This is a genomic window from Catellatospora aurea (assembly GCF_042663325.1).
Taxonomy (GTDB): domain Bacteria; phylum Actinomycetota; class Actinomycetes; order Mycobacteriales; family Micromonosporaceae; genus Catellatospora; species Catellatospora aurea.
On sequence record NZ_JBHTAC010000025.1, the window covers coordinates 55,797 to 101,980 of the forward strand.

General features: G+C 72.1%; 39 protein-coding genes and 1 pseudogene. 30 read left to right on the forward strand and 10 right to left on the reverse strand.

The window, feature by feature from the left end; translation table 11 throughout:
* The first annotated feature begins 92 nt into the window (after positions 1-92).
* The 7 genes from ACFQO7_RS23045 to ACFQO7_RS23075 all read left to right on the forward strand — a co-directional run bounded on the left by ACFQO7_RS23045 (position 93) and on the right by ACFQO7_RS23075 (position 13,519).
* Positions 93-3,365, forward strand: coding sequence for a discoidin domain-containing protein (locus ACFQO7_RS23045; protein ID WP_376808303.1), 3,273 nt, complete (start codon positions 93-95; stop codon positions 3,363-3,365).
* A gap of 60 nt (positions 3,366-3,425) precedes the next feature.
* A complete protein-coding gene (locus ACFQO7_RS23050; RefSeq protein ID WP_376808304.1) occupies positions 3,426-5,540 on the forward strand; it encodes a ThuA domain-containing protein in 2,115 nt (704 codons plus the stop codon).
* A 124-nt stretch (positions 5,541-5,664) separates the two neighbouring features.
* Positions 5,665-8,499, forward strand: coding sequence for a PQQ-dependent sugar dehydrogenase (locus tag ACFQO7_RS23055; RefSeq protein WP_376808305.1), 2,835 nt, complete (start codon positions 5,665-5,667; stop codon positions 8,497-8,499).
* 294 nt (positions 8,500-8,793) lie between these two features.
* Positions 8,794-9,843, forward strand: coding sequence for a sugar ABC transporter substrate-binding protein (locus tag ACFQO7_RS23060; RefSeq protein WP_376808306.1), 1,050 nt, complete (start codon positions 8,794-8,796; stop codon positions 9,841-9,843).
* A 114-nt stretch (positions 9,844-9,957) separates the two neighbouring features.
* The gene (locus tag ACFQO7_RS23065; RefSeq protein WP_376808307.1) at positions 9,958-11,001 is read left to right on the forward strand and encodes an ABC transporter permease; all 1,044 of its coding nucleotides are present in this window, start codon (positions 9,958-9,960) and stop codon (positions 10,999-11,001) included.
* Complete coding sequence (locus ACFQO7_RS23070; RefSeq protein WP_376808308.1) at positions 10,998-12,014, forward strand: ABC transporter permease; 1,017 nt, start codon at positions 10,998-11,000, stop codon at positions 12,012-12,014. Before ACFQO7_RS23065 ends, ACFQO7_RS23070 begins: the two co-directional genes overlap by 4 nt.
* The gene (locus ACFQO7_RS23075) at positions 12,014-13,519 is read left to right on the forward strand and encodes a sugar ABC transporter ATP-binding protein (protein WP_376808335.1); all 1,506 of its coding nucleotides are present in this window, start codon (positions 12,014-12,016) and stop codon (positions 13,517-13,519) included. The genes ACFQO7_RS23070 and ACFQO7_RS23075 overlap by 1 nt, the downstream gene beginning before the upstream one ends.
* Before the next feature lie 51 nt (positions 13,520-13,570).
* On the opposite strand, the gene ACFQO7_RS23080 is transcribed toward ACFQO7_RS23075, so the two are convergent.
* Positions 13,571-13,942 (reverse strand): TraR/DksA family transcriptional regulator, encoded by a 372-nt coding sequence (locus ACFQO7_RS23080; protein WP_376808309.1) that lies wholly within the window; start codon positions 13,940-13,942, stop codon positions 13,571-13,573.
* A 555-nt stretch (positions 13,943-14,497) separates the two neighbouring features.
* Here ACFQO7_RS23080 and ACFQO7_RS23085 point away from each other — a divergent pair.
* The 7 genes from ACFQO7_RS23085 (at position 14,498) to ACFQO7_RS23115 (ending at position 23,292) form a co-directional block, all read left to right on the forward strand.
* A complete protein-coding gene (locus ACFQO7_RS23085) occupies positions 14,498-15,196 on the forward strand; it encodes a M23 family metallopeptidase (RefSeq protein WP_376808310.1) in 699 nt (232 codons plus the stop codon).
* A 219-nt stretch (positions 15,197-15,415) separates the two neighbouring features.
* Positions 15,416-16,483, forward strand: coding sequence for a DUF559 domain-containing protein (locus ACFQO7_RS23090; protein WP_376808311.1), 1,068 nt, complete (start codon positions 15,416-15,418; stop codon positions 16,481-16,483).
* Positions 16,480-17,142: a hypothetical protein gene (locus ACFQO7_RS23095; RefSeq protein WP_376808312.1), complete on the forward strand. Its 663-nt coding sequence runs from the start codon at positions 16,480-16,482 to the stop codon at positions 17,140-17,142. The genes ACFQO7_RS23090 and ACFQO7_RS23095 overlap by 4 nt, the downstream gene beginning before the upstream one ends.
* Positions 17,139-20,378 carry a helicase HerA domain-containing protein gene (locus ACFQO7_RS23100; RefSeq protein WP_376808313.1) on the forward strand — a complete coding sequence of 1,080 codons (3,240 nt, stop codon included), beginning with the start codon at positions 17,139-17,141 and terminating at the stop codon, positions 20,376-20,378. Before ACFQO7_RS23095 ends, ACFQO7_RS23100 begins: the two co-directional genes overlap by 4 nt.
* A 143-nt stretch (positions 20,379-20,521) precedes the next feature.
* Positions 20,522-21,679: a tryptophan synthase subunit beta gene (gene trpB / locus ACFQO7_RS23105; RefSeq protein ID WP_376808336.1), complete on the forward strand. Its 1,158-nt coding sequence runs from the start codon at positions 20,522-20,524 to the stop codon at positions 21,677-21,679.
* The gene (gene trpA, locus ACFQO7_RS23110; RefSeq protein WP_376808314.1) at positions 21,676-22,482 is read left to right on the forward strand and encodes a tryptophan synthase subunit alpha; all 807 of its coding nucleotides are present in this window, start codon (positions 21,676-21,678) and stop codon (positions 22,480-22,482) included. The genes trpB and trpA overlap by 4 nt, the downstream gene beginning before the upstream one ends.
* Positions 22,483-22,545: 63 nt before the next feature.
* Entirely contained in the window at positions 22,546-23,292 is a 747-nt protein-coding gene (locus ACFQO7_RS23115) for a GntR family transcriptional regulator (protein WP_376808315.1), read from the forward strand.
* Between the two features lie 3 nt (positions 23,293-23,295).
* Here ACFQO7_RS23115 and ACFQO7_RS23120 read toward each other — a convergent pair whose 3' ends face one another.
* Positions 23,296-23,667 carry a MerR family transcriptional regulator gene (locus ACFQO7_RS23120; protein WP_376808316.1) on the reverse strand — a complete coding sequence of 124 codons (372 nt, stop codon included), beginning with the start codon at positions 23,665-23,667 and terminating at the stop codon, positions 23,296-23,298.
* A gap of 52 nt (positions 23,668-23,719) precedes the next feature.
* Between ACFQO7_RS23120 and ACFQO7_RS23125 the strand changes: the two genes are divergently transcribed.
* Together ACFQO7_RS23125 and ACFQO7_RS23130 are read left to right on the forward strand one after the other, a co-directional pair.
* Positions 23,720-24,718, forward strand: coding sequence for an aldo/keto reductase (locus ACFQO7_RS23125; protein ID WP_376808317.1), 999 nt, complete (start codon positions 23,720-23,722; stop codon positions 24,716-24,718).
* Positions 24,719-24,927: 209 nt separating this feature from the next.
* Positions 24,928-25,734 (forward strand): TIGR02452 family protein, encoded by an 807-nt coding sequence (locus tag ACFQO7_RS23130; RefSeq protein ID WP_376808318.1) that lies wholly within the window; start codon positions 24,928-24,930, stop codon positions 25,732-25,734.
* Between the two features lie 7 nt (positions 25,735-25,741).
* Here the strand turns inward: ACFQO7_RS23130 and ACFQO7_RS23135 are convergent, their stop codons facing one another.
* The 3 genes from ACFQO7_RS23135 to ACFQO7_RS23145 all read right to left on the reverse strand — a co-directional run bounded on the left by ACFQO7_RS23135 (position 25,742) and on the right by ACFQO7_RS23145 (position 27,976).
* Positions 25,742-25,867 (reverse strand): hypothetical protein, encoded by a 126-nt coding sequence (locus ACFQO7_RS23135; RefSeq protein WP_376808319.1) that lies wholly within the window; start codon positions 25,865-25,867, stop codon positions 25,742-25,744.
* A gap of 40 nt (positions 25,868-25,907) precedes the next feature.
* Positions 25,908-26,534 carry an aspartate/glutamate racemase family protein gene (locus ACFQO7_RS23140; protein WP_376808320.1) on the reverse strand — a complete coding sequence of 209 codons (627 nt, stop codon included), beginning with the start codon at positions 26,532-26,534 and terminating at the stop codon, positions 25,908-25,910.
* Positions 26,535-26,710: 176 nt separating this feature from the next.
* Positions 26,711-27,976: an alpha-L-fucosidase gene (locus ACFQO7_RS23145; protein ID WP_376808337.1), complete on the reverse strand. Its 1,266-nt coding sequence runs from the start codon at positions 27,974-27,976 to the stop codon at positions 26,711-26,713.
* Between the two features lie 105 nt (positions 27,977-28,081).
* Between ACFQO7_RS23145 and ACFQO7_RS23150 the strand changes: the two genes are divergently transcribed.
* From ACFQO7_RS23150 to ACFQO7_RS23165, 4 genes are all read left to right on the forward strand, one after another.
* Positions 28,082-28,882, forward strand: a complete 801-nt coding sequence (locus tag ACFQO7_RS23150) for a helix-turn-helix domain-containing protein (RefSeq protein ID WP_376808321.1) — start codon at positions 28,082-28,084, stop codon at positions 28,880-28,882.
* A 103-nt stretch (positions 28,883-28,985) separates the two neighbouring features.
* Positions 28,986-29,309, forward strand: a complete 324-nt coding sequence (locus ACFQO7_RS23155) for an ArsR/SmtB family transcription factor (protein WP_376808322.1) — start codon at positions 28,986-28,988, stop codon at positions 29,307-29,309.
* Complete coding sequence (locus ACFQO7_RS23160) at positions 29,309-29,524, forward strand: hypothetical protein (protein ID WP_360531468.1); 216 nt, start codon at positions 29,309-29,311, stop codon at positions 29,522-29,524. Before ACFQO7_RS23155 ends, ACFQO7_RS23160 begins: the two co-directional genes overlap by 1 nt.
* 221 nt (positions 29,525-29,745) lie before the next feature.
* The gene (locus ACFQO7_RS23165) at positions 29,746-30,261 is read left to right on the forward strand and encodes a DinB family protein (protein WP_376808323.1); all 516 of its coding nucleotides are present in this window, start codon (positions 29,746-29,748) and stop codon (positions 30,259-30,261) included.
* A 141-nt stretch (positions 30,262-30,402) separates the two neighbouring features.
* Here the strand turns inward: ACFQO7_RS23165 and ACFQO7_RS23170 are convergent, their stop codons facing one another.
* Positions 30,403-31,653: a cation:proton antiporter gene (locus tag ACFQO7_RS23170; RefSeq protein ID WP_376808324.1), complete on the reverse strand. Its 1,251-nt coding sequence runs from the start codon at positions 31,651-31,653 to the stop codon at positions 30,403-30,405.
* A 5-nt stretch (positions 31,654-31,658) separates the two neighbouring features.
* A complete protein-coding gene (locus tag ACFQO7_RS23175; protein ID WP_360531459.1) occupies positions 31,659-32,141 on the reverse strand; it encodes a cation:proton antiporter regulatory subunit in 483 nt (160 codons plus the stop codon).
* 195 nt (positions 32,142-32,336) lie between these two features.
* Between ACFQO7_RS23175 and ACFQO7_RS23180 the strand changes: the two genes are divergently transcribed.
* From ACFQO7_RS23180 to ACFQO7_RS23200, 5 genes are all read left to right on the forward strand, one after another.
* Entirely contained in the window at positions 32,337-33,575 is a 1,239-nt protein-coding gene (locus ACFQO7_RS23180) for a M20 metallopeptidase family protein (RefSeq protein WP_376808325.1), read from the forward strand.
* A 171-nt stretch (positions 33,576-33,746) separates the two neighbouring features.
* Positions 33,747-36,494, forward strand: a complete 2,748-nt coding sequence (locus ACFQO7_RS23185; protein WP_376808326.1) for a sensor histidine kinase — start codon at positions 33,747-33,749, stop codon at positions 36,492-36,494.
* 2 nt (positions 36,495-36,496) lie between these two features.
* On the forward strand, positions 36,497-36,904 hold the full coding sequence (locus tag ACFQO7_RS23190) for a roadblock/LC7 domain-containing protein (RefSeq protein WP_203692483.1): 408 nt from the start codon (positions 36,497-36,499) through the stop codon (positions 36,902-36,904).
* Positions 36,901-37,308, forward strand: coding sequence for a DUF742 domain-containing protein (locus tag ACFQO7_RS23195; protein ID WP_376808327.1), 408 nt, complete (start codon positions 36,901-36,903; stop codon positions 37,306-37,308). Before ACFQO7_RS23190 ends, ACFQO7_RS23195 begins: the two co-directional genes overlap by 4 nt.
* Complete coding sequence (locus ACFQO7_RS23200; RefSeq protein WP_376808328.1) at positions 37,289-37,876, forward strand: GTP-binding protein; 588 nt, start codon at positions 37,289-37,291, stop codon at positions 37,874-37,876. Before ACFQO7_RS23195 ends, ACFQO7_RS23200 begins: the two co-directional genes overlap by 20 nt.
* Before the next feature lie 175 nt (positions 37,877-38,051).
* Here ACFQO7_RS23200 and ACFQO7_RS23205 read toward each other — a convergent pair whose 3' ends face one another.
* Entirely contained in the window at positions 38,052-40,010 is a 1,959-nt protein-coding gene (locus ACFQO7_RS23205) for a proprotein convertase P-domain-containing protein (protein ID WP_465252387.1), read from the reverse strand.
* 211 nt (positions 40,011-40,221) lie between these two features.
* Between ACFQO7_RS23205 and ACFQO7_RS23210 the strand changes: the two are divergent.
* The 3 genes and pseudogenes from ACFQO7_RS23210 to ACFQO7_RS23220 form a co-directional block, all read left to right on the forward strand.
* Positions 40,222-40,488 (forward strand): annotated as a pseudogene (locus ACFQO7_RS23210) (cadmium resistance transporter); the annotation flags it as partial.
* Between the two features lie 89 nt (positions 40,489-40,577).
* Positions 40,578-40,739, forward strand: coding sequence for a hypothetical protein (locus ACFQO7_RS23215; protein ID WP_376808339.1), 162 nt, complete (start codon positions 40,578-40,580; stop codon positions 40,737-40,739).
* 217 nt (positions 40,740-40,956) lie between these two features.
* Positions 40,957-41,487, forward strand: coding sequence for a pyridoxamine 5'-phosphate oxidase family protein (locus ACFQO7_RS23220; RefSeq protein WP_376808329.1), 531 nt, complete (start codon positions 40,957-40,959; stop codon positions 41,485-41,487).
* On the opposite strand, the gene ACFQO7_RS23225 is transcribed toward ACFQO7_RS23220, so the two are convergent.
* Positions 41,472-42,038 (reverse strand): DUF4352 domain-containing protein, encoded by a 567-nt coding sequence (locus tag ACFQO7_RS23225; RefSeq protein ID WP_376808330.1) that lies wholly within the window; start codon positions 42,036-42,038, stop codon positions 41,472-41,474. The two genes, ACFQO7_RS23220 and ACFQO7_RS23225, sit on opposite strands and share 16 nt — an antisense overlap.
* A gap of 143 nt (positions 42,039-42,181) precedes the next feature.
* Here ACFQO7_RS23225 and ACFQO7_RS23230 point away from each other — a divergent pair, with 143 nt between their 5' ends.
* Both ACFQO7_RS23230 and ACFQO7_RS23235 read left to right on the forward strand, forming a co-directional pair.
* Positions 42,182-43,447, forward strand: a complete 1,266-nt coding sequence (locus tag ACFQO7_RS23230) for an MFS transporter (protein WP_376808331.1) — start codon at positions 42,182-42,184, stop codon at positions 43,445-43,447.
* A 9-nt stretch (positions 43,448-43,456) separates the two neighbouring features.
* Entirely contained in the window at positions 43,457-44,050 is a 594-nt protein-coding gene (locus ACFQO7_RS23235; protein WP_376808332.1) for a pentapeptide repeat-containing protein, read from the forward strand.
* Between the two features lie 71 nt (positions 44,051-44,121).
* On the opposite strand, the gene ACFQO7_RS23240 is transcribed toward ACFQO7_RS23235, so the two are convergent.
* On the reverse strand, positions 44,122-45,747 hold the full coding sequence (locus ACFQO7_RS23240) for a glycoside hydrolase family 43 protein (RefSeq protein ID WP_376808333.1): 1,626 nt from the start codon (positions 45,745-45,747) through the stop codon (positions 44,122-44,124).
* Positions 45,748-46,184: the final 437 nt, after the last annotated feature.

Sequence of the window (46,184 nt, forward strand, 5' to 3'; positions counted from 1 at the left end):
AACCGGTCGTCGCCGGTCGCCGGGCGGACCGTGCGCGCCCCGAGGTCCGCACACCCGCACCGTCCGACCCCCACCGATCCCGGAGCGAAGCCATGCCCCGAAGTCCCCGCCCGCGCCTGGCCGCGGGTCTGGCCCTGACGTTGCTGGCGAGCGTGACGGCCGTCGCCGTCAACCTCGCCGCGAGCGCACCCGCGGCCGCCGCGCCGCCCCCCACCAGCAGTTTCGAGAAGGTCAAGCTCGACGGCGGCCTGTCCATGGGCGAGCCGATCGAGCTGTCCGTGCTGCCCGACGGCAAGGTCCTCTACATCAACCGGGGCACCAGCTCCGGCGGCGGCCAGGTCCGGCTCTACAACCCGGCCACCAACTCCACCACCGTGGCGCTGACCCTGCAGCTCGACGCCCGGTTCGAGGACGGCCTGATCGGCATCACGCTGCACCCGCAGTTCGCGACGAACCGCTGGGTGTACCTGTTCTACTCGCCGGTGGCCACGCCGCTGGTCAACCGGATCTCCCGGTTCACCTTCAACACGTCGACGAACGTGCTGGACGCCGCCAGCGAGACCAAGCTCATCGAGTGGCCGACCGAGCGGCGGCTGTGCTGCCACAGCGCGGGCTCGATGACCTGGGACAGCAACAACAACCTGTACTTCGCGGTCGGCGACAACACCAACTCCGGCGGCGACTCCGCCGGCATGGCCCCGATCGACGAGCGCACCTCGCGCGACGCCCAATACGACGCCCAGCGAACCTCGGGCAACACCAACGACCTGCGCGGGAAGATCAACCGGATCCACCCGGAGAACAACGGGACCTACACGATCCCGTCGGGCAACCTGTTCCCGGTCGGCACGGCCAACACCCGGCCCGAGATCTACACCATGGGCAACCGGAACCCGTACCGGATCTGGGTCGACAAGCAGGCGAACAACACCCTGTACTGGGGTGAGGTCGGCCCCGACGCGGGCGCGACGATCCCGAACCGGGGACCGGCGGCCTACGACGAGTACAACCGCGCCACCGGCCCCGGCAACTACGGCTGGCCGTACTGCGGCGGCCCGAACGTCGCCTACAACGACTGGGACTTCGCGGCCAACGCCCCGCGCGGCTGGTTCCCGTGCGGCGGGTCCACCGGCCCGGTCAACAACTCGCCGCGCAACACCGGCCTGCAGCAGCTCCCGCCCACCAAGGGCGCGCTGGTGTGGGAGCAGCACGGCGGCAGCGTCGACTGGCCCGCGCTGGACAACCCGGGCGGCTGCGGCTCGCCCAACCACGCCGAGGTCTATCACTACAACCCGAACCTGGTCTCGGACGTGAAGTGGCCGGCCTACTACGACAACAAGCTGATCATCACCGAGTACTGCCGGAACTGGATCAAGGAGGTCCAGTTCAACAACGGCAACCCGGCGACCGGCACCCCGACCGTCATCGAGCCCGTGGTGTCCGGCATGCAGCTGGTGCACCCGATCGACATGGAGTTCGGCCCGGACGGGTCGCTCTACCTGCTGGAGTACGGCAACGGCTACTTCTCCGGCGACGCGGCCGCGGGCCTGTACAAAATCAACTACGTGGCGGGCGGGCGCTCGCCGACCGCCGTCGCCACGGTCAACCGGGACAACGGCCTCGCGCCGCTCGCGGTGACCTTCTCCAGCGCGGGCAGCAATGACCCCGACGGCGACCCGCTGACCTACGCCTGGGACTTCGACAACAACGGCACCACCGACTCGACCGCGGCCAACCCGAGCTACACGTTCACCACGGTCGGCGACAAGCGGGCCCGGCTGACCGTCAACGACGGCACCGGCCGCTCCGGCACCACCGTCATCCCGATCGTCGTCGGCAACAACCGCCCGGTGACCATCGTCGGCTCCATCCCGAACGGCGGCATCTACGGCTGGGGCGACAACGTCACCGCGACCGCGTCGTCCACCGATGCCCAGGACGGCACCATCGCCTGCGGCAACGTCGTGGTGCGGGTCGCGCTCGGGCACCAGGAGCACGCGCACGAGGAGGGCCAGGGCACCGGCTGCGGCTTCACCTTCAACACCGGCCCGATCCACGCCGGGCTGGACGCGGTGCAGTTCTTCGTGGTCCGGGGCAGCTACACCGACAACGGCGCGTCCGGCACGGTCCCGCTGACCGGCGAGCAGCAGCTGACCCTGTGGCCCAAGCAGTGGCAGGCCGAGCACTACGTGACCCTCAACGGTCCCAAGGTGGTCGACCAGGCCGCGGCCGAGGGCGGCAAGCGCCTCGGTGACATCCAGAACGGCGAGAGCGTACGCCACCACGGCGTCAGCCTGAAGGGCATCACCAGCGTCAAGGCCCGGGTCTCCTCGGCCGGGGCGGGCGGCGTGCTGTCCTTCCGGTACGACTCCACGACCGGCCCCGAGGTCGCCAGGATCACGGTGCCCGGCACCGGCGGCTGGGACAACTACACCGAGGTCACCGCCCCGGTCACCAGGCCCGACGACGGCACGCACGACCTGTACCTCGTGTTCACCGGCTCGGGCACCGGCGCGCTGTACGACGTGGACAGCTACACGTTCGTCGGCGCCGGTGTCGGCAGCACCCCGCCGGGCGGCGGCCAGGACCTGGCGCAGGGCCGCCCGGTGACGGTGTCCAGCACCGAGGCCGGCGCGAACGTGGCCGCCAACGCGGTCGACGGCAACGCCGCCACCCGCTGGAGCAGCCTCTACGCCGACCCGCAGTGGATCACCGTGGACCTGGGCGCGTCGTACAACGTCAACCGGGTCCGGATCAACTGGGAGGCCGCGTTCGGCCGGGCGTACCGGGTCGAGGTGTCGCAGGACTTCAGCTCCTGGACGTCGATCTTCTCGACGGCCACCGGTGACGGCGGCGTCGACGACCTGACCGTCACCGGCACCGGCCGCTACGTGCGCGTCTACGGCACCCAGCGCGGCCTGACCCAGTACGGCTACTCGCTGTGGGACCTGAACGTCTACGGGTCCCCGGCGAGCGGCACGACGCTGCTGTCGCGCAACCGCCCGGTCACGGTGTCCAGCACCGAGGCCGGGGCCAACGTGGCCGCCAACGCGGTCGACGGCAGCACTACCACCCGGTGGAGCAGCCTGTACGCCGACCCGCAGTGGATCACCGTGGACCTCGGCCAGACCCGCAACGTCAGCCGGGTCGTCCTGAACTGGGAGACGGCCTACGCCACCGCCTACCAGGTGCAGGTCTCCAACGACAACAGCACCTGGACCACGATCTCGTCCACCACCGCCGGCAACGGGGCAGTGGACGACCTGGCGGTCAGCGGCTCCGGCCGCTACGTGCGCATCAACGGCACGGCGCGGGCCACCCAGTGGGGCTACTCGCTGTGGGAGTTCGACGTCTACGGGTCCTGACCCTCTCGCGCCGGAGGCGGCCGTCCGTCGCCTCCGGCGCTTCTTCGACAAGGAGCAACGATGCGCAGAAGGTTTCTGTCCCTGCTCGCCGGCCTGGCCCTGGCGGTCGGGTCGGCGGCGCTGGCGCTGCCTGCCACGGCGCAGGCCGCGCCGCTGACCAAGGTGCTGGTCTTCTCCAAGACCGCCGGCTTCCGCCACTCGTCCATCCCCAACGGCATCGCCGCGATCCAGGCCCTCGGCACGGCCAACGGCTTCACCGTCACCGCCACCGAGGACGCCGCCCAGTTCACCACCGCCAACCTGGCCCAGTACCAGGCCGTCATCTGGCTGTCGACCACCGGCGACGTGCTCAACGCGACCCAGGAGGCGGCGTTCCAGAGCTACATCGCCGCGGGCGGCGGCTACGTCGGCGTGCACGCCGCCGCCGACACCGAGTACGACTGGGCGTGGTACGGCGGCCTGGTCGGGGCGTACTTCGCCTCGCACCCGGCGACCCAGCAGGCGACGATCCGGGTCGAGGACCGGTCCAACATCTCCACCTCGCACCTGCCGCCGACCTGGACGCGCACCGACGAGTGGTACAACTACCGCGCCAACCCGCGCGCCAACGTCAAGGTGCTGGCCAGCCTCAACGAGTCGTCGTACAGCGGCGGCAGCATGGGCGACCACCCGATCACCTGGTGCCAGAACTACGGCGGCGGGCGCTCCTGGTACACCGGCCTCGGCCACACCGAGGAGACCTACGCCGACGCGAACTTCCGGACCATGCTGCTCGGCGGCATCCAGGTCGCGGCCGGGGCCAAGCCCGCCGACTGCCGCCCGGAGACCGGCTACACCGCGATCTTCGACGGCACGCAGGCGAGCCTCAACCAGTGGCGCATGGCCGGGCCGGGCGGGTTCACGCTGGCCAACGAGACGCTGACCTCGTTCGGCGGTATGGGCCTGCTGTGGTTCCCGGTGCGCACGTACAGCAACTACTCGCTGAAGGTCGACTGGATGATGCCGGGCGACGACAACGGCGGCGTGTTCATCGGCTTCCCGGACCCCGGCAACGATCCGTGGGGGCCGGTCAACGCCGGACACGAGATCCAGATCGACGCCACCGACGCCGACCCGAGCCGCACCACCGGCAGCGTGTACAGCTTCCAGGCGCCCAACACCACCGCCCGCGCGGCCGCGCTCAACCCGCCCGGCCAGTGGAACACCTACGAGATCGGGCTGCACGGGCAGCGGGTCGAGATCTGGCTCAACGGCGTGAAGATCAACGACTACACCAGCACCCGGGCCATCGCGACCGGCTACATCGGCGTGCAGAACGACGGCACGGGCGCGGACATCAACTACCGCAACATCCGGATCAAGACCGACGGCACCCAGCCGCCGGCCACCGACGTCGCCCAGGGCAAGCCGGTGACCGCGTCCAGCACCGAGGCGGGCGGCAACGTCGCGGCCAACGCCGTAGACGGCAACGCCGCCTCCCGCTGGAGCAGCCTGTACACCGACCCGTCCTGGATCACGGTGGACCTCGGGCAGTCGTACAACCTGACCCGGGTCCGGCTGAACTGGGAGACGGCCTACGGCCGGGGGTACCAGCTGCAGACCTCGCCGGACAACAGCACCTGGACCACGGTCTACTCCACGACCACCGGCGACGGCGGCGTGGACGACGTGACCCTGACCGGCACCGGCCGCTACGTGCGTATGTACGGCACGCAACGGGCCACCCAGTGGGGCTACTCGCTGTGGGACTTCAACGTCTACGGCACCCCCGCCGGGACCGGCCCGGTCCTGCTGTCGCGCAACCGCCCGGTGACCGTGTCCAGCGTGGAGCCCGGCAGCGCGCACAACGGCGCGAACGCCGTGGACGGCAACACCGGCACCCGCTGGGGCAGCGCCTACGCCGACCCGCAGTGGATCTCGGTGGACCTCGGGGCGAGCAAGTCCATCAGCCGGGTCCGGATCAGCTGGGAAGCGGCTTACGGGCGGGCTTACCAGGTGCAGACCTCGCCGGACAACAGCACGTGGACCACGGTCTACTCCACCACCGCCGGTGACGGCGGCGTGGACGACCTGACCGTCACCGGCACCGGCCGCTACGTGCGCGTCAACGGCACCCAGCGCGGCCTCACCCAGTACGGCTACTCGATCTGGGAGCTCGACGTCTACGGAAGCTGACCAGCTGCGCTGCTGGCACGCGCTCCGCGCGTGCGGCGTCCGGCTCTCAGCCGGCCGCACCTGCTCCACCCCGGCGCGCACGCCCCTGCGCGCCGGGGCACCCCACCCCCTCGGAAGGAACCCCATGAGAAAGATCCCCCGGTGGCGGCTGTGGCTCACCGCCGCCGCCACCCTCGCCGCGAGCGCCGCGGTGTCCGTGACGGCGGGCGCGCCCGCCGCGCAGGCCGCGCCGATCCCGGCGGCCGACTACCAGCAGGTGTCGCTGGCGACCGGCTCGGCCGAGCTGGGCGAGCCGATGTCGCTGGCGGTGCTGCCCAACCGCTCGGTGATCCACACCGCCCGGGACGGCACGATCCGGGTCACCGACGTCAACGGCAACACCAAGCAGGCCGCGAAGCTGTCCGTGTACACCCATGACGAGGAGGGTCTGCAGGGCATCGCGGTCGACCCGAACTTCGCGACCAACCGCTACATCTGGGTGTACTACTCGCCGCCGCTGACCACCCCCGGCGGCGACGCCCCGGTCACCGGCACCGCCGCGGACTTCGCGCCGTGGAAGGGCCACCTGCGGCTGTCCCGGTTCACCCTCAACGCCGACGACACCGTCAACACCGCCAGCGAGCGCATCACGCTGCAGGTCGACAACGACCGCGGCCAGTGCTGCCACGTCGGCGGCGACATCGACTTCGACGCCGCGGGCAACCTCTACCTGACCACCGGCGACGACACGAACCCGTTCGAGTCGGCCGGTTACAGCCCGATCGACGAGCGCACCAACCGCAACCCGCAGTTCGACGCGCAGCGGTCCTCGTCGAACACCAACGACCTGCGCGGCAAGCTGCTGCGCATCAAGCCGCAGGCCGACGGCAGCTACACGATCCCGTCGGGCAACCTGTTCGCGCCGGGCACCGCCAACACGCGGCCCGAGATCTACGCGATGGGCTTCCGCAACCCGTTCCGGATGAGCGTCGACAAGGCCACCGGCATCGTCTACCTCGGCGACTACGGCCCCGACTCGGGCACCACCGACACCAACCGGGGTCCGAGCGGGCAGGTGGAGTTCAACCGGATCACGTCGGCGGGCAACTACGGCTGGCCGTACTGCACGGGCACGAACACCACCAGCGAGACGTACAACGAGTGGAACTTCGCCACCAACAGCACCGGCGCGAAGTACAACTGCGCGGGCGGCCCGGCCAACAACTCGTTCCGCAACACCGGCCAGGCCACGCTGCCCGCGGCCCGGCCCAGCTGGATCCGCTACGGCGGTGACGCGGGCACCCCGCCGGAGTTTGGCAGCGGCTCGGAGTCGCCGATGGGCGGCCCGGTGTACCGGTTCAACGCCTCCTCCACCTCGACGGTGAAGTTCCCGCAGTCCATGGACGGGCGCTACTTCGCCGGTGAGTACGGCCGGCGCTGGATCAAGGCCATCGCGCTCAACGCCGACGGCACGCCGGGCGAGATCTCGGCGTTCCCGTGGACCGGCACCCAGGTCATGGACATGGCCTTCGGCCCGGACGGGGCGCTGTACGTGCTCGACTACGGCACCGGCTCGAACAACCAGGGCCTGTTCCGCATCGAGTACATCGGCGGGGCCAACCGCAACCCGGTCGCCAAGGCCGCCGCGGACAAGACGTCCGGGGCCGCGCCGCTGACCGTGAACTTCTCCTCGGCGGGCAGCGCGGACCCCGAGGGCGGGGCGCTGAGCTACCTGTGGACGTTCGGCGACGGCACCACGTCGACGGCGGCCAACCCGACCAAGACGTACACGGCCAACGGCACGTACAGCCCGACCCTGCGGGTCACCGACCCGGGCGGCCTGACCGGCACGGCGAGCCTGGTCGTCACGGTCGGCAACACCGCACCGACGATCAACCTGACCACCCCGGGCAGCGGCCAGCTGTTCACCTTCGGCGACACGGTGTCGTTCAACGTCACCGTCAGCGACCCGGAGGACGGCACGATCAACTGCGGGCGGGTCACGGTGACGTACTCGCTCGGCCACGACAGCCACGCCCACCAGATCACCTCGAAGACGGGCTGCTCGGGCACCATCACCATCCCGGTCGACGGCGAGCACGACGCCGCGGCGAACATCTTCGGCGTCATCGACGCGGCCTACACCGACAACGGCGGGCTGACCTCGCGCAGCACCCGCACCCTGCAGCCCAAGAAGCGCCAGGGCGAGCACTACGGCGCGACCTCGGGCGTGCAGCCGGCCGACCACGCGGCGGCCGAGGGCGGGCGCACCGCCGGCTACATCGAGAACAACGACTGGATCTCGTATACCCCGTACATCGTGGGCAACGCGACCCAGTTCACCGCGCGGGTCTCCTCGGCGGGCGCGGGCGGCACCATCGAGGTGCGCACCGGCTCGGCCACCGGCACCCTGCTCGGCACCGTCACCGTGCCGGTGACCGGCAGCTGGGAGACGTTCACCAACGTCACGACCAACCTGTCCGGCGCGCCGTCCGGCACGACGACGCTGTACCTGGTGTTCAAGGGCGGCACGGGCAACCTGTTCGACGTCGACTCGTTCACCTTCACCACGGGCACGCCGCCCGCCAATCCGGTGGTCGCGTGGCGGGCCCGGGTCAACAGCCAGTACGTCACCGCGGCCAACGCCACCACGGCGCTGATCGCCAACTCCACCACCGTCGGCACCACGCAGCTGTACGACCTGGTCAGCCTGGGCGGCGGCAACTACGCCCTGCGCTCCAAGGCCAACAACATGTTCGTCTGCGCGGAGAACGCCGGTGCGAACCCGCTCCTGGCCAACCGGGCCGCGGCCGGATCCTGGGAGACGTTCACCCTGGTGAACAACTCCGACGGCAGCGTCAGCCTGCGCGCGACGGTCAACGGCATGTACGTCGTGGCCGAGAACAGCGGCGCCGGATCACTGATCGCCAGCCGGACCGCCATCGGCCCCTGGGAGAAGTTCGACCTGATCACGCAGTAGCTCCGAGTCGCCAACCGCACCGCCATCGGGGGATGGGAGAAGTTCGACATCGTCCCCGGCTGACCTGGCGCGTGAGCCCCGTCCCGCGTCACCCACCGCACCGCAGCTCGCCGCCCTTGCGATTGTTTCGCGGGGGCGGCGAACTGTTGCCTGGAGAGCGTTTTCGTATTTCCATGTCCGATCAGGTCGTTACGGCGCAGGGCTTGACTGCCGCTACGTGACCGAGTAAACATCTAGGAAATATCCTATAGGATTTCGACGACTCGAAGTGCCTGACTAGGGAAGGAACTCGGCATGAGGCCGCTTGTTCGACTGGGCTCCACCGTCGGCGTGCTCGCTTTGGTGATCGCGGCGGCGGCCTGCACCAAGAAGGAAGAAACCCCCGACGGCGGCGCGACCGCGCTGACCGCCGCCCAGGTGAAGGTGGCGCTGGTTCCCGGTGGCGCGCACCCGTACTTCCAGCCGTGGAAGGACGCCGGCGGCAAGGCCAAGACCGACTTCGCGTTCGGCGACGTGACGTTCAACGAGACCGCCGGCTGGGACCAGACCAAGCAGAACGACGTGCTCACCTCGCTGGCCGCGCAGGGCTACAACGCGTTCGGCATCTTCGGCGTCGCGCCGGAGAGCATCAACTCCACCTTCGAGAACCTCAAGAAGCAGGGCTTCCACGTCGGCTCGCTGGCCTCCTGCCCGGCCGGCGACAAGAACCTCGCCGACTTCTGCCTGTCCACCGACGTGCAGGAGGCGGCGTACAAGGCGGCCAAGGCGGCCGTGGACGCCATGGGCGGCGCGGGCAACCTGGTCCACCTCACCGGCAACAAGGTCGACTCCAACACGCAGCGCCGTATCGCGGGCGTGCAGAAGGCCGTCGACGAGACCGGCGGCAAGGTCAAGCTGCTGGACACCATCACCGACATCGACAAGGACCTGCAGACCGCGCAGAAGGCCGTCGCCGACCTGCTGGCCGCCAAGGGCAGCCAGGTCAACGCGATCGTCACCACCGCCTACAACCCGGCCGTGGCCGCGGCCGGCGGCGTGAAGCAGGCCAAGCTGCCGATCAAGGTGATCGCCATCGACGACGACCCGACCATCATCGCGGGCATCAAGGCCGGCGAGGTCGCCGCGACCGTGCTGCAGAACCCGGTCGGCCAGGCCTACGTCGGCTCGTACGCGCTGGTGAAGCTGTCCGAGGGCTGCACCATGGCCACCCCCGGTGTCAGCATCGACTCCGGTTCCTTCGTGGTCACCACGGCCAACGTCGCGACCTACGACAACGACCGCGCCGCCAAGACCGACTCGCTCAAGTCCGACTTCGACAGCAAGTACCTCACCTGCGCCAAGTGATCCGCTGACGGCCGGGGCGAGCGGGCCCCGGCCGGCGACGGACGCGCCCCGGCCTCACCCCCACGCGGCCGGGGCGCGTTCGTCGCCGCCGTGCCCCACCACCCGGAGAGTGCAGTGAAGCAAGAGGAAACCACCCCCGAGCAGCGGCCGCCCGCGCGCCTGCCGCTGTGGGCCAACCCCCGGATCGGGCTCGTCGTGCTGCTGATCGCGCTGATCGCGCTGTTCACCACGCTGCGGCCCGCGTTCCTGAACACCCAGCTCACGCTGGTGCCCATGCAGGCCGACATCAGCGTGTACGCGGTCGTCGGGCTGTCCCAGCTCGCCGTGCTCTCCCTGGGCCACATGAACATGGCAGTCGGCCGGATGGCCGCGATGAGCGCGTTCGCCTCGGGCCTGCTGCACGACCGGCTCGACGCGCCGCTGCTGGTGGCGCTGGCCGGCGGCCTGGCCGTGGGCGCGCTGCTGGGCGCGCTGGCCGGGCTCATCATCTCGCGCACCGGGGTCAACTCCTTCGTGGTCACGCTGGCCCTGGACTTCGCGCTGATCGGCCTGGTGTCGCTGCTGTACGCCACCTTCACCGACGGCGTGGCCTTCACCGGGCTGCCCGCGGGCATGTCCGCGCTGCGCACCGACACCTTCGCCGACTACTGCGCCGGGGACGTGTGCGGGCCGGAGATCCCGCTGCTCGCCCCGATCGCGCTGATCGCGGTGCTGGCGGTCGGCCTGCTGTTCCGGTGGTCGCGGGTCGGCCGCGAGGTGCTGATGACCGGGGCCAACGCCAAGGCCGCGCAGCTGTCCGGTATCCCGGTCGGCTGGCGGGTCGTGCAGGCGCACGCCCTGTCGGGGCTGCTGGCCGGGCTCGCCGGGTTCCTGCTGTCGGCCAACAACGGCTCGTTCTCGGCCGGGGTCGGCGACGGCTTCCTGCTGCCGTCCTTCCTCGCCCCGGTGCTCGGCGGCACGCTGCTGGTCGGCGGCGCGGTCAGCGTGCTCGGCACGGTGCTCGGCACCGCCATCACCCAGGTCATCTACAAGGGCCTGAACCTGCTGCAGTTCCAGGTCGACGAGCTGAAGCTCTACATCGGCCTGGTGCTGCTGGCCGCCCTGTCCCTGGACCGGCTGCGCCACGTGCTCGCCGAGCGGCGGGGGGTGCCGGCATGACCAGCACCGTCGAGCAGACCACGCCCCGGGCGAAGGCCCCGGCCGGGGCGGCCCCGAGCCGGCTGCGGAGCGCCGTGCGCACGTCGGAGTTCACGCTGGTGACGCTCGCCGTCATCGGCTTCGTCGCGCTGACGCTGACCACCGACGGCAACATGCTGTCCGCGGGCACCCTGGCGGCGTTCTTCCGCTTCCTCGCCGTACCCATGATCATCGGGTTGGCGCAGATGGTGGTGCTGGCCATCGGCCAGATGAACCTGTCCGTCGGCGTGCTCACCGGCTTCTGCGCCATGGTCGCCGCCTGGGCCATGCTGGAGGCCGGGCTGCCCGCGCCGCTGGCGGTGCTCGCCGCGATGCTGCTCGGCGCGGCCGTCGGCCTGGGCAACGGGCTGCTGGTCGTGTTCACCAGGATCAACGCGTTCATCGTCACCCTGGCGACCATGACGATCATCGACGGCCTGCGGTACGGGGTGAACGGCCCCGGCACCTATCAGGACTACTCCGCCGGACTCGAAGAACTCGGGCAGGCCTCGCTGCTCGGGCTGCCGGTCGTGTTCCTCATCGCGTGCGCGGTCGCGGCCATGGTGTGGTTCTTCTTCGCCCGCACCGTGCCCGGCCGGCACCTGCTGGCCAGCGGCGGCAGCCCGTTCGCCGCCCGGCTGTCCGGGGTGTCCAACGACCGGTCCATCGTGCTCGCGCACGCGCTGTCCGGGCTGCTGTCCGGGGTCGCCGCGGTGCTCACCCTGGCCCAGTCCGGCTCGGTCAACGCCACCATCGGCGACGACCTGCTGCTGCCCAGCTTCGCCGCGCCGATCATCGGCGGCGTCGCGCTGGCCGGGGGTGTGGTCAGCGTGCTGGGCACCAGCCTGGCCGCGTTCATCGTGCGGCTGGTCGACGTGGCGCAGGCCCAGTTCGCCATCAACCGGCGCTGGGTCGACCTCATCGTCGGCGCGGTCGTGCTCGGCGTGGTGCTGTCCGGCGCGATCCGGACCAAGCTGTCCCGGAGGTCGTCGTGATGCTGCTGGCCGAGGGCCTGACCAAAGCCTTCCCGGGCGTACGGGCCCTGGACGGCGCGACGCTGCGCCTGGCCGCGGGCAGCGTGCACGCGCTGCTCGGCGAGAACGGCGCCGGCAAGAGCACCCTGGTGAAGATCCTGACCGGGGTGTACCGCCCCGACTCGGGCCGGGTCGTGCTCGACGGCGACGACGTGCACTTCGCCAGCCCTCTCGAAGCGCTGCACGCGGGTATCGGCGTGGTGCACCAGGAACGCAACCTGGTCCCCGAGTTCTCCATCGCGGAGAACATCGCCCTGCAGCACCTGCCGAACCGGCTCGGCATGGTCGACCGCACCCGCATGCGGGCGCAGGCCCGCCGCTGCCTCGACCTGCTCGACCTGGACCTCGACCCGGACACCCGGGTCGCGGAGCTGTCGGTGGCGCAGGCGCAGCTCGTCGAGATCGCCAAGGCGCTGTCGGTGGACACCCGCGTGCTGCTGCTCGACGAGCCGACGGCGTCGCTGACCGGGGACGAGGCCGACCGGTTGTACGCCATCGTGCGCAAGCTGACCGCCACCGGCCACGCCGTGGTGCTGGTCAGCCACAAGCTCGAAGAGGTGTTCGCGGTCGCCGACACGGTCACCGTGCTGCGCGACGGGCGCAGCGTGGCCGAAGCCCAGCCGCTGTCGGAATACACCCGCGACGAGATCGTGGACCTGATGGTCGGCCGGGCGTACGCCTCGGTCGAGCTCACCGCCCGCACCGTGGACCGCACCGCGACCCCCGCGCTGGAGCTGGCCGGGCTCAGCACCCGCCACGGCCACCGCGACGTCTCGCTCACCCTCGCCCGCGGCGAGATCCTCGGCCTGTACGGCCTGGTCGGCGCGGGCCGCACCGAGCTGGCCAAGGCGCTGCTCGGCCTCGACGAGATCACCGGCGGCGAGGTCCGGGTGCATGGGACGCCCGTGCGCATCCGCGACGTCGGGCAGGCGCTGCGCCGCCACCGCATCGGCTACGTGCCCGAAGACCGCAAGGGCGAGGGCCTGTTCCTGGAGCAGCCGATCACCCGCAACGTCGGGGTGACCGTCTGGCGGCGGCTGGCCCGCTTCGGCCTGATCCCGGACCGGTCCGAGCGCGACGTGGTCGCCGAGTACACGAAGCTGCTGGGCATCCGGGCCGCGTCGCCGGGCCAGCTCGCCGGGCAGCTGTCCGGCGGCAACCAGCAGAAGGTCAGCCTCGCCAAGTGGCTCGCCGCGAGCTGCGACATCCTCATCGTGGACGAGCCGACGGTCGGCATCGACGTGCGCACCAAGGCCGCGTTCCACGAGCTGATCGCCCGGCTGGCCGGACAGGGCATGGCCATCCTGCTCATCTCGTCGGACCTGCCGGAGATCGTCACGCTGGCCGACCGGATCGCGGTGATGGGCGACGCCGCCGTACGCGGTGAGCTGGTCAACGACCACGACTACGACGCGGTGAGCCAGCGGGTCATCCGCCTCATCCACGCCGCGCCCGTGCCGGCCTGACCCGACACGAAGGCCCGTCCCACCGGGACGGGCCTTCGTGTCAGGGGACGGTCAGTGCCGGCGCTCCGCGGCCGCCTGGCACTTCACGCAGTGCGTCGACCAGGGCATGATCTCCATGCGCGCGGGCGGGATCTGCTGCCCGCAGCCGTCGCAGGTGCCCAGCGCGCCCCGCTCGAACCGGGCCAGCGCGTCGGACAGCTTGCGCATGTGGTCGTCGAGCGCCGCCGTGAGCAGGTCCTGCTGCTCGGTGTCGGAGACCATCGTGCCCGCGTCGGCGACGTCGCCGGGGCCCTGGTCTCCGGAGCGGCGCAGCAGCCGGACGGACTCGCTCTGCACCCGCAGCTGCTCGGCCGCCTCCTCGTACCGTGCCTTCAACAGCACGCCGAGCTGTGCGTTGTCGAGCGTGCCTTCCAGCGTTGTCATCATGCCTCCACTGTCTCGGTGCATCGTTGCTGCCCGATGCCGCCGCCGACCAAACCTCCGTTGTCAAGCGAGACAACGGAAACGGAGCCCTGCGGTTTCGGGTGAAGCACGGCCATCGTGCGTCGGATGTCTGAGCTTTCGCTGAACGCCGAACCAGTGGGTGGCGCGGGCGCGTTATCCTGCCCGCCACGCCGACGGCAGGGGATTCGCGCGGTACGCGGCAAGCCGAAATGCCCGATCGATCCCGAAGAAGTCCGGTGGGTGGACGGGTGGTATGCCGGCTCCCGCTCGCGTTCGGCGAGAACCTTCGCCACGGGGCCCGTGATGCTGCCCACTGACGGATTTTTCCCGGCGGCCGCACAGGCTCAGGCGCCGGCGGGCCGAACGTGAATGTGAGTTGATTTAGGATTTAAGTTGCATTTTTGGCATGTCTTCTGACTTGTGTCTAGTGCCCGATTTGGTTACGTTGTCCTGCAGTGCCATCCCTGGCGAGGGCGACTCGCCTGAATGGGGCTCCGGACGGACCGGCGCCCGACGTGACCGAAGGGTGTGGTCGTGCGCTATCGGCCAGAGCTGGTCAGGGAGGCCGACCGCTACTGCGGGCGGCGCCGCGCGGGCACCCCGTCGCGGAGCAGGTACGCCACCGTGCTGGCCACCGCCGCCGCCGGTGCGGGCATCGTGGCGTTCGGCGCCGCGGCCGTCGTGCCCGACGCGAAGGCGGAGACCTCCGGCGAGCACCTGACGGCATTCGCCGACGCGGCCCGGGGCGACACCGCTACCCGGCCCAACCGGGGCGACCGCCAGCTCAGCACCTCCATCAGCCAGGACGCCCCCGACGCGTGGGTGCTGCCGCTGCACGGATACACGCTGAGCTCCCGCTACGGCATGCGCTGGGGCCGGCCGCACCGCGGCCTCGACCTGGCCGGAATCGCCGAGGGAACGCCGTACATGGCGGTGCGCGGCGGTGTGGTGGTGCAGGCCGGCTGGAACGGCGGCTACGGCAACTCGATCATCGTCGACCACGGGCACGGCCTGCAGACCCTGTACGGGCACTCCAGCCGGGTGCTGGTCCAGCCGGGTGACCGGGTCCAGGCCGGCGACGTGATCGGGATGGCCGGCAACACGGGCTACTCGTACGGCACCCACCTGCACCTGGAGATCCACGTCGACGGCGTCGCGCACGACCCGCTGACCTGGTTCAAGAAGCACGGCGTCGACTTCGAGCTCGAACTCGAAGAGGTTTACGGCAGCTGACGCCACGACACTCCCGTGGATGGCGAGGGAGTGGGAAGCGCGGCCCCGGCCCAGCGCCGTCCATCTGTTCGAGGAATGAGCACGACGAGGCCGGTTCGGGATAGGACGAACCGGTAGTCTTCCCGACCCGACAGCGTTGTCTCGGGCCGAATGTCCGGTTGCCGTCTACCCAGTGCAGCGACAGAATCACCAGGAGTCGCAGCTGGGAGTTCTCTGGACATGACACCACATTGGACGCATTCACCGGCAGGCCGGGTCACCCGCCTGCGGGGCGCGTCCACGGAGGTGATCGAGCTCGCGCTGAGCCCGCTGCCGGACGACGCGCCCGCGGTGCTGACCTACCGCCCGCCCGTCTCGGCCTCCGCGGCCGAGGTCGTGGCGTGTGCGCTGACCGAGCTGGAGTCCGCCGCGTCGCGGTTGTTCCCGGCCTGGCTGCCCACCGCCGAACATCTCGAAGGGCCGGGCGGCGGCGGCGTGCCCGCGGTCCGGGCGCTGGCGATCGAGCAGGCAGCCGGATCACGCCACTTCGGGCCATTTCTGGCTGATCTGGCCGAGCAGGCGCTGCGCGAGCGGGCGGGTCCGGCACACCTGGCGCGGCGGAGGCCGATCGCGGGCCGGTTCGCGCCCGAGGTGCGGGCCGCGGGGCTGGCCCGCGTGGCCGCCGAGAGCTACCGGCGGGCGAGCACCGCACTGCTGGTCGACGTGCCCGCGGGGCTGACCGGGCCGCAGCAGTTGGCGCTGGCCGCCGGCGGGGAGTGGCTGGCCGCCCACGGCGGATTCGCGGTATGGCTGGCCGGAGCCGACCTGCCCGACGCGGCCCGCGTCGCGGTGCAGCCGGTGCGGCTGCCCGAACACGTCGCCGAGCTGGTCGCGACCGCGGACGACCGGCCCGTCGCCGGGCCGCCCCCGGCGACGCTGACGTATCCGCCGGTCGAGGGCCGCCCGCGGGCCGACAGCGCCGCGGAGACCGCGCTGGAGGCGGCGCTGGTCGAAGCGGCCTGGGCCATCGGCCGGATCTGGAACCGCCGGTACGCGGCCCGTCCGCACTACGTCATCGACCTGGTGTGGCACGACGAGCGCTGTGCCGTGGAGATCGACGGCGACGAGCACCGCGGCCCGCGCAAGTTCGCCCACGACCGCCGCCGCGACGTGCTTCTGCAACTCGACGGCTACGCCGTGCTGCGCTTCACCAACCACCAGGTCCTCACCGAACTCGGCCAGGTGCTGGCACACCTGGAGCAGTACCTCCGATCCCGACGCACCGACGCGCACAAGGAGAAGAAATGACCAAGCTCAAGCCCTCGGAGAAGGCGTGCCTGCTGCTGCTCATGTCGGAGGCCCGTGAGGTCTCCAACAGCGAGCTGCGGGAGCGCTACGACGGCTTCTCGATCCAGGGTGCGGACAGCCGTGCCCTGGTCGAGAACGGGTTCGCCACCAAGCGCAAGGGCGCCAAGGGCGCGCTGGTGCACGAGCTGACCGACAAGGGCTGGGCGCAGTGCAAGGAGGAGCTGACGTCGGAGTTCGTCAAGGGCGCGGGTCCCGCCTACCCGGCGCTGCACGCGCTGCTCGGCGCGGTGGACCGCTACCTGCGCCGGGCGGAGCTGAGCCTGCCCGACCTGTTCACCGCCAGCACCCCGCCGCCCGCCCCGCAGCCCGTGGCCAAGGTCAAGCCGGTCGTCAAGCGCGGCCTGGAGAAGCGGGTGCGCACCGCGTACGACAAGCTCGCCGACGCGCCGCAGGCCTGGGTCAGCCTCACCGACCTGCGCCGGGAACTGACCGGGGCGACGGCCGGCGAGGTCGACGCGGCACTGATGAAGATGGCGGTCGGGGGTGCCATCGTGCTGGTGCCCGAGGACAACCAGAAGACGCTCACCGATGAGGACCGCGCGGCCGCGATCCACATCGGCGGTGAGGACAAGCACCTGCTGTCGATCGAGGCGGCATGAACCCCGAGCAGCGCAGGGCGCTGGCGAACCTGCGCTTCGACGTCGCGCCGGTGCCCGACGACGTCTGGCGCGGCTCGCCGTTCCATGTCGAGGCGCTGCACGACGACGTGGTGCGGCACATCCTGCACGGCCTGGACGACGCCCGGCGCAGCCCCGACGGCAGCCCGATCGGCATCGCCATGCAGGGCCAGCCCGGCTCGGGCAAGACGCACCTGCTCGGCTGGGTACGCGAGCAGACCCAACGCGGCGGCGGCTACTTCTTCCTGGTCGGGCTGCTGGACGGGGCCGCGTTCTGGTCCAGCGCCACGCTGGCCGTGGTCAACGGGCTCCAGCGCGACCACCTCGGCCAGGGCAGCCAGCTGTCGGTGTTCCTGGACCGGCTGTGCGCCGCGGCCGGCGTGCCCGAGCAGGCCGCCGCGGCGGTCACCGGCCGCGCCCCGCTGACCCGGGCCCACCTCGACGAGTTCGCCGCCGCGCTGCGCCGCTTCGACGGCCCCGTCGGCATGGCCTGCCACCACACCGCGCGGGCGCTCGCGCTGCTCGGGGCCGTCGACGACCCGGCCGCGCAGGACGTCGGCTACACGTACCTGCAGTCGATGCAGGAAATGGAGCCGGGCGAGCGCCAGGAGTGGGGCATCCACCCGGTGCAGAAGCCACCGCAGCTGGTCATGCAGGAGCTGTCGCAGCTGCTGGCGCTGACCGGCCCGACGGTGGTCGCCATCGACCAGATCGACACCCTCGTCGCCCAGCTGTGGAGCAGCACCGCGCTCAAGGAGGCGGGCACCGAGAGCGTCGAGCAGACCCAGCTGATCAACCAGATCGCGGACGGCCTGATGGCGCTGCGGCAGACCACCCGGCGCACCCTGACCGTGCTGGCCTGCCTGCCCTCGACCTGGACGCTGATCCGCACCCGGGCCACCAAGTCGGTCGCCGACCGGTTCCGGGAGCCGGTCACGCTCAAGGGCATCGCCAGCGCCGACATCGCCCGCGACATCGTCGCCAAGCGGTTCGCGGTGCGCTTCGGCGAGCTGGGCTTCGTGCCGCCGTACGCGACCTGGCCGGTGCGGGAGGAGGCGTTCGCCGAGGCGACCGTGTTCACCCCACGGCTGCTCATCAACCGGATCAACGAGCACGTGCAGGCCTGCCTGCGCGAGGGCGTGGCACGCGAGCTGGCCGGCTTCACCGAGTCCGAGGACCGCGCCGCCGTGCTGGTGCCCGCCGAGGTGCTCGACGACAAGCTCGACCGGCGCTTCGCCGAGCTGCGCGAGGGCGCGGACGTGGGACCGGCGCTGGCGGGGCCCACCGAGGACGGCGAGATGCCGGAGCTGCTGGCCGCCGGGCTGTCCGCGTGGATCGAGGAACTGGGCGAGGCGGGGCGGGCATTCCGGGTCGACCCGCCGCAGGGCGGCAAGGTGCCGCTGCACGCCCGGCTGCGGCGCAGCCTCGACGAGGCCACCGAGGACGAGCAGCACTGGTCGTTCCGGGCGATCGCGCACACCAACGCGATCGCCGCGCTGTCGCGGCTGCAGGCGGCCCGCACCAGCGCGGGCCTGAGCCGGGGCATCGGCAAACGCAAGCTGTTCCTGCTGCGCAACATCGACTGGAACAAGGGCGCGAAGACGCAGGAGGTGCTGAAGGCGTTCGCCGCGGACGGCGGCACCCGGCTGAGCATCGGCGAGGACGACCTGCGCACCTTCGCCGCGCTGCGGCAGCTGCTCGCCGAACGGGACTCCGGCCTGGCCGCCTGGCTGGCCGACCGCCGCCCGGCCGGGCGCACTATGCTGCTGCGTACGGTGCTCGGCGAGATCGTGGCCGAGATCGCCGTGGCCGAGCAGGCCGCCGAACGCCGCCGGGACCAGGCGGTACACGCGCAGACCGGCAGTGGCGAAACGGCGCGGGAGCCGGGCGCGACGGCGCAGGCCGGAGCCGAGGCAGACGGTGCCGCAGACATCGGTGTGGACGCCTTCGGCGGGTCGGTGGGCGAACCAGCCGTGCGTGACGCCGCGCCCGCGCACACGATCACGCTGGGCGCGGGGTACGACGACGGCGAGCCGGTGCGGCTGGACCTGGAGTCGCTGCGCAAGCACACCGCGATCTTCGCGGGCAGCGGGTCGGGCAAGACGGTGCTGATCCGGCGGCTGGTCGAGGAGTGCGCGCTGCAGGGCGTGTCCACGATCGTGCTGGACCCCAACAACGACCTGGCGCGCCTGGGCGACCCCTGGCCCGAGCCGCCCGCGGGCTGGTCGGCCGGCGACGCGGCGCGCTCGGCGGAGTACCTGGCGCACACCGACGTGGTGGTGTGGACGCCGCGGCGGGAGGCGGGGCGGCCGCTGAGCTTCCAGCCGCTGCCGGAGTTCGCGACCATCCGCGACGACGCCGACGAGTTCGGGGCCGCCATCGACGCCGCCGTGGCCAGCCTCGCGCCACGGGCGAAGGTCGACGGGGGCACCGCCAAGGCGATGCGCGGGCAGGCGGTGCTCAACGAGGCGTTGCGGCACTTCGCGCGCAGCGGCGGCGAGGGCATCCGGGCGTTCGTCGGGGTGCTCAGCGCGCTGCCGGACGGGGTGAGCCAGCTGGAGGACGCCGAGAAGATCGCGTTCGAGCTGTCGCAGAACCTGACCGCGGCGATGGTGACCGACGCCCTGTTCGGCGGCGGCGGCGCACCGGCCGACCCGGGTCTGCTGCTGACGCCCGCGCCCGGCAAGCGCGCCCGGGTGTCGGTGATCAGCCTGGTCGGGCTGCCGTCGGAGCAGCAGCGGCAGAGCTTCGTCAACCAGTTGCAGCTGGCGCTGTTCGCCTGGATCAAGAAGAACCCGGCCGGGGACCGGCCGCTGGGCGGGCTGCTGGTGATGGACGAGGCGCAGACCTTCGCCCCGTCCGGGCCGCTGACCGCCTGTACGCAGAGCACGCTGGCGCTGGCCTCGCAGGCGCGCAAGTACGGCCTGGGCCTGGTCTTCGCCACGCAGGCGCCCAAGGGGCTGCACAACCGCATCTCCGGCAACGCCGCGACGCAGTTCTTCGGGCTGCTCAACGCCCCGGCGCAGATCGAGGCGGCGCGGGAGATGGCGCGGGCCAAGGGCGCGGACGTGCCCGACATCTCGCGGCTGGGGACCGGCGAGTTCTACGCCTCGGGGGAGGGCTTCGAGTTCCGCAAGATGCGCGGCTCGCTGTGCCTGAGCCACCACCCGAAGAGCCCGCTGACCACGGAGGAGGTCGTCGAGCGGGCCAAGCGCTGACGGATCTCCGCAGGGCCGTCCCGCCGACTGGCGGGGCGGCCCTGCGCTGTGCCACTATGGGCAACAGTTCTAGAACAGTTGGAGGAACTGTGGGTGCCATCACCGCCGCGGGCCTGCCCGCGCTGCTGCCCGCCGCAGGGCTGATGCACGACCCGGGCGCCGCCGGCCGGTTCGGCGACTACGGCGGGCGCTACGTGCCCGAAGCGCTCATGCCGGCCTGCGCGCAGGTCGAGGAGGCGTTCCGCGAGGCCTGGGCCGACGCCGGCTTCCGCCGCGACCTCGACCGGCTGCTGACCGTGTACGCCGGCCGGCCCACCCCGCTGACCCCGGCCTGGAACCTGTCCGCCGAGCTGGGCGTCGACATCCTGCTCAAGCGGGAGGACCTGGCCCACACCGGCTCCCACAAGATCAATAACGTGCTCGGGCAGGCGCTGCTGGCCCGCCGGATGGGCCGCACCCGGCTGATCGCCGAGACCGGCGCGGGCCAGCACGGCGTGGCGACCGCGACCGCCGGCGCGCTGCTGGGCCTGGCGGTGACGGTGTTCATGGGGCAGAAGGACATGGTCCGCCAGGCGCTCAACGTGCACCGGATGCGGCTGCTCGGGGCGGAGGTCGTCGAGGTCACCAGCGGCAGCCGCACCCTCAAGGACGCCACCAGCGAGGCCATGCGGCACTGGGTGACCTGCGCCGACGAGGCCTACTACTGCCTCGGCTCGGTAATGGGCCCGCACCCGTACCCGTGGATGGTGCGCGAGTTCCAGCGGGTCATCGGCGACGAGGCCCGCGCCCAGTGCGCCACGGAGCTGCCCGCCGCGATCCCCGACTACGTCGTCGCCTGCGTCGGCGGCGGCTCCAACGCCGCGGGCACCTTCGCCGGGTTCGCGAACACCTCCGCACGGCTGGTCGGCGTCGAGGCCGCGGGCGGCGCGGCGATCGCGGGCGGCAAGGTCGCCGTCATGCACGGGCACCGCTCGTACGCCATCCAGGACGAGCACGGCCAGATCCTGGAGGCCGAGTCGGTCGCCGCGGGCCTGGACTACCCGGGCATCGGCCCCGAGCACGCCCACCTGCACGACCTCGGCCGGGCCCGCTACGTCACCGTCACCGACGCCGAGGTGATCGACGCGGTGCGGCGGCTGGCCCGCAGCGAGGGCATCCTGCCCGCGCTGGAGTCGGCCCACGCGATCGCCTGGGTGCTGCGCGCCGCCCGCGACGGCGAGCTGCCGCCCGGCGCGACCGTGCTGATCACCCTGTCCGGCCGCGGCGACAAGGACACCACGACCCTGATGGAGATCCCATGACCACCGTCGACACCGTTGCCGGCGTCGCCGTCGGCCCGCGCCTGCGCGAGCGCCGCGACGCCGGACGCAAGCTGCTCGTGCCCTACGTGACCGGCGGCATCAGCGCCGACTGGACCGACTTCCTGGCGGCGTATGAGCAGGCCGGGGCCGACGCCGTCGAGATCGGACTGCCGTTCTCCGAACCGATGATCGACGGCCCGACCGTGCAGGAGGCCTCGGAGCGGGCCCTGCACCGGGGCGCGACGGTCCGCGGCATCCTCGCCGACCTGCGCCGGGTGCGCGTCTCCGTGCCGCTCGTCGTGATGACCTACTACCACCTGGTGGCCCGCGAGGGGCCCGCGCGGTTCTGCGCCGCGCTGGCCGAGGCCGGGGTACGCGGGCTGATCGTGCCCGACCTGCCCCTGGAGGAACTGGCGGAGCTGGCGCAGGCCGCCGCCGACGCGCAGGTGGACCTGACCCTGGTCGCCGCGCCCAGCGCCGCGCCGTCGCGGCTGCGGGAGATCGCGGCCCGCAGCCGCGGCTTCGTGTACGCGATGACCGGCATGGTCACCACCGGGGAGCGGGCCGAGCTGCCCGCGTCGGCCGGCGAGTTCGCGGCCCGGCTCAAGACCCACGCGGACCTGCCGGTGCTGCTCGGGTTCGGCGTCTCGACGCCCGAGCACGCCGTGGCCGGGGCGCAGGCCGCCGACGGTGTCGTGGTCGCGTCGGCGCTGATGCGCCGCGTCCTCGACGGGGCCACCCCGGCCGAGGTCGGCGCGCTGGTCGCCGAGCTGCGCACCGCGCTGGACACGGCCCACGGCTGACGCGGCGGCGGCGGGATCGCCGATACTGGAGCGATCCCGCCGCCGACCGACAGGAGCCATCGCATGGCCGGGCCCCGCTACCGGGTCATCGCCGCCGACCTCGCCGAGCGCATCCGCTCCGGGGAGTACCCGCCGGGCACCGCGCTGCCCGCGCAGCGGGAGCTGAGCGCCCGGTACGACGTGGCGCTGGCGACGGCGCGGCAGGCGCTGCAGGCCCTGGTCGACGACGGGCTGATCGTGGTCGAGGCGGGCCGGGGCACCTTCGTCGCGCCCGCGCGGCCCGCGTACCGGCTGGACACGCTGCGCAGCTTCGTCGACGACCTGCGCGACCAGGGACACCAGGTCACCACCGAGGTCGTCGCCAGCTCGCTGCGGGCCATGCCCGCCTGGGTCGCGGCGCTGTGGGGCGAGCGTGACGGCACGGCCAAGGCGCTGCGGCTCGAACGGCTCCGGCTGCTCGACGGCGTGCCCGCGATCCACCAGGTGTCCTGGGTGGACCAGCCGTACGCGCAGCTGGTGCGCGGTGTCGACTTCACCGCCACGGCCCTGTACGCGGCCCTCGCCGACGCCGGCATGCAGATCGCCTCGGCGTCCGAGCGCATCGCCGCCGCCACGCTCGGCGAGGCGGGCGCGGCCCTGCTGCACCAGGACGCGGACAGCCCGGTGCTGGTCAGCGACCGGGTCACCCGGACCCGCGACGGCGCGGTCGGGGTCGTCGACCGGGCCGTGCTCGCGGGCGGGCTGATGCAGGTCCGCGCCGAGCGCACCGTGCACCAGGTGTCCGTGCGGTGGGGCGCGCCGCCGCGCTGAGCGCTACGACCGGGCGGCCAGCTCGCGCTCGTAGTAGCGGATCTTCTCCCGCAGGTGCCCGTACTGCCGCTCCAGCAGCGCCATCTGCCCCTCGACCGCCTCGGCGTGGGCGCGCAGCAGCTCGACGCGGTCGGCGATGCTGTCGTCGCCGGTGCGGGCCAGCTCCGCGAAGCGGCACATCTGGTTGATGGGCATGCCGGTGTCGCGCAGGCAGCGCAGCAGCCCGAGCCAGCCGAGGTCGTGATCGGAGAAGACCCGCTGCCCGCCGGGCGTGCGGTCGACCTCGCTCAGCAGGCCGATGCGCTCGTAGTAGCGCAGCGTGTCCAGGCTGAAGCCGCTGCGCCGGGACGTCTCGGAGGGGGTGTACGCGCTCATCCGCTCACGATAGCTTGACCTGGAGCGCGCTCCAGGTGTCAGGCTGGCCCGCATGACGACGACACGGACATTGGGCCGCAGCGGGATCGAGGTCAGCGCGCTGGGCATGGGCTGCTGGGCGATCGGCGGCCCGCTGTGGGGCGAGGACGGGCAGCCCTACGGCTGGGGCGAGGTGGACGACGAGGAGTCGGTCCGCACCGTGCACGCGGCCCTCGACCACGGCATCACCCTGTTCGACACCTCCAGCAACTACGGCGCGGGCCACAGCGAGCGGGTGCTCGGCCGGGCCCTGGCCGGGCGGCGGGACAGCGCGGTCCTCGCCAGCAAGTTCGGCTTCACGGTCGAGGAGCGCACCCGGCTGGCCACCGGCGAGGACTCGTCCACCGCGTACGCGGTGAGCTGCCTCGACGGCATCCTCGACCGCCTCGGCACCGACCACCTCGACCTCTACCAGCTGCACCTGGGCCACCTGCCCGTCGACCAGGCGCTCGACCTGGTGGAGACCCTCGAAGACCTGGTCGCCCAGGGCCGCATCCGGGCGTACGGCTGGAGCACCGACGACGCCGAGCGCGCCGCCGCGTTCGCCAAGGCCGGGGCGCACTGCGCGGCGGTGCAGTACGACACCTCGGTGCTGAACGACAACGCCGCCATGGTCGACGTGCTGGCCACCTGGAACCTGGCCGGGCTCAACCGCGGCCCGCTCGCGATGGGCCTGCTCACCGGCAAGTACCACGGCGCCGTCGGCGCGCTGGGCGGCGACGACGTACGCGGCAAGAGCCCGGAGTGGCTGCGCTGGTTCACCGACGGGGTACCCACGCCGGAGTGGGCGGCGCGGGTCGACCGGGTCCGCGAGGCGCTCACCGCCGACGGCCGCACCCTCACCCAGGGCGCGCTGGGCTGGCTGCTCGCCCGCAGCCCGCACAACGTGCCGATCCCCGGCTGCCGCACCGTCGCCCAGGCCGAGGAGAACTTCGCCCCGCTCGCCCGCACCCCGCTGCCCGCCGACGCCTTCGCCGAGGTCGAGTCCCTGCTGGCCGACCTGCGCGGCTGACACACGCCCGGCGCGGCGTCCGCGGCGGCACGGCGGTGTCCGTGGGTTTACATCTTTTTTGATGTGGCCACATCAAAAAAGATGTAAACCCACCCGGTCACCTCCTCGGCTGGGCGGCACCGCCGGTGCGGGGCGCGGACAATGCGGTTGCCGCGCAGGGATGCGCCTGTCACCGTTGCCGTCGTGGGAAAGACGGACGGGGTGGGGATGTGAGCGGGCGGCTGCGGGAGATCGCACGGCAGACGGTCGAGATCGCCGAGCGCGGCGACTACCGCGACACGGCCGGCGCGCAGGTGGAGATCGGAGCGGCGGTACGGGCCGCCGTCGCGGGCACCCGGCACCACGAGCCGGATGAGCAGCTGAGCCCGGCAGGGCAGCGGAATCTGCAGCCGGAGATCGAGGTGACCCGGGAGTCGACGCTCGTCGCCGCGCGGCGGGCCGGTCCGGCGGCGGCCTGCCTGGTGTTCGCCTCGGCGAAGAACCCGGGCGGCGGCTTCCTCGGCGGGGCGAAGGCGCAGGAGGAGAGCATCGCCCGCGCGTCGGCCCTCTACCCGAGCCTGCTGGCCGCGCCGGACTTCTACGCCTACCACCGGGCGCAGCACGACCTGCGCTACAGCGACCGGGTGATCTACTCGCCGGGGGTGCCGGTGTTCCGGGACGACAAGGGCAACCTGCTCGACGAGGCGTACCAGACCTCGTTCCTGACCTCGGCCGCGCCCAACCTGGGCGCGATCGCCCGCAACCAGCCCGCGGACCTGCCGGACGTGCCCGCGGTGCTGCTGCGCCGGGCGACCCGGGTGCTCACCGTGGCGGCCGCGCACGGGCACCGCACGCTGGTGCTCGGCGCGTGGGGCTGCGGGGTGTTCCGCAACGACCCGGCCGTGGTCGCGCAGGCCTTCGCCGACGCGCTGCGCACCGTGGACCGCTTCGACCGGGTGATCTTCGCGATCTACGACAACCTGGCCGGCACGCCGGTGCACGCGACGTTCGCGCGGGTGTTCGGCGCCGCAGGCTGACCGGTGCTCAGTTCTGGGCCTGGATCTTCTCGCGGATCGAGGCGATCTCGAACCGGTCCGGCACCCGGACCGTCGGCATGCCCTCCATGCCCCACGTGGAGAAGCACTCGCAGCCGGGCACCGGGCACAGCATGTCGGCACACTCCCGCCACCGGCGCGGCGAACGCGGCCGCTCAGAGCGCCGCGGCGGCGCGCAGGCCAAGGCGTGGCGAGGCCAGCACGGGGATGTCGGTCACGCGGCGCTCGGCGACCGGCGCCATCGACGCCTGGGCGAGCACGACGACGTCGGCGTCGGTGACCCCGGCCAGCGCGGCGGCGACCCGGTCGAGGTAACCGTCGAGGTCCCCGGCCTCGAAGCGGTCCCACGCACCGCAGATCATCCGTGCGGACACCGTGACGGAGCAGCCCGCCCGAGCGGCCTCCTCCTCGATCAGCGCCGTGGTGGGCGCGAGCGTGGTGGCGAGCGCGGCCAGCACCGTGATCCGCGGTCCGGCGGCCACGGCCGCGGCGGCCATCGGCCGGTCGACGCGCAGCACCGGGATGCCCGCCCGGTCGGCGGCCTGCTCGGCGAGCGCGCCGATGGTGGAGCAGGTGCACAGCACGGCCCGCGCACCGGCTTCCGCGGCGAGGCCGATCTGCTGAGCCACCTGGTCGGCGACCGCCGGCACGCCGTGGCGGCGGGCGTCGTCGAGCAGGTGTTCGGCGACGATGTGGTACAGCGTCAGCGCCGGCGCCTCCTCGTTGCGGAGCCGGTCGAAGGTGAGCATGTGGGCCTGCGAGGTGTGCAGGAGAGCCAGCATCGTCGTTCGTTTCCGTGCGAGTCGGACATTCGAGGGCGGATCACCGTAGCACCGGGTGAGTCCCGCCCGGCCCCTCGCGAGACAGCCATCACACCCCACCCGTCCCGGCGGGTGCCCGCGGCGGTGCGGGCGCGACTGACACCGGCACGGCCGCGGGGGGTTGCGTACACCTTCGCTCAGTCGCGACCCGTGCCGCGGTAGAGGTCCAGCTCGCCGTCGAGTTCCAGGGTGACCACGGTGGCGTGCGGGTCGAGGTCCGCCGAGTCCGGCGCGTCGATCCAGGTCACGCCGGGCACTTCGCCGAGCCCGCCGGTCACCCGGCGGCCGAGCTCGGCGCCCGTGCCCAGCACGTACGCCCGCTTCACCGGCGTGCGCAGACCCTTGACCGCGATGTGCTCGCCCGGTGCGCCGAACACCACCAGGTGCACGGTGCGGCGGTCGGGGGACGACGTGCTCGGGCCGTAGTGGTGGCCTGCGGGCAGGCCCGCGACGGTGCCGAACACGGCCGCCTCGTGGCGCGCGATCCACGCGCCCAGGCCCTCCAGCCGCTCGACCTGCTCGGCGGGGATGGTGCCGTCGGCTCGCGGGCCGACGTCGAGCAGCAGGTTGCCGCCCATGCCGATGGTCTCGGTGAAGTAGCGCACCAGCTGGGCCACGGTCTTGTGGTTGGTGTCGCCGTGGCGGTAGCCCCACGAGTCGTTGACGGTCAGGCACAGCTCCCACGGCCCGTCCGGCGCCTGCATCGGGATGCCCTGTTCCGGGGTGGCGTAGTCACCGTAGGACATCATCCGCGCGTTGAGGACGGTGTCCGGCTCGGCGGCCAGGATCTGCTCGGACAGCTCCCGCATCCGCCACTGCTGCTCGCTGCGCTCCCACTCGCCGTCGAACCAGAGCAGGTCCGGGCGGTAGCGGTCGATCAGCTCGCCAACCTGTCCGTCGCGGTAGGACAGGTAGCGCGTCCAGGCCGCCGGGTCGTCGGGCCTGCCGTCCTGCGGCGCGACCCACTCGCTGTCGTTGACGTGCTGGGCCTCGCCCTGGCTGCGCACCGAGGCGTAGTCGGGGTGGTTCCAGTCCGAGTGCGAGTAGTAGAGGCCCACCTTGAGGCCGCGCTCGCGTAGCGCCTGCGCGTACGGGCCGATCAGGTCGCGCCCGGCCGGGGTGTGCTCGACGACGTTGCGGCCGCCCTGGGCGGAGTCCCAGAGCGCGATGCCGTCGTGGTGGCGGGCGGTGAGCACCGCGTAGCGGGCGCCGACCCTGGCGAACAGCTCCGCCCACGCCTTCGGGTCGTAGTTCTCGCCCGCGAAACCGGCCTGCTGGCGCATGTACTGCTCGTGCGGGACCTCGCCGGCGTAGAAGGCCCACGACTCCAGGGTGCCGTCGACGGCGTAGATCCCCCAGTGGAGGAAGATGCCGAGCTTGGCCTCGGCGAACCAGGGCTGCATGGCCACGGTGGTGCTCCTGTCTTTCTGGTCGACGGTGGGTAAGGCTAGGGCCGGATCGCCTGGCAGCGCGTGGGTTCTGCTCACCATCGCTGGTACGTTTTCACCATGACGGCGCTGCTGGAGCCCGGCGGCCGGAGCGTGCGCGTGCGCCTGGACGGCCCGCCGCAGGTGGCGAACATCGGGGTGGGCGTGCACGGCACCACGGTGGCCCGCGAGTCGTTCCTGCTGCCCGAGCTGTGGCAGCTGCACCTGTACGGCTACCACGGCGAGCTCACGGTCGGCGGGGTCGCCCACCCGATCCGTCCGGGGCACGTCAGCCTGGTCCCGCCGGGGGTCGAGGTGCGGTTCGACTACCGAGGGCGCTCCGAGCACCTGTACGCCCACCTGCGCCTGCCGCGCGCCGGGACACCGCTGCCGGTGCCGGTGATGCAGGACGCGGGGGCGCAGACCGCGGCGCTGTCGGCGATGCTGCGCCTGGCGGTGGCGGCCGCGCCGCGCCGGCCCGCGCAGGCGGCGGCGGAGGTGTGGGCGGTGCTGTGGCGCGTCGCCCAACTGCCGCGCACCGAACCCGACAGGCGATCCGGCGGGCCGCACCCGGCGGTCGCCGCGGCGATGGCGTACCTGGAGGCGCGGCTGGCCGAGCCGGTGTCGGTGCCGGACGTCGCCCGGCACGCGGGCGTGTCGCACAACCACCTGACCCGGCTGTTCCGGGCCGAGACCGGCGACACCGTGGTGGGGTACCTGCGCCGCCGCCGGCTGGCCCGCGCCGAGCACCTGCTGCGCCGCTCGACACTTTCCATCCCCGCCGTCGCCGCCTCCGTCGGCATAGCCGATCTCCAGGCCTTCAACAAGGCCTGCCGCCGCGAGTTTGGCCTATCCCCGCGAGCGCTACGCGCCGCGCGCTGATCTCCCCCAAGATCGTCTGCTGCTCCGTCAGGAAGCGATCGACAGCTCTTGCGGGCACGTGCTAGTTTTTTCTTGCAGGTGAAAGTTGGAGCTAGGAGGACCGATGGAGATGTCGCACAGTGGCGACGAACTGGCACGGATCCTGGCGACACTGGCCAACCCGCACCGCATGCGCGTCATCGCCGCACTGGCGCACGGGCGCAACTACGTGAGCGCGCTGGCCCGCGAGCTGGGCATCAGCCGGCCGCTGCTGCAGCTGCACCTGGCCAAGCTGGAGGCGGCGGGCCTGGTGACCGCCGCGTTCGAGCTGTCCGCCGACGGCAAGGCCATGAAGTACTACGACACGGTGCCGTTCACCGTGACGCTCACCCCGCAGAGCATCGCGCTCGCCGCGCGCACGCTCACCACCGTGGAAGGAGACAGCTGATGGACTCGTACGCCATGAGCATGGGCACGATCTGGACCGTCGGCATGCTGGTCATCGCGGTGATCGGCATGGTGCTCTGGCACCGCCAGCAGAACGCGAAGGCCAAGGCGGCACTGTCGCCGGGCGCAGACCAGCTGACCGCGATCGCCGCCCAGCTGACCGACCTCCAGGCCCGCGTCGCGAAGATCGAGAAGGTGCTGGCCTCGGTCGACTGACGCCGCTGGCGGCAACCGCCCATGATCGTCCGACTTGCCGGGCACCTGTGCGTATCTTGAGCGCGCATTCGCCCATGTGCCTGGCAAGTCGAGTGGTCTTGGTGCGTGTCACGCCCTGCTCGGCGGGGGAGACCCGGGGGCAGCGGAGTGCGGGGCGGCGGCCGCACCTGCCTACCGGGCAGAACTGCGGGACCGGGTTCGATCGCCCTAGTCTGATCACCATGACGTTCCAGCTGACTGACGCGATCGCCGCGCTGAGCCGTACGCCCGATGTGCTCGACGCCCTGCTCGGTGATCTGGACGACGGATGGACGCGGCAGCGGCCGGCCGAGGGCGAGTGGAGCGCGCACGACGTGCTCGGCCATTTCATCCACGGCGAGCGCACCGACTGGATCCCGCGGGCCCGCATCATCCTCGACCACGGCACGTCGGTGCCGTTCACTCCGTTCGACCGCGACGGCCACGTCGCGATCGCGGCCGACCGCTCCACCGCCGAACTGCTCGACCTGTTCCGCACCCTGCGCGCGGAGAACCTCGCCGCGCTGCGCGGCTTCGAGCTGACCGCCGACGACCTCGACCGGGAAGGCACCCATCCGGCCTTCGGCCCGGTCACCCTCGGCCAGCTGCTGGCCACCTGGACCACCCACGACCACGTCCACCTGGGCCAGGTCACCCAGGCCCTGGCCACCCGCTACACCGCCGAGGTCGGCCCCTGGCACGCCTACCTGTGGGAGTGACCGCCCCTGCCTCGTCCCGCCCAGCCGCGCCGCGCTTGAGAACGACGTCGGCCCATCTCATCGAAAATTCCGGGTTCGGAGTCGATGAGATAGGCCAACGTCTGTGAGAAGGCGGGTCGTGCCGCCGGGTTGCCGGGGCGGTCAGGCCTGGGCGGGGGAGGCGTCGGGGTCGGGGCCCCGCTGGGAGGGGAGTTCGACGCGCTCGGGGTGCGCGGCGGCGGCCGGTTCGGTGGTGCGGCGACGGCGGCTGATCCGGTTGATCAGCGGCTCGACGCCGCGGGCGGTGAGCGGGCCGAGCACGGCCAGCATCAGCACGTACGCCGCGGCCAGTGGGCCGAGCTGCGGTTCGATGCCCGCCGCGACGGCCAGCCCGGCGATGACGATGTTGAACTCGCCGCGCGGCAGCAGCGCCACGCCCGCGCGCAGCCGGCCCGCGACGCTGATGTGCGCCCGTTTGGCGGCCCACCAGCCGGTGGCCATCTTCGTCGCGATGCCCGCCAGCGCCAGCAGGATGGCGATGCCGGCGACCGGCGGCAGCGCCGTCGGGTCGGTCTGCAGGCCGAAGAAGACGAAGAACACCGCCGCGAACACGTCCCGCAGGGGCGTGAGCAGTTCCCGGGCGGTGTGCGCGAGCGGCCCGGACAGCGCGATGCCGACCAGGAACGCGCCCACCGCGGCGGAGACCTGCAGCTCCTGGGCGATGCCCGCGACCAGCACGGTCAGGCCCAGCACCTTGAGCAGCAGCACCTCCGAGCTGGGCGAGGCGACGAACTTCTCCACGTACCGGCCGAACTTCAGCGCGACGACGAGGATGACCGTGATGGTGAGGCCCGCGATGCCCAGCGTGGTCAGGCCGGTGGCGAAGCTCGCGCCGGCCAGCATCGCGGTCAGGATCGGCAGGTACATCGCCATGGTCAGGTCTTCGAAGACCAGCAGCGACAGCACGATGGGCACTTCGCGGTTGCCCAGCCAGTTCAGGTCGGACAGGACCTTCGCGGTGATGCCGGACGAGGTGACGTACGTGATGCCGCCCAGCGCGACGGCCGCCACCGGGCCCCAGCCCAGGATCAGCGCGACGATGACACCGGGCGCCGAGTTCAGCACCAGGTCGACCAGGCCCGCCGGGGCGTTGTGGCGCAGCGTGCTGACCAGTTCGGGCGCGGTGTACTCCAGGCCCATGGTGAACAGCAGCAGGATGACGCCGATCTCGGCGCCGGTCGCGGCGAACTCGCCCGCCTCGTCGATGGGCAGCAGGCCGCCCTTGCCGAAGGCGAGACCGGCGAGCAGGTAGAGGGGGATGGGGGAGATGCCGACCCGCAGCGACACCGCGCCGAGCAGGCCCAGGGCGAGGATGACCGCGCCGATTTCGATCAGTACGAGGGCTCCGTGCATACGCGTCAGCCGTTGTTGAGGATGTCGGTGACGGCGGCGGTGCCCTCGGCCGTGCCCACCGCGACGGCGAGGTCGCCGGGCTGGAACACGAAGTCGGGGCGGGGGCTGGCGAGGATCTCGCCGCCGCGGATGACCGCGACGATGGACGCGCCGGTCCGGGTGCGGGCCTGGGTGTCGCCGAGGCTGCGCCCGTCGAACGGCGAGCCGGCGATGACCGGCACCTGCACGGTCAGCAGGCCGACGACCTGGCGGCGCAGATCGGCCAGCCGCTCCACGATGCGGGAGGTGCCCAGCAGCTCGGCGATGCCGTTGGCCTCGTCGGTGTTGAGCGACAACGTCGCGACGGCGGTATCAGGATCATCAGGGTGGTAGATCACGATGTCCCGCCGTCCCGAGACGTGCGACACCACGGCCGCGTGCTGTCCCCGTTGGGTTTGGAACTCGTGCCGCAGCCCGATGCCCGGTAACGCGGTCTTCTCGACGTCCAAGGCGCAAACCTCCTGTGCGTGATCGACTGAGGTAACCCTACCGAACTGATAGGTAACTGGTCTACTACCAGGTAGCCCGTTACCAAGTCGAGGTCGGCATAGCCGCAGGTCAGTTCATGTCTACTTCAAGCCTGCTTGACGGGTGACCGGGTGTGAGGTCTGTCGCAGGCGGCCCGGTTCGGATAACGTGCCGCCATGTCGACCCTCGCCTCGCCCGCCACCGCCGACGCCACGCCCGCCGACTCCGGATTCCGCGCCGCGGTGCAGGACCACGCCGCGGACCTGATCGCGCTCCGCCGGGCCGTGCACCGCCACCCCGAGATCGGCCTGCGTCTCCCGCACACCCAGGCCGCCGTGCTCCAGGCCCTCGACGGGCTGCCACTGGAGATCACCACCGGCCGCTCGCTCAGTTCGGTGGTCGCGGTGCTGCGGGGCGCGCTTCCCGGGCCGGTGGTGCTGTTGCGCGGCGACATGGACGCGCTGCCGGTCACCGAGCTGACCGGGCTGGAGTACGCCTCCGAGGTCGACGGCGCCATGCACGCCTGCGGGCACGACCTGCACGTGGCGATGCTGGCCGGCGCGGCCCGGCTGCTGTGCGGGGTGCGCGACCGGCTGCCCGGCAGCGTGATCTTCATGTTCCAGCCCGGTGAGGAGGGCCCCGGCGGAGCCGAGCCGATGATCGCCGAGGGCCTGCTGGAGGCCGCGGGCGAGCACCCGGTCGCGGCGTACTGCCTGCACGCGCTGTCGGCGCTGGAGCCGTTCGGGCGCTTCTCCACCCGGCGCGGGCCGATGCTGGCGGCCGCGGACACGCTGAAGGTGACCGTGCGCGGCGCGGGCGGCCACGGGTCCGCGCCCCAGTTCGCCAAGGACCCCATCCCCGCCGCGTGCGAGATGGTGACCGCGCTGCAGACCTTCGTCACCCGCGGCATCGACATCTTCGACCCCGCTGTCATCACGGTCGGCACCTTCCACGCCGGCACCGTCGAGAACGTCATCCCGGCGCAGGCCGAGTTCGGCGCGACGCTGCGCTCGTTCTCACCGGCCACCCGCGAACGGGTGCGCCGGGGCGTGCTGGATGTGGTGCACGGCATCGCCGCCGCGCACGGCCTGACCGCCGACGCCGATTACGTGCCCGGCTACCCGGTGACGATGAACGACGGCGGCGAGGCCGAGTTCGCCGCGCGCACCGCCGCGGAGCTGTTCGGCGAGGACCGCTTCGCGTGGACGGCCAATCCGGTGGCGGGTGCCGAGGACATGTCGTACGTGCTGGAGAGGGTGCCCGGAGCGTTCGTCTACCTGGGCGCCTGCCCGCCCGACCTCGACCCGATGACCGCGCCGCTCAACCACGCGCCCGAGGCCCGCTACGACGACGCGGTGGTGCCCGACGGGGCGGTGCTGCTCGCCGAGCTCGCCTGGCGGCGTCTGTCGCGTTAGGACGTTCTGCATAGGAGCTTTTCGCACCTGTCCGGACGTGTCGCACAGGGGGTGCGACGCCGGGGCGGCCGCGTCGTGTTGAGTGCTGGATGTCAGTCACCTTGCGTGGCGGTCATAGCACCGACAGGCGCGGACCGCCGCGGTCGGCCCTCTAGCGTCGGTGGGTATGTGATGAGCTCCCGGACCTCGAACCTACGCGCGAAGATCGCCTTCCTGCTGGCCTCCCTCGCCGCGCTGTGGGCGTTCGCCGCGTTCGTGACCATGCGCGAGGGCCTCAACCTCTTCTGGATCAGCACGCTCGACCAGGAGGTGGGCCGCCCCACCGACTCCCTGGTCGCCGCGCTGCAGGCCGAGCGCCGCATCTCCGCCGTCGTGCTGGCCGCCGACGACAGCGCCCACCGCGCCGAGCTGGCCACCTCCCGGGCCGCCACCGACGCCGCCGCGGCGCGCTTCCGCGAATCGGTACGCGGCACCACCGCCGGCTGGGCCGCCACGCCCATCGCCGAGCGCAACGTCGCCGACCTGGGCCGGATGCTCGACGGACTGGGCCCCGTGCGCGCCGACGTCGACCAGCGCATCGGCGAGCGCAGTGCCGCGGTGGCCTACTACACCGAGACCATCGGCGCCGGATACCGCATCTTCGCGACCATCGCCAGCTTCGACGACCAGGCCATCAACGACCAGCTCAGCCACCTGCTGATCATGTCCCGGGGCCGGGAGCTGCTGTCGCAGGAGGACGCGCTGATGTCGGGCGTGCTCGCCGCGGGCCGCTTCTCCGCCACCGACGCGGCCGAGTTCGCCCAGCTCGTCGGCGCGCAGCGCAACATCCGCGCCATCGGCCTGGAGGGCCTGCCCGACGACACCGCCATCTACGACCCCGTGCTGGAAGGCCCCGCGCTGACCCGGCTGACCGAGATCGAGGACCTGATCGTCGCCCGGGCCCGGCCGAACGAGGCGCCGCCGGTCACCGCCGCCGACTGGCGGACCGCGTTCGACCCGGCGCTGACCGCGCTCGCACAGCTCGACATCGACCTCGCCGAGGCGACCATCGCCCGCGCGAAAGGCCCGACCATCCTGGTCATCGTGCGGCTGGTGCTGGCCGCCGGCCTCGGCCTCATCGCCGTCGTCGCCTCCATCGTGCTGTCGATCACCACCGCGCGGGCCATCGTGACCCAGCTGCGGCGGCTGCGCGACGCGGCCGACGAGCTGGCCGGTGAACGGCTGCCCCGGGTGGTGCAGCGGCTGCGGGCCGGCGAGGAGGTCGACGTCATCGCCGAAGCGCCCCCGCTGGCCTTCGGCGACGACGAGATCGGCCAGGTCGGCCAGGCGTTCAACGCCGTCCAGGAGACCGCGATCCGGGCCACCGTCGAGCAGGCCGAGCTGCGCCGCAGTGTGCGCGACCTGTTCCTGAGCCTGGCCCGGCGCAGCCAGACCCTGGTGCACCGCCAGCTCACCATGCTCGACGCGATGGAACGCCGGGCCACCGACGCCGCCGAACTCGACGAGCTGTTCCGGGTCGACCACCTGGCCACCCGCATGCGCCGCAACGCCGAGAACCTGATCGTGCTCGCCGGGGCGGTGCCCGGACGCGGCTGGCGGCGCACCATCCCCGTCGTCGACGTGATCCGCGCCGCGGTCGCCGAGGTCGAGGAGTATCCGCGGGTCAACGTGCTGTCCAGCGAGGCCGCCGGGCTCGCCGGGCACGCCGTCGGCGACGTGGTGCACCTGCTGGCCGAGCTGATGGAGAACGCGCTGGCCTTCTCGCCCCGGCACACCCTGGTCAACGTCGGCGGCTCCGCGGTGGGCGCCGGATACGTGATCGAGATCGAGGACCACGGCCTGGGAATGACCGCCGCCGACCTGGAACAGGCCAATGCGCAGCTGCACGAACCCGCCGAGTTCCTGCTCACCGGCACGCCCCGGCTCGGCCTGTACGTCGTCGGCCGGCTCGCCGAGCGCCACCACGTCAAGGTCCGGCTGCAGCCCTCGCCGGGCGGCGGCACCACAGCGATCGTGCTGCTGCCGTCGAGCCTGGTCTCGGACGCCTGGACGCCCGTGCCCGGCCACGACAGCGGCGAGCACCGCCTCGTCACCGGCACGCCGCCGCAGCCGGTGGCCGAACTCGGGGTCAGCGCCGACGACGACGGCGACCGCCGCGCCTCCCTGTCGGCGCAGCCCGCGGGCGCGCTGCCGGTGCGCACGCCCCGCCCCGCGGCCGAGCGGCCGCAGCGCGAGCCGGTGGCGGCCGTCCCTGCCGCGGGCGAGCCGGCCACGGCCGTGCCGCCCAGCGTGCCGGTTTCCGCGGCACCCGCGGGGAAGGCTCCCGCCGACCCGGTGGCAGGGGACGAGACCGCGCCGCCCGCGACCGGCCCGACCGCCGTTCCCGCGCCCGCCGTCGCCGCGACCGCAGCCGCCGCCACCACCGCCACCACCGCCATCGCCGCCCGGGTCAACGGCTCCACCTCGGACGCCGTCCTGGCCGTCGACAGCGTGGTGCCCGCCCCGCGTGGCCCGGTCGAGGGCACGGTCTACACCCCGTCGGGCCTGCCGGTGCGGGCCCGACCGGCCGTGCCCGCGGTGCCCCTGGCCGAGCAGCGGGCCGAGTCCGTACGGGTGGAGGCGGATCCGCCGGAGTCGCCGCCGGGAGTCGAGTTACGGCTGACCGCGGGAGCACCGCAGCAACCGGTGTCCGGCGACGTCGTCGCGGGACCCGGCGAGCGCCCGGCGTCCCAGGTCTACAGCCTGATCGCGGCCTACCAGCAGGGCAGCCGGCGCGGCCGGCTCGCCGCCGAACAGATCGCCACCGAACCCGGCCTGGGCGAGCCCGAGCCGGAGCCCGAGGACCGGCCCGCACTGCCGCGACGGCCGAGCCCGTGCACAGCGCCGCGGCACGAGGAAGGGCAAGGCGGAGGGGAATGACCGTGGAGCAGAAGACGAGAGCAGCGTCCGACCTGGCCTGGCTCGCCGACGATTTCGTCGAACGGGTGGCGCAGGCCCAGAAGGCCATCGTGCTGTCCGCCGACGGCCTGCTCATGGCCGCGTCCGCGGAGCTGAGCCGGGAGGACGCCGAGCACCTCGCCGCCGTCGCGGCGAGCCTGTTCGGCCTGGCCCGCGGGGCGGGACGGCGCTTCGGCAAGGGCAAGGCCCGCCAGGCGATCATCGAGATGGACAGCGGTTTCCTGTTCGTCACGGCCGCGGGCAACGGCGCCTGCCTGGCCGTGGTCGCGGGCAAGGACGCCGACGCGGGCCTGGTGGCCTACGAGATGGCGATGCTCGTGGTGCGGGTGGGCCAGTACCTGACCGCACCGGCGCGCGGCAGCCACCCGTGAACGTGGCACAGCCGTTGCAACCAGACGGCATGCCCGGCGACGGGCTGCTGTGGGTCGACGACGAGGCCGGGCCGCTGATCCGCCCGTACGCGATGACCTCCGGCCGGACCCGCCCGCGCCACGGCGACCTCGACCTGATCGCGGTCGTCGTGGCCACCCGGCCCACCCTGCCCTCCGACGGCGGGCTGGGTTCGGTGTACGCCGAGATCATGGCGGTGTGCCAGCGCCCCGTGTCGGTCGCGGAGATCGCCTCGTACCTGCGGCTGCCGGCCGGAACGGTGCGCGTGCTGCTCAGCGACCTGCTCGAACGCCGGCTCGTCCGGCGGCGCGCCCCCGTCAACGTCAACCAGCTCCCCAGCGCGGACATTCTCAAGGCGGTCATCGATGGCATCCGAGCCCTATGACGACGAGGGCGGCATCCCGGCCGCCTTCAAGATCCTGGTCGCGGGCGGGTTCGGCGTCGGCAAGACCACGCTGGTCGGTGCGGTCAGCGAGATCTCGCCGCTGCTCACCGAGGAGCTGCTGACCGACGAGAGCATCGGCGTGGACGACACCGCCGGCGTGGAGACCAAGTCCACCACCACGGTCGCGCTCGACTTCGGCCGGATCACCATCAACGACGACATGGTGCTCTACCTGTTCGGCACGCCCGGGCAGGAGCGGTTCATGTTCGTCTGGGACGAGCTGGCGTACGGCGCGATCGGCGCGGTGGTGCTGGCCGACACCCGGCGGCTGGAGGACGCGTTCGGCTCCATCGACTACTTCGAGCAGCGCGGCACCCCGTTCGTGGTGGCGGTCAACTGCTTCGACGGGGCGCGGGTGTACCAGGTGCAGGAGGTCGAGCAGGCGCTCAACCTCGACCCGCACGTGCCGGTGCGGCTGTGCGACGCGCGACGCCGCGAGTCGGTCAAGGAAGTCCTGGTCACCCTGCTGGAGCAGGTGATGGCACAGGGGGCACACGCCGTGGGCTAGGACGGCGCGGGGAGCTGCCCGCCGTGCCGCAGGAGGGGCGGCGCGCCGGGCAGACACCCGTGACGCCCGCGGTGACGGGGGACGGCGGCGCCTGGGGGGTGACGCCGTTCCCCGTCGGAGGGCGCCGCTGCCCCGGGCGGTGCGGGCCCGGGGCAGCGGAGTTCCGGTCAGCCGGTCACAGGGTCAGCGTCCAGCTGTTGACGTAGCCCACGTCGTTCGAGGCGGCGTCCTGGACCCGCAGGTTCCAGGTGCCGTTGCGCACCTCGGTCGACAGGTTGACGGTGTAGGTCTGGTCGATGTTGTCCGTGCTGCCGCCGCTCCGGTTGTGCAGCACGTACGTGCTGCCGTCCGGGGCCACCAGGGTCACCACCAGGTCGCCCTTGTACGTGTGCACGATGTGCACCTCGGCGGTCGACGTCGACGAGGCGTTGCCGGTGCAGCCCGAGACGGTGATCGGGCTGTTGACGGTGCCCAGGTCCACGATGGTCACGTCGGTGGCGTTGGTGCCGCCGCAGCCCGGCGGGAGCGCCCCGCCCAGGTTCAGCGTCCAGCTGTTGATGTACCCGACGTCCGACGGGCCCGCGTCCTGCACCCGCAGCTTCCAGGTGCCGTTGGCGACCTCGCTCGACAGGTTGACGGTGAACGTCTGGTCGATGTTGTCCGCGCTGCCGCCGGTCTTGTTGCGCAGCGTGTAGAGCGTGCCGTCGGGCGCGACCAGGCTCACGATCAGGTCACCGACGTACGTGTGCACGATGTGCACCTCGACCGTGCTCGCCGAACCCGCGTTGCCGGTGCAGCCGGTGATCGCGATCGACGACTCCACGGTGCCCTGGTCGATGATGGTGACATCGGTCGGGTTGGTGGCCGAGCAGCCGGGCGGCCCGGCGATCGTCAGCGAGAACGTCGTGGTCCGGGTCGCCGAGGTGCCGGTGCCGGTGACGGTCACCGTGTACGTGCCGACCGGCGTGCTCGCACTGGTCGCGATCGTCAGTGTCGACGAGCCGCCCGAGGTGATCGTCGCCGGGCTGAACGTCGCGGTCGCCCCGCTGGGCAGGCCGGACGCGGACAGGGCGACCGACTGGGCGCTGCCGTTGGTGACCGTGGTGCCGATGGTGGAGGTCACCGAGCCGCCGGCCGTGGTGCTGCCGGAGGCGGGACTGGCCGCCATCGAGAAGTCGTTGCCCGCGGGCGTGCCCACGGCGAGCGTCCACACCGCGTACGCGGCCGCGTCGGCGGCCCGGTTCAGCACCGTGTCGTTGATGTTGCTCGGGAACGTGTCGCACGAGGCGTGGTAGCAGGGGTCGTAGTCCCCGGTCGTGCCGCCCCACTTGGTGACCTGCGCCGAGGTCTTGTTGGCGCTCGCGCCGGCGGCGATGCCGCTGGTCTGGATGCCGGCGGAGTTGAACGACGCGTCGTCGGACCGCCCCGCGCCCTCGACGTTCTCCTCCGGGGCCAGGCCCGGGAAGTTCGCGTCGTAGTACGCCTTGATGGTCTGGCCGAGGCTGGACGTGATGCGGTTGATGAAGTAGCCGCCGTTGGTGGAGGCGATCATGTCGAAGTTCAGGTACCCGGTGAACTTCGCGCGGTCGGCCGACGACAGGGAGTTGACGTAGAACTCGGACCCGTTCAGGCCCTGCTCCTCGTCGGTCCACCAGCCGAAGCGCACGTGCTTGACCATGGTCGGGTTCTGCTCGGCCAGCGTCAGGGCCAGCTCCAGCAGCATCGAGGAGCCCGAGGCGTTGTCGTTGATGCCCGGCCCGGCGGACACGCCGTCGAGGTGCGCGCCGAGCATGAGCACCTGGTTGGTGTCGCCGCCCGGCCAGTCCGCGATGATGTTCGGCCCGGCGCCGCTGGTGCAGCCCGAGGTGCAGTTCTGCTTGACGACGCTGTACCCGGCCGCGGTCAGCGCGTTGAACACGTAGTTCACCGACGCGGTGTAGCCCGCGGTGTTGGAACGGCGGTTGCCGCCGTTGCTGCTCGCGATCGTCTGGAACTGCTGCAGGTGGGTGCGGATGTCGGTGAGCGAGATGTCGGGCGGGGCCAGGGCGACGGCAGGGGCGGCCGGGATGGCAACGGCTCCGGCCAGTGCCATGGACAAGACGAGAATGCCGCGGATGATGGGGTTTCTTCTCACGCCGTACTCCTCGGGGTCGAGTGCGCCGGGGTTGCCGGTCTTGAGGAGGATAGAACGTCAAGTAGATAGATTTGAATAGGTGGAACCCGACACGCTGGGGCCGGGCGCGGGTCGCCGTAGGCTACCGGTCGTGGATCACCTGGCCGGAACCGTCGCCGCCGCCGTCGCGCTGTTCGCGGGCACCAACGTCGACGACCTGATCGTGCTCACCGTGCTGTTCCTGAGCAGCCGCACCACCGGCCGCCCGCGCCGCTGGGAGATCTGGACCGGCCAGTACGCCGGCATCGCCGCCCTGGTCGGCGCATCCGCGCTGGCCGCCGCCGGCCTGACCGTGGTGCCCGACCGCTGGATCGGCCTGCTCGGCCTCATCCCGCTGCTGCTCGGCGTCCGCGCCCTGACCCACACGCTGCGCTCCCGCGGCGACGGCGGCCCGCCGCCGGCTGTGGCCACCACCGCGACGGCCGTCGCCGGGCTCACCGTCGCCAACGGCGCCGACAACATTGCCGTCTACACACCCGTGTTCCGCACCATCGGCGTCACCGACGCCTCGTCACCATCGCCGTCTTCCTGGCCCTCGTCGCTGTCTGGTGCGCCGCCGCGGCCTGGCTCGGCGCGCACCCCCGCGTCGTGGCCTTCATCGAGCGCCATGGCCACTGGCTGGTTCCGGCCGTCTTCATCGCCATCGGCCTGCTGATCATCCTGGAGTCGCCATTGTTCTTCGGCGTCTGACTCGATTCCTGGCGCGGTACGACCCGGCCGCCGCGGCGCGGCCGAAGGGGATACCTCCCGCAGCGCATTTGCTCTGCACCCATTCCCTTGCTCTGCACCCATCGGCGCAACGGGTCGGTGCTGTTGCGTCCGCGGGTGCAGAGCAAGCTTTTGGGTGCAGAGCAAATGCGGCCGCACCCATGTCCTGCCACCGCACGCGGCCGTGCGAGACTCGATCATGGCTGTGACGAACCCCTGGCTGGCCGGGCCGTCGCCGACCCGGCGGCTGCCGCGCGAACGGCTCGAAGAGCGCATCCTCAACCTGCTGTCCGCGCAGAACATGTGCGTGCTGGCCACCGCCGGCCCGGACGGCCCGCTGGCCACCCCGGTGCGCTACTACCACCTCGACTTCGCGGTGATGTTCACGGCCATGGCGACCTCGCCGAAGATGCGCAACCTCGCCGCCGACCCCCGGATCTCCGTCGGCGTGTTCGCGCCGCTGGTCGGGCAGGCCAGCAGCCGGGGCGCGCAGCTGTTCGGCAGGGCGCGGACGCTGGAGCCCGGCGACGCGGAGTTCGACCACCACTGGGAGGCCTTCCGCTGGCAGAGCGACCACGTCGAGCGGTCCCGACCGCTGGCCGAGCCGCCGGCGGGTCCGCTGGTGGTCGTCGAGGCGGAGCGCATCGTGTACACCGAGCACTGGCTGCGCCGCGACGGCTACGCCCCGCGCCAGTTCTGGCGGCGCAAAGACGTTCAGGCAGTCCAGTAGCCGCGCACGTCGTTGGTGATGTCGGGCCGCAACTGCACCCGCAGCCCGTCGGCGGCGTCCTTCGGCACGTCGAACACGACCACCCCGCCCGCCTTCTCCCCGGTGTTGAGGGTGACCGACTGCATGCCGCTGTCGAAGCCGAACGGCAGCACCGGCTCGAACAGCGTGCCGTCCGCGGCGACCAGCGCGAAGTCGCAGAAGCAGGCGTACGTCTTGCCCGCGCTCACCTTCACCTCGACCGTGATCGCGACGAACACGCCCTTCTTCGGCCGCACCAGCGCGCTGTCCGGCGCGACCGTGTGCCGGGTCAGCCTGCTGACCGTGTACGCCACCCGGTTGTCGCCCAGCCCGCCACTGGTCTCGATGCTCTGGCCGAGCTTCGCCGTCGGCGCGGACTCCGGCGAAGCGGCCGGCGCGGACGCGGCCGGGGTGCCCTCGCCGGTGACGTTCGACTGCTGCGGCTTGACCCCGCAGGCCAGGCCGACGGCGGCGGCGAGCACCAGCGTGACGCCGAGCACCGGGCGGCGCAGGCCAGGTCGAGGGGACGGCATCGTCGCATCGTAGACCGCGTACCGGCCGGGGTCGACCGCCGGAAATGCGTTGCCGGGCGACCGCCCGGCCTCCTAGCCTGGGCTGTCACCAGCAGGAACGCGGCCGCTTCCGCCCGTCCTCGAAAGCTGAGAAGAGGGTAGTCATGAGGTCGCTGCTGCCGGCCGTGCTGCGCGAGGAACGCCAGTTCGCCCGCTACTTCTACGGCCAGGCGCTGTCCATGGTCGGCGACCGGATCAGCATGGTCATCATGCCGTTCGCCGTGTTGTCCATCCCCGGTGCGGACGCCGCCGACGTGGGCCTGGTCAGCGCGGCCACGTTCATCCCGTTCCTGGTGTTCGCGCTGGCCGGTGGCGTATGGGCGGACCGGCTGCCCCGGCAGCGGGTGATGCTCGTCTCCGATCTGGTCCGCTTCGTGAGCCAGGCCATGGTGGCGACGCTGCTGCTGACGGGCACGGCGCAGGTGTGGCAGCTGGTCGTGCTGATGGCGGTGTTCGGCACCGCCGACGCCTTCTTCGCACCGGCGGCCGGCGGTCTGATGCCGCTGATCGTCGGCCCGGAGCGGCTGCAGGAGGCCAACGCGCTGCGCGGCCTGGTGATGTCGACCGGCCTGGTCGCCGGACCGGCGCTGGCAGGCGGCCTGATCTTTCTGGTCGGGCCGGGCGGGGCGATCGCCCTCGACGCGCTGAGCTTCGCGGTCAGCGCCGCGTTCCTGGCCCGGCTCAAGCCGCGCGCCGCGGACCCCGCGGACGCTCCGCAGGGCGGCTTCTTCGCCCAGCTGCGCGAGGGCTTCACCGAGGTCGTGTCGCGGACCTGGGTCTGGTCGATGCTCGCCACGCTGTCGGTGTATCACGTGGTGGTGCTGCCGTCGGTGTTCGTGCTCGGGCCGGTGCTGTCCGAGCAGGAGTTCGGCGGCGCGGCGGCCTGGTCGGTGGTCGTGGCGGCGTTCGGTGTCGGCTCCGTCGTCGGCGACGTGATCGCGCTTCGCGTGCGCATCGGCCGTCCGCTGATCGTCGCCGCCGCGGCGCTGGCCGTCGCGTCCTGCCAGGCACTGATCATCGGGGCCGGTCCGACCGTCCCGGTGATCGCCGCACTGGAGGCCGTCACCGGGGTCGCGGTGGCGCTGGCGTTCACGATGTGGGAGACGTCGCTGCAGGCCAACGTGCCGCAGGCGGCGCTGTCGCGGGTCAGCTCCTACGACTACCTGCTGACCGCGGGCCTGATGCCGCTGGGGCTGGCCGTCGCCGGTCCGGTCGCGCAGCAGTTCGGCCTGCGCCCGACGCTGTACACCATGACGCTGGTGGGCGTGCTCGCCGCGCTGGCCCTGTTCGCCGTCCCGGCGGTCCGCCGTATGCGCGCCCCGGAACCGGTTCCGCAGGCCGTCGTGCCGCCGGCTCCCGTAGCGGCATAGGCTGGCCGGATGGCTGAGGGGACAGAGGACGCGAGCTTCTCCGGCGAGGACTGGTACGGCGACGAGCTGGTGGAGCGGCACTTCCTGCGCTGCACCTTCCGTGACGTCGACATGACCGAGCTGTCCAGCCGGAACGCCGTGTTCGAGGAGTGCGTGTTCGGCAACGTCAAGTTCAACGCCTCCCGGCACGCCGACAGCGCGTTCCTGCGCTGCCGGTTCCTGCGCTGCAACCTGTTCGAGGCCGAGTTCACCGGCTGCAAGCTGACCGGCAGCGTGTTCGAGCAGTGCACGCTGCGGCCGCTGCGGGTGACCGGCGGCGACTGGTCGTTCGTCAACCTGTCCGACGCCGACCTGCGCGGGGTCACCTTCTCCGGCGTACGCATGCGCGAGGCCGACCTGACCTCCGCCCTGTGCGACGGCGCGACGATCACGGCGGTGGACCTGTCCGGCGCGCACCTGGCCAAGGCCAAACTCAACCGCTGCGACCTGCGCGGCAGCGACCTCACCGCCCTGCACCCCAACGAGGTCGAACTCCGCGACGCCGTCGTCGACGCCGCCCAGGCCATCACCATCGCGCAGTCCCTCGGCCTCCGCATCGGCTGATAGGAAGGGCACCTTCTACACGGACGTCCGTTATGAAGGTGCCCTTCCTTCGCCTGCGGGTGGGGGAGCGGTCAGGGCTCCAGGTAGGTGGCGTGGTCGTAGTCGGCGTACGCGCCGTCGGCGCCGAGGTCCTGGACCCAGAGGCCGAGGAACGCGCCGGTGAAGCCCCAGGCGGCGGGCTCGCCGTCGACCTCGCGGGCGGCGTGCTCGTCGGACAGGATCGTCGCGTCGAACGTCGCCGGGATCTCCTGCCAGCCGACCCCCGTGTGGTACGCGAACCGCAGCGCCGGACCGTCGAATACCACCTTCAGGCCGACCCGGTCCACCCCGGTCACGTCGACGGACAGCTCCGGGTGGGCGGTGCGCTTGCCGCTGTTCGAGCTGAGCACCTCCAGCAGGCGGCGGCCGTCGTCGGCCCGGGTCAGGTACGCGTAGTACCAGTTCTGGGTGTTGTAGTAGCCGGTGATCCCGGCGAGCTGCCGGTGATCGGCCGGGTCGAACTCGACGACGGTCTCCAGGGAGCAGTGGGTCGCGCCGACGCGGCGGGCGACCAGGCTGGGGGTCTGCTTGCCGACCGGCGACTGCCCCCCGTACACGCGCAGGTGCGAGGGCCGCGAACGCAGGTCCACCCAGTCCGGCGTGGCCGGACGGCGCAGCGTCGACCAGGCGGTGCCGAGTTCGGTCGCGTCGAAGTGGTCGGTGGCGGGTTCGGCGGGCCACGGGTGCTCCGGCAGGCCGGGTGCGGTGATCTCGTCGGCGGGGATGCCGCCGGGGACGGCCGGCCAGCCGCCGGGGGTCCAGTCGACTTTCTGGATGGCGGTCTCGCGGCCGAGCACGCAGTTGCCGAGCGGGGTGTACGGGCGGGCGGCCAGGTGGGCGAGGTACCAGTCGCCGTGCTGGGTCCGGACCAGGCTGCCGTGTCCGGCCTTCTGCAGGGTGAGGTCGGGCCGTCCGACCGAGGTCAGCAGCGGCCCGGCCGGATCCACCTCGTACGGACCGAACAGGTCCCGCGAACGCGCCACCGTCACCTGGTGGTCCCAGCTGGTGCCGCCCTCGGCGGTGACCAGCCAGTACCAGCCGTCGTGGCGGTACAGGTGCGGGCCCTCGGTCAGACCGGCCGGAGTGCCGGTGAAGATGATGCGCCGCTCGCCGACCAGGCGCCGCTGCTCGCGGTCGTACTGCTGGATCTCGATGCCGCCGAAGCGATTGCGGCCCGGCCGCCAGTCGGCGCTCATGTTGAGCAGCCAGGTCGTGCCGTCCTCGTCGTGGAACAGCGACGCGTCGAACCCGTGGGCGTGCAGCCGCACGGGGTCGGACCAGGGGCCGGTGATGTCGGGGGCGGTGGTGAGGTAGTTCTGGGGGTCCCAGTAGCCGCTGGCGAAGCTGGCGACGTCGCTGTAGACGAGGTGGAAGAGTCCGTCGTGCCAGGTGAGGTCGGGTGCCCAGATGCCGTTGGAGTCGCCGCAGCCGCGTAGGTCGAGCAGTCGGCGTTCGGTGACGATGCCGCCGATGGGGCGCCAGTGGACGAGGTCGCGGGAGTGGTGGACGCGGACGCCGGGGTACCACTCGAAGGTGGAGGTGGCGAGGTAGTAGTCGTCGCCGACGCGCAGGATCGAGGGGTCGGGGTGGAACCCGGGCAGGACGGGGTTGCGGATCGACCGGGCGGCGGTGGCCACGTCTGCGATCTCCGTCGACATGTGTTCTCCTCTGCAGCGCCTGACGGCCGGTCGCCCGCCGATCTTCCGGAAACAGACCGGAATATCAGGTCCGAGGATGGCGGGATTCTCGCTCACGGTAACGGTTCGGACCGAGATGCGACAGCCCTTGACCTACCGTGTAGACACGTCGTAACGTGCGCGCCATCAAGCGAAAATACCGGCCCCCGGGCAGAAACTTTCGGGCCGGCTCCGGGCACCTCCCGCCGACTCGTTCGGCATACCCGAGCACCTGATTTGTATCGCGAAGGGACGCCTCATGACAGCGCACCTCTCCCGTAGAACGCTGCTGGGCATCGCCGGTGCAGGCGCCGGCGCCTACCTGCTCAGCGCCTGCGGCGGCGACGAACCGACCACGCCCGACGGTCCGCAGACCATCAACTGGTGGCACATTCAGAACACCGAGCCGATGCTGCCGG

Excerpts from the sequence above, each read along its gene's own strand:
- ACFQO7_RS23045 (WP_376808303.1), top strand. The coding sequence starts at position 93 with ATGCCCCGAAGTCCCCGCCCGCGCCTGGCCGCGGGTCTGGCCCTGACG.
- ACFQO7_RS23050 (WP_376808304.1), top strand. The coding sequence starts at position 3,426 with ATGCGCAGAAGGTTTCTGTCCCTGCTCGCCGGCCTGGCCCTGGCGGTC.
- ACFQO7_RS23055 (WP_376808305.1), top strand. The coding sequence starts at position 5,665 with ATGAGAAAGATCCCCCGGTGGCGGCTGTGGCTCACCGCCGCCGCCACC.
- ACFQO7_RS23060 (WP_376808306.1), top strand. The coding sequence starts at position 8,794 with ATGAGGCCGCTTGTTCGACTGGGCTCCACCGTCGGCGTGCTCGCTTTG.
- ACFQO7_RS23070 (WP_376808308.1), top strand. The coding sequence starts at position 10,998 with ATGACCAGCACCGTCGAGCAGACCACGCCCCGGGCGAAGGCCCCGGCC.
- ACFQO7_RS23075 (WP_376808335.1), top strand. The coding sequence starts at position 12,014 with ATGCTGCTGGCCGAGGGCCTGACCAAAGCCTTCCCGGGCGTACGGGCC.
- ACFQO7_RS23080 (WP_376808309.1), bottom strand. The coding sequence starts at position 13,942 with ATGACAACGCTGGAAGGCACGCTCGACAACGCACAGCTCGGCGTGCTG.
- ACFQO7_RS23090 (WP_376808311.1), top strand. The coding sequence starts at position 15,416 with ATGACACCACATTGGACGCATTCACCGGCAGGCCGGGTCACCCGCCTG.
- ACFQO7_RS23095 (WP_376808312.1), top strand. The coding sequence starts at position 16,480 with ATGACCAAGCTCAAGCCCTCGGAGAAGGCGTGCCTGCTGCTGCTCATG.
- ACFQO7_RS23100 (WP_376808313.1), top strand. The coding sequence starts at position 17,139 with ATGAACCCCGAGCAGCGCAGGGCGCTGGCGAACCTGCGCTTCGACGTC.
- trpB (WP_376808336.1), top strand. The coding sequence starts at position 20,522 with ATGCACGACCCGGGCGCCGCCGGCCGGTTCGGCGACTACGGCGGGCGC.
- trpA (WP_376808314.1), top strand. The coding sequence starts at position 21,676 with ATGACCACCGTCGACACCGTTGCCGGCGTCGCCGTCGGCCCGCGCCTG.
- ACFQO7_RS23115 (WP_376808315.1), top strand. The coding sequence starts at position 22,546 with ATGGCCGGGCCCCGCTACCGGGTCATCGCCGCCGACCTCGCCGAGCGC.
- ACFQO7_RS23120 (WP_376808316.1), bottom strand. The coding sequence starts at position 23,667 with ATGAGCGCGTACACCCCCTCCGAGACGTCCCGGCGCAGCGGCTTCAGC.
- ACFQO7_RS23125 (WP_376808317.1), top strand. The coding sequence starts at position 23,720 with ATGACGACGACACGGACATTGGGCCGCAGCGGGATCGAGGTCAGCGCG.
- ACFQO7_RS23135 (WP_376808319.1), bottom strand. The coding sequence starts at position 25,867 with ATGCTGTGCCCGGTGCCCGGCTGCGAGTGCTTCTCCACGTGGGGCATG.
- ACFQO7_RS23140 (WP_376808320.1), bottom strand. The coding sequence starts at position 26,534 with ATGCTGGCTCTCCTGCACACCTCGCAGGCCCACATGCTCACCTTCGAC.
- ACFQO7_RS23145 (WP_376808337.1), bottom strand. The coding sequence starts at position 27,976 with ATGCAGCCCTGGTTCGCCGAGGCCAAGCTCGGCATCTTCCTCCACTGG.
- ACFQO7_RS23150 (WP_376808321.1), top strand. The coding sequence starts at position 28,082 with ATGACGGCGCTGCTGGAGCCCGGCGGCCGGAGCGTGCGCGTGCGCCTG.
- ACFQO7_RS23155 (WP_376808322.1), top strand. The coding sequence starts at position 28,986 with ATGGAGATGTCGCACAGTGGCGACGAACTGGCACGGATCCTGGCGACA.
- ACFQO7_RS23160 (WP_360531468.1), top strand. The coding sequence starts at position 29,309 with ATGGACTCGTACGCCATGAGCATGGGCACGATCTGGACCGTCGGCATG.
- ACFQO7_RS23165 (WP_376808323.1), top strand. The coding sequence starts at position 29,746 with ATGACGTTCCAGCTGACTGACGCGATCGCCGCGCTGAGCCGTACGCCC.
- ACFQO7_RS23170 (WP_376808324.1), bottom strand. The coding sequence starts at position 31,653 with ATGCACGGAGCCCTCGTACTGATCGAAATCGGCGCGGTCATCCTCGCC.
- ACFQO7_RS23180 (WP_376808325.1), top strand. The coding sequence starts at position 32,337 with ATGTCGACCCTCGCCTCGCCCGCCACCGCCGACGCCACGCCCGCCGAC.
- ACFQO7_RS23185 (WP_376808326.1), top strand. The coding sequence starts at position 33,747 with ATGAGCTCCCGGACCTCGAACCTACGCGCGAAGATCGCCTTCCTGCTG.
- ACFQO7_RS23200 (WP_376808328.1), top strand. The coding sequence starts at position 37,289 with ATGGCATCCGAGCCCTATGACGACGAGGGCGGCATCCCGGCCGCCTTC.
- ACFQO7_RS23220 (WP_376808329.1), top strand. The coding sequence starts at position 40,957 with ATGGCTGTGACGAACCCCTGGCTGGCCGGGCCGTCGCCGACCCGGCGG.
- ACFQO7_RS23225 (WP_376808330.1), bottom strand. The coding sequence starts at position 42,038 with ATGCCGTCCCCTCGACCTGGCCTGCGCCGCCCGGTGCTCGGCGTCACG.
- ACFQO7_RS23230 (WP_376808331.1), top strand. The coding sequence starts at position 42,182 with ATGAGGTCGCTGCTGCCGGCCGTGCTGCGCGAGGAACGCCAGTTCGCC.
- ACFQO7_RS23235 (WP_376808332.1), top strand. The coding sequence starts at position 43,457 with ATGGCTGAGGGGACAGAGGACGCGAGCTTCTCCGGCGAGGACTGGTAC.
- ACFQO7_RS23240 (WP_376808333.1), bottom strand. The coding sequence starts at position 45,747 with ATGTCGACGGAGATCGCAGACGTGGCCACCGCCGCCCGGTCGATCCGC.